The organism is Paenibacillus sp. 2TAF8, assembly GCF_052114825.1.
Taxonomy (GTDB): Bacteria; Bacillota; Bacilli; order Paenibacillales; family Paenibacillaceae; genus Paenibacillus.
Genome location: NZ_JBFRFN010000007.1, coordinates 230,686 through 288,356, shown reverse-complemented (window position 1 = coordinate 288,356; position 57,671 = coordinate 230,686). Strand labels below are relative to the sequence as shown.

Genomic DNA, 57,671 nt, shown 5'->3' with positions numbered 1-57,671 from the left:
AGCCGGACGAATGCCGAAGAGCAACATAAAAAGATACCTTAGCACGTCATCCGAGCTAAGGTATCTTAAACGACTTACTTTTTTATTTTGAGCAATTGCCTTGCCGACTCCTAGTCGTTAGAGCCATAGATTGTTACTGATCTCGTTCACTTATTATTTTCTTTTTTTATTCCCCCAAAATGTAGATATTAGTAAAAATACGATTTGTGCAGAAGAGAAAGCATGATAAAAGTTATAAAATAGCCAATGTACATCAGTAACGGACAAAACGGTTAGTATGACAAAATTTATAATTAGAGCAGAGGTGAATATAATTACTTTCACAGTAGTTTTCAACTTATAAACATAATGCTTCTTTAGTTGCTCCCTATTCACATATAAGATTAATAGAAAGCTGACTAGAAAAACTACATAAAGCAATGATTCCATTAATTTCACAATCATAAACACCTCTATAAAATGATATCAAGATAACCATTGTTAGGGTAACTATCTACGCTATCTAGGTACTCCGCTATTTTAGCTCCGGGATTTAACAGATTAAACACAAAGTCCACTGCAACTGGTAATGAGACTGCAAGAGCTCCAAGTCCCCATGCCTTTAATTTTGTTGTTAATGTACTTGTGAAGAGTTTCCTAGCTTCCTTCAATCCCACTTTCTTTACATAAGCGGCAACAGTGCCAACGCCTGTACTGACAAGAGCTAAATCAATTGCAACATTAATGGCTGCTGCTGAAATATCATTTTTCACCTTAATATCTGGAATCCATGTTCCAGCAAAAGGCGTAATATTATTATAGTCTCTACTCTGAATCTTTTTAAAGGAACAGGAGGTTGTTGCACTTCCCATTTAAATCTTGTACGCCTTCATCGCTTTAAACAACTCTTTAAAGGTCGGACGTTTGCCGTACATCAGTACGCCCGTGCGATAGATTTTAGCTGCAAGCCAGCCGAAGACCAGAATGGATACCGCCAGAATGGCAAGAGACGTTAGAATCTCCCAGGTTGGCGCAACGCCTGCTCCGATCCGTACCAGAATGGCTGTTGGTGAAGTAAACGGAACGAAGCTAGCAATCTTGAGCAATAGAGTATTAGGTGCAGAGATGCTGAAGATTGCGATATAAAATGACACCAGGGACAGCATCGTGATTGGCAGAACCGCCTGTCCTAGCTCTTCCGTGCGGCTGACCATGGAACCTACGGCCGCGAACAACACCGCATACAGGAAGTAACCTAGAATGTAGAAGATCAGTCCATATACAATCACTGCGATATTAATGTCGTTAACACTCAGATTGAAATCACTCAGTACTGCCCGATTATGCGGCAACAGGATATTGCCCGCGATAACTGCACCGAAGATTCCGATCTGCAACATACCCACCATAAAGATACCGATAATTTTACCGAACATCTGACTAAGCGGAGATACACTGGTGATCAGAATCTCCATAATCCGTGAGCTTTTCTCAGCGGTAATCTCGGAAGCAATCATATTGCCCGTCATCATCGTAGATGTGAACAGCAAGATGATTAATAAATACACCACGATATAGTTGATCGGACTCATTGATTTTTCCGCACCAGCTCCAGCGTCTCCCTCGTCAGTGCTCAGACTTTGCTCTGTAAGCTTCACAGGTGTTGTAATCAAAGCCTTCTGCTCTGCAGTCAGCACATCCTTCACAACCACATCCAACTTCACACTTTGCAAAGCAGATTCAATAGACGTTATGACCTGAGGCGAAATGTCATCTGTAGAATATAAAACAGGCTGTGGAAACTCCTGTCCTGCGGCAGTTTCAAGTTTCAAATAACCATCGATAAGGCCTGCCTTCGCATCTTCCTGTAATGCAGCTTCATCCTTATCCCCACTCATGATGAAGCGATACGCTTGATTACCTTGAGCAGCCGAGAATTCTTCCAGCTTCTGTGCCACGCCCTGCTGTTCCGTTGTCAAAAGCCCAATGTTTACAGGGTTAGCGCCAGAAGTTCCACCACTTGGGCTACCATTAAATAAAGTAATGAAATATGGAACATTGAGTCCAATCGAAATTAAAAGTGCAAGTACGATGGTGGTAACCATAAACGACTTCGTTTTCACTTTGTTTTTGAACGTGAAACCTGTAATTGTGCCCATTTTATTCATTCGACTCACCTACCTCACGAATAAAGATTTGGTTAAGCGTTGGTTCCTTGATCTCAAAATGCCCCACGGTGGTCTGTGCCATCGCCGTCTTCAAAATCTCCTGAGCTGCAGCAGCCTCACTGACATGGATCTGATATCCACGTTCGTTTTGCTCTACTCGTTTTACACCCGGCAGCTGCTCAAGCCCTTCTACCTGTCCAAGAGTACTGAGGTAAACTTGTTCACGCGGATAACGGCTTTTAATCTCCTTAATCTCACCTTGCACTACCGTATTAGAACGATGAAGTATCGTGATCTGACGGCACAATTCCTCAACATGTTCCATCCGGTGTGTGGAGAACAAAATGGCCGTTCCTTCGTCACGCAATTCCTTAACTGTGGATTTGAGCAACTCTACGTTGACCGGATCCAGTCCGCTAAACGCTTCATCCAGGATCAGAATCTGAGGTCTGTGCACCACTGCGGCAATAAAACCCATCTTCTGCTGGTTTCCTTTGGATAATTCCTCAATTTTTTTATCATAATACTCCGGCACTTCGAAACGCTTCAGCCAGTACTTCAGACTCTCATCCGCATCCTTGGCTTTCATTCCGCGAAGGCGTGCCAGGTAATTAATCTGTTCACTCACTTTTACCTTCGGATACAATCCGCGTTCTTCGGGCAAATATCCCATAATCTGTTGAAGCTCTGTATTATAAGGCTTGCCGTTGTACAGAATATTACCGCCATCCGGGTGGATCAGACCAAGCACCATGCGCATCGTTGTTGTTTTACCGGCGCCGTTGGCTCCAAGCAATCCGTAAATCTCGCCCTCTTTTACATTCAGCGTAACTCCATTGACAGCTGTTTTGTCTGCGTACTGTTTGACGACTTGCTTTAATTCCAATCGGTTCATTCAGAATCGTCTCCCTTCGGTTTATCTCCACTGTACGGGTGCATACCCGGCAATCCAATATTCAAGCACTTCTCCCAGTTCCAAATTACGAATTTTGAGTACCTTGTGATTGGACAGTTCCAACCTCTCCTGCGCTTCACTCACTCGGGTTGTAATGACGCGAATCAAGCCATCCTCTTCCTGAAAAGATTCAACTACACCAGGAATATTCTCGGGCCGCAAATCCCCTTCATACCAGAGCTCCTTCCACTGCTCAAGCACAAGGTCTTTCTCTGCCATGCCCAGAACCTGCCCGCGGTGCATCAACACAATGTAATCTGCCAGCCGCTTCACTTCATCCGCAATATGCGTGGCAATAAGAATGGTTGTGTCTCCACCTTTCATATAATCGCGGAACTGCTCCACCATTACCTTCCAAGCAAAAGGATCAAGACCGGACGAAGGCTCATCCAGAAGAAGGAGTTTAGGACGAGCAGCAAGTGCTGCGGCAATCTCGAACTTCCTTCGTTCTCCCTTGGACATCTTGGTCAGCTTCACATCACTTGGCACGTCCATGTCTGTTATAAGCTGTTTGAACAGCTTCATATCCCACCTTGGATACCAATGTGATCTGAAATCGGCTGCTTCCTGCGGCGTCATGCGGTTCTCTTCAATACCGCTGTTATCTGCCACAAAGCCAATCTGTTGTCTCAGCTCAATCGGAAGTGTCCCCGAATGCTTTTCCTGTCCAAACCATATGATCTCACCACTATCCGGTAGTACAATTTGTTGTAGCATGTTAAGCAATGTGCTTTTTCCAGAGCCGTTATGCCCTAGAATGGCAACAACGTATCCTTCCGGAATCGTTAGATCAATCGGGCCAATAACCCTGCGTTTACGCATCTTGGATACACCATTTAATTGAACGGCTATGGGTTCCACCATACCTCCCCCTCCTTACTTTGAATAATTCGCTCTCAGAGCTTCCTGGAACAGAACTTCCATTTCCTCTTCTGTACACCCCACAGCTTTGCCTGACTGCACTGCAGCTTGCATCGCTTCCTCCGCAGCCTTCAGCCTGTAGTTCTCTCGCTCTCCTGCCTCAACCTGGGCCACAAATGTTCCTGTCCCCTGCTTCGTGCGAAGCAGACCTTCATTCTCCAGATCCTGATAGACCCGTCTAACCGTAATGACACTGCAATTCAGTGCGCCGGCAAACTCACGAATGGACGGCAAATGTGTCCCCTCCCCCAGTTGACCCGTTATAATTAACGACCTTAATTGATTCTCAATCTGGTGATACAAAGGTTCAGCGCTATTTTCATTTATTTGAATGGGTATCTTCACATCTTGCACCTCGCCCTCCGGTACACTTCACTAACTTACCTGAACGTGCCGGTCTCATCCTATATTCTTTTTATTATTTCATTTCAGTTGCCTTTTAGCTCAAATCTCTCAAGGCAAGCTTCTTCAGCGTCAATCGACTGAACACCCATAATGCCGCCAAACCTGCAATCACCGAAATCCACATGATCGGGGATAACAAGCCCCACAGTTTACTGTAGTGTATTACATACCAGAATCCATAATTACCCGAGAGGCGAATCAGAACAGATATCACAACGGCTATCGGTAAGAACATAAAGCTGAGCAGCAAATATTTTTTACCACTGAAGAGAAACTCTCCGTAAATATATAATCCCGTAATCAGGAGTCCATATCCTGTGCAACTCAGCGCAAAGGCTAAATACTGATCCCATGTGAAACCTGTCGTGTGTAATCTGACTGCATACAATGATCCGTAGAAGAAAAAACCATTATATGCGAATGCAATCAGAGATTGCTGCAATCTCGACCACATCACCGACTCATTCGAAATCGGAAGCCTTCGATAATAGGCGAGCATCTGTGTATAGGAATCTTCCTGTATGTAGCGAAAGGAACGTCTGGAAAAAAGAAATCCCTGAAACGGCAGCATAATTAAAAAGAACGCATCCACTACCGGGTTAAAAAAATCACTCTGTTGCTGTCCTATCAACATCACACCGCTCATACTGCCTGTGTAGATCATAAATATGGCAGACCATAACCACTGCAACTTATCCTTTCTATACTCGTTACGGGTTAGCCACCACGCTTGCTTCCATGCATCCATATCTATGCCTGCCTTTCAACTGTCTTCCTTCATCTGGTCTACTGTGCTCTTGTTTTGATCACTGTGCCTACTGTGTATATCAATATACACAGTATACAGACCTATCCCTTGAACCGTCAACCTCTTTTTTCCTGAATCAGGAAAGCAGGATAGGAAAAGAATCCATTCTGCGATAAAATAAACACAGCAATTTTAGTTGAGAGGAATGATCACCCTATGGGATGGCTTATTGAGCCTATACTTGTTTTCGGTTTTATTCTTGCGATGATCTGGCTCATCATTCGCAGCGAGCCAGGTCGGGTTAAGAGCAAAAGTGATATTAAAAGGCATTCCAGACAGCATCATTCGTCTGACTCGGCTACGTCTTCTTCTATGATGACCTCTGACTTTTCGGCGGACTCGTATACCAAGCATACTCATGATCACCGACTCCATCATGATCACAGACATCACGATACAGATTCTTCTTCGGGGTCTCACCATCATTCGAGCAGTGATCACGGAAGCAGTGACAGTGGCGGGGATAGTGGTGGAGGTGGAGATAGCGGAGGCGGCGGAGATTAGCCGCCCATATCGCGATCAAAAAAAGAGCTGTACCCTGCACTGTGAGTAAATCACAGAAGGGTACAGCTCTTTCACTCTCTTTCTTTTCCGGTCACCTGATAGCAGAAGAGGCTCATGTCTTACACGAGGTTGTAGCCTGTTGGCAAGCTGCGGTTTCTACGGATGGCGCGAATCTCAGCCAAAGTGAGACGCTGATTGGTGGAGATCAACGACTCTACATCTTCGCCGCGGATCAAGTCATCCAAATCTCTCAGATTGGTGTTCCCGCGAAAGACACGGAAGCCTCCCTGGAAGTTTGGCCGTGTAAACACCACAAGCGTTGCATTCGAACTCGTTGAAAAGAAACGCAAGCTCTCAACCCCGTCCAAAATATTGTCCAGGTTGCGAAGTCCTGTGTTGCCACGATAAATGCGGCTTCTTCCTCTGTAGTTCTCTTCGGAGTACACGGTAAGACGAGGATACGTTTGACTGATGCTGACTGTTTTTTTCATTTGGTTCCCCCCTCTCAAACTCATTCTATGAATGAATAAGAGAGATGGCATGGACTAATCATCTGCGAGATTCATCCATTTAAGCGCCGAGGATAACTTCCCATACCGGACTTGTATGTCCCCCCGGATAGAGCAGATATAACAACACATATACCACCGTACCTGTCAGTGCGGAGCCAAACCAGATGATGGAGGTAAATCTCCCCCAGCGGCGATGTTTTCCAAAATTCTTTTTGAAGCCAAGTACCAGTGTCGAGATACCAAATACAGCGGCAACCGTAGCCAGAATAATATGAAAGATCAGAAAGATGCGGTAAAAGATCTTCATATCCGGGTCTCCGCCCCAATCCGTATTACCTACAAATACAGTGCGGGACATGTAGATTACAAAAAAGATTAGAGCTGCGATCGCTCCCGCTACCATAGCAGACTGGTGTGCTTCTCGTTTACCACGAATAATTAAAACCCAGCCAATCGCCACAAGTATCGCACTAAGCACAATGAAAGAAGTACTGATTGTAGGTAGCCAAAAATACATATCCATCGTGTGTTCCCCCTTTTGTCGTCACATTTAAACTCACGATTTGGCGGCCGGATTGAGCGGTCCCTGCTCTTTACCACCACCAGGCGAGAGATCATCATCCTCTTCCTGTCTCTCTTTCCGATACCACTGAGAAAACACATAAGCCAGCATGGAGACAAAGATGCCCTCCTGAATAAATTTCATGAGAATACCACCCACCTGCTGATCCTCCTTCGTGGAAGAAAGAACATTAAAAAACGCCGGCCCTCCGAATGAACGAAGAATCGCCGAGGAGTCGCCAGATACGCAATACCTCATCGCTTCAGCCCATATAGCCGGGTTGCTATACGTCTGATACAGCGGTTCGGAGGCAAAAATAATCAATCCACATGCAGGCGTTAATAACACCATGTTCAAAAAGATAAATCCAACCTTAGACAAGCCTGATGCTTGTCTACCCTCTGGCAGAGGGTTAAGTAACGTCCACCACATCAGCATGGATGTGATAAAAAGTACGATATAATACAACCGATGAACGGTAAAATTCAACATGACGTAATCATGCACAACGGGCAGATGATACAAGGAAAACAGTCCGTTGAACAACACCGCCGCTACAATGGGATGTGCCAGGAAGGAAAGCTTGCGAGTAGGCAGCCAGCGCACAATACCGCGCCATACCCAAGTCGGCAAACCTTTCATCATTAATGGCGGAGCAACAAGGTAGGATAATGCCATGCTCACCATATGGAAACTGAACATCACATGACCTAGTAGATTGAAGGGACCCGCTTGTGCCAGATATAAAACGAATAGACCTGCCAGAAATAATACTTTCTGTCCGGCTGTTGCTGGCTCTGCGCCCTGAACTCTCTCGCTGAACGGACCTACTAATACGAGATAGGCTGCAGCGATAATCAAAAATAAAGCAAGAATAAGCGGACTCCACAAATCATCAAAACTGAAATATTGCAACCCGAGCATACGGGAAACCTCCCCGTGACCTGTTTTGGTGAACATTGATTTCACTTACTACGATGTCATACTCTCATCATGACCGCATCTTGGAACGATCCAGAGATGTAAACCTTCATCATTCACTCGTATAAAAGGGGAAAAGACGGCGGCATTCGCCGCCGCCATCTCTCTTACCACCAGACCCAGAATAGGGACATAATAATACATGTAAAGGCTACGAAGAATCCAAAGGCCATAAACAGAATAGGCATCATGTGACCTTTGTCCTTCAAGTGCATCCAGTAACCGAGCTGTACAAATACCTGTAGAATGGCCATAACAACCATAATAATAATGGTGAAGGTGGTGTTGACCCCTCCAGCTGAAGCTGCCGCAAATGCGATCAATGTAAGAATGATCGAGAACACAAACACAACAACATGCTTCGAAGGACCTTCCGCACGATGACGGTGCTTCACCGGCTGTTGATCACTTTGATCCTGAGCGGACATGTGTTATCCCACCTTTCCGAGCAGGTACACGACCGTAAAGATGAACACCCACACGACGTCGATGAAGTGCCAGTACATGGCGGAAACATAGACTTTCGGTGCGGTTACGACCGTTAATCCTTTTCTGAACAACTGCCCGATAATGATTCCGATCCACACAATACCGAATGCAACGTGGGCTCCGTGGAACCCGACCAACGTGTAGAATGCCGAACTGAAGGCACTCGTAGTCATACCAAACTCTTTGTGTTTCACATACTCATAGAACTCGTAAATCTCCAGACCAAGGAATCCCAGCCCCAGAACTACCGTGATTCCCAGCCACAAGGCAAGTGAGTTTCGGTTCCCTTTGTGCATCGCCTGAATGGCGAATACACTCGTCAAGCTGCTGACCAAAAGGATGAACGTTGCTGCTGCCACAAGCGGCAGATGGAAAAGTTCATTCGCTGTAGGTCCATCATTGGTCTGCCCGCGGAGTGCGAGGAAGGTAGCGAAAAGTGTACCAAACAGTACCGTCTCGCCGCCAAGGAACAGCCAGAAGCCAATCAGCTTGTTGCGTCCTTCCAGCGTTGCCTTCTCCGGTTCATGCGGCAGCTTGCCGTTTACCGGTTCGGCATGTGAGGTTGTCATGTTCTCGCCCCCTTCTCGTCCTGATCCTCGGGTTCAATGTGCCAGCCGTGATCATCATATAATGAGCGCAGTGCCATCGCTCCAAATGTAATGAGAAGACCGATAATAAGCACAATATAATTATTAAAGATGATATTCATAAATTCCAATTCGAATGTGTCTTTGCTGAACATCAGTCCAAGTCCGGCGATAAAAATACCTACCGACATGACAAACGGCAAAGGTGTAGCTGATGGCATATGAATGGAACCTACCGGTTCTGCCGGAGTCATCTCCTTGTTGCCTGCCATCTTCTCTTTCCAATATGCATCGATACCACGTACCAGCGGCGTTTGTTTGAAGTTGTACTCTGGCGGCGGGGATGGAATCGTCCACTCCAGTGTACGACCGTCTTCCCACGGATCGTTTGGTGCATCGATTGGTTTCTTCGCGGTGATGGCGATGTTCACCAGGAAGATAATAACCCCGACGCCCATCAGGAACGCACCGATGGAGCTGACCAGGTTAAGCAGGTCAAAATCCTGATTCGGCAAGTATGTAACAATCCGGCGCTGCATCCCCATCAGACCGAGGAAATGCTGTACGAAGAAGGTTAGCTGGAATCCGATCATGAATGTCCAGAACGTCCACTTCCCGAGTGACTCACTTAAAATACGACCAAACATCTTCGGCCACCAGTAATGGAGACCGGAGAATAATCCGAGCACCAGTCCGCCCACGATAACATAATGGAAGTGAGCTACGACAAAGTATGTGTCATGGAATTGGAAATCTGCCGGGGCAGAAGCAAGCATGACACCGGTAACTCCCCCCATGACGAAGGTAGGTACAAATCCGACAGCAAAGAGATTTGCCGCCGTAAAGCGAATCTGTCCGCCCCACATCGTGAAGAGCCAGTTGAAAATTTTGATCCCTGTAGGTACAGCAATGAGCATCGTTGAGATCGAGAATAACGCGTTTGCCACGTTACCAAGACCTGTCGTAAACATGTGATGCGCCCATACCATAAAGCCCAGGAAGGCAATCAAAATGGTTGCAAATACCATGGAGCTATATCCAAACAACCGCTTACGCGAGAAGGTTGGAATAACCTCCGAGATAATTCCGAATGCCGGCAAGATGAGAATATATACTTCCGGGTGTCCAAAAATCCAGAAGATATGCTGCCAGAGCACGGGGTTACCGCCGCCTGCAACATCGAAGAAATTCGCACCGAGAATCCGGTCAAACGTCAATAATACAAGGCCTACCGTAATGGCAGGAAAAGCAAACAGAATAATGGCTGATGTAATAAACGTGGTCCAGGTAAACATCGGCATCCGCATATAGGACATGCCTGGCGCACGCATGGTGATAATCGTAGCCAGAAAGTTAATGCCCCCGATAAGTGTACCCAGACCGGCGATCTGGAGACCGATCGTATAGAAGTCTACTCCGTGCGTTTCGCTATACTGCGAACCGGAGAGAGGTGTATATGCTGTCCAGCCTGCGTCCGGCGCGCCTCCCATGATCCAGCTCAGATTGAGCAGCAAACCACCGAACAAAAATGTCCAGAAGCCTAAAGCGTTAACAAAAGGGAAAGCTACGTCACGTGCCCCGATCTGCAATGGTACTACCGCATTCATAATGGCAAAAATAATCGGCATGACTCCAAGGAAAATCATCGTGGTTCCATGCATCGTAATCAATTCATTAAACACCTGCGCCGATACAAAAGTATTCATCGGCTTCATCAGTTGAATCCGGATCAATATGGCTTCAATTCCGCCAATGCCGAAGAAAAACCCGCCCGCAATCAAGTAAAGAACGGCGATTTTTTTGTGATCGACGGTGGTGATCCAGTCCATCAAGCCCCTGTACCGCTTGACGCTATGCGCATGAGCCAAGGTTGTGTACCCCCTTCTTCATCCTTGCTGTTCTATTCGTAGTCCAATTTGTAATTGGCCAAATACTCGGCAATTCCGTCGATCTCTTCATCCGTCAGTCCCAAACTTTTCGGACTTGGCATCGTATTGCCCGGCTTCACTGCTTGTGGATCATGAAGCCACTCTTTCATGTTATCGAGCACTGGTTTGCCTTCTTCCTGACCTTCACGCTGATTCAGCAAAATGCCTGCAACGGATTCCTTACCACCAATACCTGTAAGGTTTGGTGCAGCAGGTCCGCCTTGGTCACCTACAGCGTGGCAAGAAAGACAGTTTGTTTTGAATTTCTCAGCGAGTTGCGCATCTTCAGGCAGGACAGCAGGAGCCTTCATGGTGTTAACCCAGCGGTCGAAAGATTCCTGACTCACGGCCTTCACTTTGAATTCCATGAATGCATGCGATCTGCCGCATAACTCGGCACATTTACCGCGGTAAACGCCTTCATTCGGAGCTGAGAAGCTGAATTTGTTCAATGTTCCATCCGGGTTTGTGTCCATTTTGCCCGCAAGTGACGGCACCCAGAAGGAATGAAGCACGTCAGCGGTTTTCAATTCGAATGCAATTTTCTTTCCGGTCGGGATGATGAGGTCTTGAGCGGTGGTTATGTCATACTGAGGATAAGTGAATTCCCACCAATACTGATGTGAGGTTACCTGGACCTTAACTGCGTTTTTGTCATTCGTCAGATCTTCACCATGGGCAAAAATCGTCTGCACTGTTGGTACAGCCAAAATAATGACCAGCAGAAGTGGAATGGCTGTCCATATTACTTCCAGTTTGAAGTTTCCTTCAACCTGTTCGGGCACTTCGGTCTGCCCTGCTCGCCTGCGAAACTTGATCAGGACATAGGCAGCAATCGCAAATACAATGATGAGCACCACGATCATAATCGCAATAGACAGCTTCATCAGATCTAATTGGTCTTGCGCCACAGGACCCTGAGGTTTCATTGCCGACAAGTCTTCCCGCCCGCATGCGGATAGCAGCAAAGAGAACACTGCCAGCAAGGGAAGGATTCGCTTTGCAACCTGCCACTGTTTCATCATTGATCTACCCCACTTTTTTACGTTTTCGTAGATTACGGTTGTCGTTCGGTACAAAGCCAACACATGTACATTTCAGCACGATAAACATAATCCTCTTCATCATATAGAATGCTTACAAAAATAACGCTTCCAGTACTCCCGTCATTTCCTGCCCAGGGCATGTCTGCGCATTCTTCCAATTCATTCTATATGCTTCAATCACTTATTAAATATAAGTTGAGGGTATGATTTTGTCAATCTTTGGACACATGTTCACAAATTGTTCACTTTATGTAAAAAACCGCTCTACAACTTGATTTGCAAACGATTTCAGTTTAGATTATTACAATTCCGACCTGAAAAATTTTGCCATATTTCGGTGATAAAATCAGATTTCTTAGCGACTTTTATCACAATAAAAACATGTGATATTATGCAAAAGATTCTTCCCTCTTTACAGGAAACCATTACCACATCAATTGGAAATGGGCAATTCTGCCCCATGCACCTTCGAGTCGAAAATGGCATGGAGCATTCGCGACAGTTCTGCTGCCTCTCAATCATTTCATTATAGAGTGAAAATTTTCGTTTCTCTTTTTCTGCATCTGATTGAGTACCTGAAATTCTCAAGATCCATCCGTCAGAATCAATGGTCCATCCTTGGTGATCGCTACGGTATGTTCATACTGCACGCCCCAGGTTCCATCCAGTGTTCGGACTGTCCAGCCATCATCATCCCACACCACGGCACCGGAACTCCCCTTCGTGAAGATCGGCTCGATGGTAATGACCATACCTTCGGTGAGCATCATTCCTGTTTTCCGTTTCCCATAAGGCAGCACATTCGGGGGCTCGTGAATGTATTGCCCGATGCCATGACCAATGAGCGGTTTCACAAGCCCGTATCGATACAACCTTGCCGTTCGTTCAATCGCGCTTCCGATGTCTCCGAGTGTATTACCAGGAACAGCCTGTGCAATGGCTTTGTAAAGTGCTTTTTCCGTACGCTTCATGAGCCTGCGGATAGATCTGCTTGGTACATCTATGGCATATGTCCAGGCCGAGTCAGCAAGCCAGCCGCCTTTGTTCACCACCATATCAATGGTCACAACATCTCCACTTGCAAGCGCCTGGCTTCCGGGAAACCCGTGACAGACTACTTCGTTAACGGAGGCACATGTCGCGTAGGGATATTCTTTATATCCCTTTTGCTCGGGTGTAGCCCCGTGATCTGCGAGAAATGTCTCCACACGTTCATTAATCTCCGCTGTTGTTGTGCCTGGAACCATATACTGCTCGATATGCTGATGGCAACTTCGTAATATCCGTCCTGCTTCCCGCATGTAGCCAATCTCTTCTTTGGTTTTCAATATAGGGTCCACATGCCTTCATCCTTCCTGCTGTAGGTGTACTTCCATATATATGCATGAGACACGGAACAAAGCCCCCTAAAGTGATACGGAGCCCAAGATCATATAGATACTTGCTAAATTCAGTCGGCAAACGCAAAAAAAACCGTCTGCCGGAGCTGAAGCCCGAGAGACGGTTCTATTCATATCGGAACAGTATAATCAGAGTTGGTGTTGTTTCAGGATACGGAAGAATCCATCTTGACAAGCTCATGCTCAACGACAGAAGTCAATTCTTCCTCGTATCCACCCGTAATCCGGTATTTTCTCACATACTCCTTCACGAATTTTTTTGGATCTTTAGGACGGAAAATCCGAGTCATTTCTCTCAAACTTTCTTTGACCTCATTGTGACCTTTCGTTGCCATTGTAATTCCCTCCCAAAACGTTGAAAGTGAATGCTCCGTTTAGAGAACGCCGAATAAGTCTTAAATGCCATTCATGAAGTTGTGTGCGCGGCTTAAAGCAAGCTTTAGGTCGGGAACCTCGCCGAATAGCAAGTACCTGACACTATAAATACCCGATATGATTCAGGTTGAATCATAATCTTATTGTATCATATTCGGAACCTCGTTACGACTTGACGATTTTTCCTAATATATATAACGGTTTTACTGCCCAAAAAGTTTAATTCCGAATCATATTTTATAAAATGTTTTTTCTATACGGATTAATCTAACCAGCATAACCCCCAACTATTCGGGGGATATTATCTTGGATCACTAAATCAGTTAACTATATGGAACTAAAAGGAGGACCTGTTATGGAGCGCAAAGAACAGGATATGCTGCCCCTTTCGCATGAAAAAGTAGAGGTTGACGGCGTTTATGTCAATGAAGCTGGACAGGAAGAGCACCTGCACCGAGGTCAAGATTTCCCCGCCGATCCCGTACTCGGCAAGACCGAATGGAAGCTGACAGAGTATGCCTTTGATAATCATCACGATGGGAAAACCGATGAACGTCTGGTGCCTAAGAAAGATGATGAGGATAAAAAGGGCAAAATCACCAGTCCTCGCAGACAAATTCAAACTTAGTTCACTCATCGGTTCAGTTCTGTCCAGCTCCTACATAGCCTATATAAAAAGGACAAAGGAGGCTGGGCCGAATGTGTCTCCCATGAAGTCGTCCAGCGGTCTGGATGAAAATATAGCCGGCATGTTGTGTTATTTATTCACGTTTGTAGGCGGAATCATTTTTCTTGCTGTAGAGAAGCGCAGTCGATTTGTGTTATTCCATGCCCTTCAATCCGTGACAGTTTTTGGTCTCATCATGGTCGGGCATGTGTTGTCGGCCTTTCTCCCGCTGTTCGGCCCCCTTGTAGCTTCACTGTTATCCCTGCTGGGTGTAATCGTATGGCTACTGACGGTAGTTACCAGTCTGCAGGGGAAATGGCTCAAACTGCCTTGGGTCGGTGATTTCGCCGAGAAACAAATGAGACACCTTTAATGTCACGAAGCACAAAAAAACACCGAAACAACGGGCTCTGATGACCCCATTGTTTCGGTGTTTCCTGTGTGCATATTATGTTAACTGTTTAACATAAACCTTAACTTGTACTTCATCTCATTGATATTTTATAAGGTAAATAGTATAAGTAATGAATCATTCATATCCTGACTCAAAATGCGTTATGCCATGAATGATTCATCAAGTACGCTTTACATAACAACCCTTCTGACCAAGTATCAGAGTAAAAGTACTTTTATGCAGACTTGTTGTTTTCCTGAGCCATCTCATCTGTATGCTGTGCAGCCAACTGAGCTGCTGTGTCCTTGCTTCCAAGACCATTAAACAACAAATTCATAAAGATTGCCGTAAAGCTGCCTGCAATGATACCATTACCCAGCATAATCTGAGCCCAGGCTGGCGCACTTGCAAACAACTGAGGCACCACCGTTACTCCCAGCCCCATGCCAACAGAACAAGCAATGATGAACAGGTTCTCATGACGGTTCAGGTCCACCTGAGTACCAATGATGCGAATACCGGACGAAATCACCATACCGAACAGGGCCACCATGGCACCGCCAAGCACGGATCCAGGCACAAGCTGAGCCAGTGCAGCAATTTTCGGTACAAAGCCAATAACGATCAGCAAACCGCCTGCAACAACGATAACATCACGTGTCTTCACCCGTGTCATCTGTACAAGCCCTACATTTTGCGAATACGTTGTATAAGGGAAGGAGTTGAAAATCCCCCCAAGCACAATAGCCAGTCCCTCTGCACGATATCCACGCGCCAAATCCTTGGAGGTCAGATCCTTGTCCAACATTTTGCCCAGAGCCATAAATACGCCTGTAGATTCAGCCACACTGACAATCGCAACGAGAATCATCGTCAGAATAGGAACAATCTCAAAGGTCGGTCTTCCGAAATAAAATGGCTGAACCATATGGAACCAGCTTGCATCAAGAACAGGAGCAAACTTCACCTCACCCATAAAGCCAGCAGCCACTGTGCCAACAAAAAGACCTATTAGAACAGAGATGGAGCGTACAAAACCTGTAGTGAAACGAGTCATTAATATGATGAAAATGAACACACCGAAACCTAGCAACAGATGTACACCACTGCCAAAGTCTTCCGCATTCTGACCCCCGCCCAAATCGGTAAATGCCACCGGTATTAGCGTCAATCCAATAATAGTAACGACTGAACCTGTAACGACTGGCGGAAAGAGCCTAATCAGCTTGCCAAACAAGCCCGAGAAAATCAGAACGAACAGACCGGAGGCAATAATGGCACCGTAAATGGTAGATACTCCGCTGCTCTGTCCAATCATGATCATAGGGGATACAGCTTGAAATGCACAGCCCAGCATAACCGGCAGTCCAACGCCGAAATATTTATTGCCCCAGACCTGAAGCAATGTAGCTACACCGCACGCAAGCAGGTCAATCGCAATCAGATAAGTAAGTTGCTCTTGTGTAAATCCGAGCGCGCTACTCACAATAAGCGGTACAATGACAGCTCCTGCGTACATCGCAAGTACGTGCTGCAAGCCGAGTGAGAAGGTTTTGGCCGGATGCCGATGATGCTGGAAAATACGTTCGCGTGCCATATTAGTTCGTGCCCTCCTCATCTGCAAAGGTCACTTCTCCATTGGACAACGCTCCGATGCGAACCAGGGATTCGACGCGGTAACCCGCTTCTTTCAAGAGACGGCCTCCCGGCTGGAAAGCTTTTTCAATTACGATCCCGATCCCTACGACTTCCGCACCAACCTGTTCTACAATACGAGCCAGACCAAATGCAGCTTCGCCGTTTGCCAGAAAATCATCAATGATTAACACATGGTCACCGGGATTCATAAACTTTTTGGCTACTGTAATTTCATTCGTCTCCTGCTTGGTAAAGGAATACACTTTCTCCACCAAAATATCTTCCGTCAGGGTAAGTGACTTCTGCTTGCGGGCGAAGATCAGCGGAACGTTCAGTTCAAGTGCTGTCATAATGCCTGGAGCAATACCGGATGATTCAATCGTCAGCACACGTGTAATGCTCTCTCCTTCAAAACGGCGGATGAACTCTTTGCCGACTTCCTTCATCAACACCGGGTCCATCTGGTGGTTCAGGAATGAATCTACTTTCAGTACCTGCTCGGACAGGACAATGCCTTCCTGTCTTACTTTGTCTTTTAACAATTGCATCGTTTTTTCCTCCCAAATGCCCTTTACCGCCATGCTCAGTCGGTTCCACAATATCTCTCCCCCATGTAAAAAAACAAAAAGCCCGCCTTTTCACACCTGCGGCATAAACCGGAGACGGGAAAGACGGACTTGTTCCTGTATGGACAAGCCGCTTGAACACCATATACGCCAAGGGGCGAGGCTCAGGAAGCATACCTATATATTTAGGCAGACCTGACCATAACCCCCAACAGGGCGCAGAAGCATCCTTCCCGTAGTCCAATCATTCCGGTGATCGGGTAGAGACATGCAGGCCTATTCCTGCACATATACGAGTAACGGCATATTCAATTCATTTTGGCTTCACGATTCGTATCCATGTATAATTGCGAACCTGAATGTAAAAGTGTAATCTCACTGACAATGTTAGAAGTATACCGAATTGGCGGCTTGAAATAAAGAGGTATTTTCATGGAATTTGCGGAAACTATGTTTCTTTTGCATAATGGGGATGATTGATTCTCATTTTTTATGTACAATATGAGAACAAAAGCGTGTCCTGACGGGAATGAACTTGGAGGATGTGCTCAGAATCTAGTCGTTAAAGGAGATTGTTACATGAAAGGCATACTGAAAGAATTTAAGGAGTTCGCTGTTCGCGGCAACGTCATCGATCTCGCAGTGGGTGTAATTATCGGAGCTGCTTTTGGAAAAATCGTTACATCCCTTGTGAATGATATCATCATGCCTCCGGTTGGGAAACTGCTTGGCGGGATTGATTTCAGCCAAAAAATCATTAACCTTGATCCGGATGTGAAAACGGCTAACGGTCAACATATCACCACACTTGCCCAAGCCAACGAAGCAGGCGCTACCGTCATTGCTTACGGTCAATTTATCAATGTGATGATTGATTTCATTATCGTGGCGTTCTGTATCTTCATGCTGGTTAAAGGCATTAACTACCTGAAGCGTAAAGAGCATGCCAAACCTGAACCGAAAAAAACAACGAAAGCCTGCAAGTACTGTCTGTCTGAAATTCCTGCTGCAGCTACTCGTTGTTCCCAATGCACTTCCCAGCTCGAGGCTGAAGGCAGCAACGCTCCGGCATAATGGTTGAATCTATTGATATGTACAAAAAATAAACCAATGATGCAGGTTTGATTCCTCATACCGCTATGTATGTTAGAAGCGGATCAATGGTTATGTAGTCATTGTGGTATGCATATAAGATACGTTCAACGTTACTGGGTTGAAACTTATTATAAATTTGTGCATTGCATACACATATCAAGTACATCAAACCTGCATATGTTCAGGTTCCACCTTAGAGGTGGGACCTTTTTTTATTGATTACAAATCTTGCTTCTCAGCCTTGATTGTCAGTCATGTGCTCTGTACTTAGAAACGTTTGGGCAGTAAGTGTTCCAGGATCGATTTGAGATCTTTGTCTTCTTTGTAAACCTCTTCTCCGGTATCCAGTTCAGTGACCCGAATAAATTCATAATTGGCGCTGGCATCCGTCGGTTTAAACAGCAACTGTGCCTCGTCCTCCAGACGAACATGAAAGCCCATGTCTTTAAACATCGTCGTAAGCTGGCTCGTGGCCGGTTCCTGACCTTGCCCTACAAAGATAAGTCCCCTAAGGGCTTTACGCTCCTGAGGTTGCGGATAAATCACCTGAAAGTGTACAATACATTCCATACAATCGTTCCCCTTTCGTTAAAAAGATACTTTGTGAAATTTTGAACTTTAAATTCTGCTATATAAGGAGATACGTTTCATGACCCCAGAACGTTTCGATATTTATGACGATCAGCAACAATGGCTTGGTACAGCCCCCCGTAATGAGGTTCATGCTAAGGGATATTGGCATCGTTCATTCCACTGCTGGATCGTGCGTGACGAAGGCAGCAAGCGCATGGTTCTATTTCAGCGGCGCCGGGATATCAAAGATACTTTTCCCGGTTATTACGACATCACAGCTGCTGGTCACCTCACAGCCGGTGAACAACTGCAAGACGCACATCGTGAGCTGGAAGAAGAGCTCGGTGTGCATACGTCATTTGATGCGCTGACTTATTTGTTTACGGCTAAGCAGCAGCTACAAGGTGAGGTGCGTGGCATTCCGTTTCTGGATCGGGAATTCAGTGCTGTCTATGGTCTGTGCCTGAACCAGCCACTGGAGTCCTATGTTCTCCAGGCTAGCGAGGTGGACAGTCTCTATGAGGCACCACTGGATGACCTGCTCGCCCTGTTCCGCCAAGAGAAGGATGTTGTTCAGGTATCTGGTGTGCGTGCGCAACAACAGACATTCACGCAAAACGGTAAGGCATTATCTACACCATCAGAGGATAACACACCTTTATCGACATTCCCACGCACTAGTGAGCCCCTCTCTGAGTGTACCCAAGAAGTCACAACGACAGCAGCTGATCTTTTGTCCAATCATGGCGATTATAAGTATTCCGCCAGCGCTGCACGCCTTGTGAGGGAAATACATCTGGCAGATTTTGTGCCGCACGGCACCACTTATTATATCGACGCCCTCGAAGCGCTGAAACGGGTGCACGGGGTCTAGGGCGTGTCTTTAAACCTCTTGAAGTGCATCTTTTACCCCTTTTGTGCCCCCTGCTACGTCACTTTCCCTTGGCGTGCCCCGGCACGCCAAGGAAACTTCCTTGCTTGGAACAAAAATTCGGCAAAATCTGCTTTTTTCAGCGTTTTCAGACACGCCCTAACTTCATTTTCTCAAAAATAGCATCACTTCATACGTTTAACTAATCCCTGGACTATTACCTTCATTATTCCAGTAACATTACACTTTAGGTATTCCAAGACTATTCCTTTACTATTAACCGGATAGCAAACCAATGCTGTAACAAGCATCACTGCATTTGGGTTCTGAATTGTATCGTTGTACCCTTGGACTACCTAAACGTTACGCGATACGTTGAAGATGTTGCTACGGCATATCAGGGAAATATCCCAATACGCACGCTCTAACAGGTAAAAACAAAGTATGAAACAACAAAGTTAGCCTACTCTACGTAAGTCTCATGATGGAACGGAGTAACCTAAAGTGAATGTGTGCGAGATTAAGCTCAAAAAAATTCTAACGATCACAGGGAACGTTATTTGCCCCTTTTCGGGGTCTCGTGAAATCTAACGATCACCAGAGACGTTATTTAGACGAAATTGGCTTCATTTGCGCTAAAAAGATGGCTTGGGACGAAATAGCGTTCCTGAGGATCGTTAGAATCTCAAAGAGGTCGATTTCGCCAAAATAAGGCTTGTGGTGATCGTTAGCGCTCAAACTATCCCGTTTCACCGGCTTCAAAATCTTGCCTTTATAAAATTTGAAGAATAGCTCTACTACGATGGTCAATGCATTTATTAATCACAAAAGGACGAGATGTGAATTCACCATTCACATCTCGCCCTTTATCATTTTGTTTTTTTGTAGTCACTTACTTTAGTTTGCATGGCTACTTTTACTTTTCATATTCCACCTGTTACTATTCCTGATCCGGTGCAGGGGATGACCAATATCGTGCGGCAATGTCTGCGTATCGTCGTCCGTAACGACCTTCCAGTTCATCACCTATATCCTGCTCCAGTTCATACAGCACCAGTTCTTGTGCAAAATGATTCAGCAGCAATCCGGTCATCACCGGATGCGCTGTAACTACAGCCTGAGTAGGACATGAATCCCCACGCATACCTAGCATACACCAGCGTCGATCCACAACGAGCGAGAACTTACGCCCGGTGCCCGTGCCATATGATGGAAATCCAGGCAAAAAAGGAAGCGGCTGATCTACCATGCCTTCCCCGCCTTCACAGGACCACAACAGACGTACCCCGCGAGCCTCGGCCTGCTGCAAGTCCTCTCGAAGCAGTTCAGCTTCCTCCCGCCACACATCCACAACGATTTCATGCTTTGCTGCGGCAAGTTCACGACTCAGGTTTTCAAAAACATTTTTGTCGCCTTCGACATTGTAAAATACAGGCTTCTCCGGTTCGCTCTTCGGCATACTTCGCTCGACGTAATCCAGAGAGGTGTGCATCTGATCCGAGATCATACGTGTCATCTCTTCCGGTTTCAGCATGCTGTATTTCACAGGCTCTCCCGCACTGCATCTGAGGAATCCCCGTGATTCCAGCCGTTGCAGGGTGGCATATACATTGGAACGGGAGACACCCAGCCGTTTGGCTACCTCATATCCCGAGGCTGATCCTTGGCGAGCTAATTCTACCATAATTTTAGATTCCATCTCGGTGAACCCGAGATGACGTAAATGATGCAGCAGTTGGTCCATATTTCTGTCCCCCCATGCTGTCAGCAACCAGCGCTGCCTGGCGGCAGCACGTCTACTGCATCAGATCTGCTCTGCTCCGCAGCGCGGGCACCACTTCGAGCCTTTTGGCAATTCGGATGCACAAATCTGACACTTCACCATTTCACGAGGTACTTCCGTCTGCACATCCACAGTGTCTACAATCGGGTTATTTTCTTTCCAATAGCGAATGCGCTCATCCAGCTCCTGCTGACGCTCACGTTCCCGCAGCATTTCCTCTTCTCTGCGGCGTTCCCACTCTGCATCGAACGCTTCCTTCTCTTCCAGCGTAAACTCGGTGCTGTTAAATCCCGGTTCCGTATCCAAATCTGCAATCGATGGGATGACCGTATGATACGGCTCGGTCTCTTCGTTTTCTTCCACAGCTGGTGCATCAAAAATCGACTGCTCCGCAACCGGGTTTTGCGCAGCGGCTGCCTCATGTTTTGCCGTGTTGACGGCTCCTGTAGCCCCTGCAACTCCCGATGCCGATGCAGATGCAGTTGGTTTGGATTCACCCAGCTTGCGTCCACATTTCGGACAGAAGTTGGCATCCAGTGAAGCGACATATCCGCACTCGCAAAGACGTTCATTTTTCAACTCGGCAATCTTGCCGCGCAATGCGTCGATCTCATCCTGCAGTTCGTCACATAGATTAGACAGATCCACCATCTCTTTTTCAGCGAGCGTCATATCCTGTGCACGATAACCTTCATAGAAGATCCGGCCCATATCGGTAAAATGGACTTCCTGTTCCTGTTGCAAGCCCACAATCTGATTGTTTAATTTGCCAATCTCAACAGCGTGCTGTGCACGCTCTGTTGCTTTGTTTGCTCCGTTTTTGATGCGCTGAAGCAGTTTCATAACAATTCCTCCTCTGTCCCGTCAAAACAATATCATTATCATTCTTCATTAGTTAGTAGGTCAACCGTTAGCAATATGCGAATTGCCCTGGATATATAACTTATACGATATGAAGCCAAAAAGTTGCGAAAAATCGCGCTGCCCCCCAGTTTTATGCGGATTTTCGATAGAAACAGGGGCTTTCATCAAGACCATACGTTCGGTATAATGGAACTTTGGCTCCATATTCATGAAGCGCTCAATCTATACCAATGAAACCATAACCCTATATCTCATAGAATTATGACACATGAAACACGTATGATTTACAATTAACTCTATCTTACCAATTTACAATGCGATTGTGAAAAGGGCAAATTCTTTACTTTTGAAAGGATCGTTTGATCCCTGAATGCATACAGAGGTGGATGAAACATGTTAAGTCCGAACTCAACGTTCTACCCCCGTCCGCTCGGGGTGAACTCCGCGTCCTCCTTGCCTCAATCTCCCTCGGCTCCGCTGGAAACCAGCCGGCAGCTTGTGGGAGATGATCAGCAGGACGCCTATTATTTCCGCTCGCTTGAAGAAGCCGGCATCAAACTCAACGGCCCGCAAATCTCGGCCGTTCGCCATGGCAGAGGCCCCATACTCACACTTGCAGGAGCAGGCTGCGGCAAAACAACTGTACTAGCTGCAAGAGCAGGCTACCTGATGGAGGTCGGCGGTGTACACGCAGGCAGCATTCTGCTCGTGACATTTACCAACAAGGCCGCTGCCGAGATGAAAGACCGGATTGCTGCCCTGCCTGGCATCAGACCTGCTGCAGCAAGAGCCGTGCAAGCTCGCACCTTTCACTCGTTTGCGCTGACTTTGCTACGCCATTACGGTGTGCAGGAAGACATTTTTGGTGAGTCGCGTGCCCAGCATACGGTGCTGAAAATGCTCTTACGCCAGAATGGCATGAGCGAAGCGTTTCAACCGGAGAGTCTGCTGGCGATGTTATCCGCCTGGAAGATGCAAGGCTCGAACACCGCAGACTTGCCGGAGAAAACGCAGGATGAGCGCGATGCCAAGCGGGTATTGCTCGGATACGAAACCTGGAAGCAGGATCGCGGCAAAATGGACTTTGATGATATCCTGCTGCGCGCTGCTGCGCTGCTTCGTGATCCAGCGGTGTTAAAGCCGCTGCAGCGGCGTTTTCAATACATTATGGTGGATGAATTTCAGGATACGAACCGGCTGCAATACGAGATTGTGCAGATGCTCGCTGGAGCACACCGAAATCTGATGGTTGTTGGAGACGATGACCAGACGATCTATACGTTTAACGGCGCACGCCATGAATCAATTTTGGAATTCGATAAAGTATACCCGGGTGCACGCATTGTGACGCTGGATATTAATTACCGCAGTGATGCACGYATTCTGGGACTCGGCAGCGAGCTGGTCGCCCGTAATAAACGTAGACGTGACAAACGACTGCGTGCGGCAGGACAACGAGGGGATGCGCCCCGGTTTGCTACACCGTCTAACGCCGAGGAAGAAGCCGCCTGGGTTGTGAATCAGATCTGTCAACAGGTGGAGGAAGGACTGTTTCCATATCGAGACATTGCTATTTTGCACCGGACAGCCAGCAGCAGCCGGGCAGTGTTTGAGCAACTGGTACTGAAGGATGTGCCCTTCGTACAGCACGGAGCCGCTCCGGTGTTCTATGATCAGTCTCTCATCAAACCGTTGATGGATCATATGCGGTTATCTCTGAACCCGCGAGCGATGGATGCTCTGCCAAGTGCACTCGGTCCGCTGTATGTGTCCCGTGATGCAGGACTGGAGTATATCCAGCGCCGTGAGCAGGAACAGGCCAAGAAATATCCGCTGATTCATCTGAGCAAATGGGACAAGCTGAAGCCTTTTCAACAGGAGCAGGTCAAGGAACGCATCAAGCTGATTAAATCTTTGCATAAGCTGAAGCCGATTATCGCGATTCAAGAGATGCGCCGCCAGTTCTATGATAAATATATGGAGAGCGGCGACCCGACGATTTTCACTCATTATAAAGAAACGATGCTGGAGACACTGGATGAATTCGAAGCTGCTGTCAAAAAATTCGAAACGGTAGAGGAATTCGTGCAATTCGCAGACGAGTTGTCCCGCAGACACCGCGAGATGGAATCGCTGCGCCGTGCACAGGATAGTGATGCAGTACAGCTGATGACCATTCACAGGGCCAAAGGACTGGAGTTCCCTTGTGTGTACTGGATCGGAGCAAGCGAAGGCATTGTGCCGCACAGCACTGCCCTGCGTCAGGATATTCCGGAAGATCAGAAGGCAGCACTTACCGTACAGCAAACCGATGCCGAATTGGATATGGCACTGGAAGAAGAACGCAGACTCGCTTATGTGGCGATTACTCGTGCGAAGCGGCATCTATATGTGACCTCACCCGCGAGCCATCACGGCAAACCTGCCGACGTGTCACGCTTCCTGCTTGAAGCCTTTGGCATGGAGGTTCCGGACAAACGTAAACCACGGGACGAGGCACGTAGTGGCAACACGTCGTCATATAGTACTCATGGACACGCAAGCTACAACAGGAACAACAACGGAAATAGCAACAACCGAAGCAGCAACGGCAACTGGAAAAGCATCGGCAACGCTAAAGATGCCGACAAACGTGAAAATGGCAAGGGTCATACTTCACAACAAACTTCATCTTATGCACAGCATGATCGGCAGCGCAGTGCAATAAACCATAAGGATCATCGGGAAATGGAGATGCTGGATGAGCGGGATGAAGATCGTCTCAGCGAGAAGCGCGGTAGCGGAATTATTCGAGATCATAAAGCATTCAGTACACCCGGACTCCATCCGAAGGCTACCAGTACAACCACGACTTCAAGTACTTCCCGAAATGTTGATCCCTCTCGAGCAGGTGCGATCAAAGCTGAGCGGACAGAGACGGTAGCTGTCTGGAAATGTAGTTCGGCTACATGCAAAGCATGGTTGAGACAGAAACCGGCTGTGCCTTCCGGCAAAGCCACGAAAAAGTCTTCATCCGTGCCTCCGGTCTGTCCACTATGTTCAGGAACGATGATCGCTGGCACTCGGCAGGTTCCGGTGACAAATACTTTTGGAAAATAGGCATACGGAATCTTTCGTTTCAGGGCGCTTACTGCTGTTTATTAACAGTAGAAGCGTCTTTTTCCAATTGAACAGTACGAGCGTCTCTTTTTTCAATATCGAAATGGGGGTTGGATTATGCAGGACGGTAAACAACATCTGTATGTATCGGTAACTCATAACCTGATTGAAAAAACGAAAAACGAATCTACACCGTTTGATGTACTCGTCGATGACGGGCAATTGGCAACTTTGCAGGATCTGATGAAAGTACTTGAGGATGGGGACGACTACTCATTGCAGCGGGCACCCGTACCTTACAAGTCGGCAGACCATGATGATGGAAATGAACGACTTACAGATGGCGTGATGATGCTGTACACCTTCCTCTACGATCACGGCACACCCGAGACCAGACAAGCCATCGATGGCATGAATGTGCTTCCCAAGCTGCAAGATACGGACTACGATGACCCGGGATACGAGAACTCACCCATGAATAAATGATGGATTAAGCTTCATTTATGCGCAGTCCTTGGCATGAGCGATCTAACATGAAATGCAATCATCCTACAACCAAAGCAATAAACCCTCCTTCTGCTCCATTTAACATTTAGAAGGAGGGTTATTTCTGTCAGCGGGATTTTCCGCGAGAATAATCATCGTTTAGCTTTCAGTTATTATTTGTTTTATTCGTTATCTTCTACTGCTCAACGTCTAGTCCAGACGCACTTCCTGCCCTTTTTCGGCAGACTCATAGATGGCGCACAGCATACGCGTGGAGGCCACCCCATCCGCAATCGGGCTGATGGGCGGCGTACCGTTCAGGCAGCATTCTACAAAGTGATCGATCTGATTCTGGAATGCACCGTGAATATCCAGACCGGAATGATCTGTCTGGGGTTCGATGTTCATGATCGTGTCATGTTTCTCGGAGACAATGAGCGTTTTGGGCTCCAGTTCAAATCCGCCGCGCTCGCCATACAATTTAACAAAGGACTCATCCTCACGGGCATGGAGGGTAAAGCTCACATCTACCGCCAAGGAAGCACCATTGTCAAAACGGATCAGGGCATTCGCCATATCTTCGACGTTATTGATCGCAGCACTGTAGTCTGCCGCTTTGTAAAAGGAGAGATGTTCCACATTCGCACGATTGCCGAGTTTACGATACGTATTCCCGCTGACGGATACAGGCTTCGGTCTACCCATCAGATACCAGCACTGGTCGATGATATGTACACCCAGATCGATTAATGGGCCGCCGCCGGAACGAGCCTTGTCCGCAAACCAGCCACCTGGGTTACCCAGACGCCGCAAAATCGACGCTTTTGCATAATACAGCTCGCCAAACTCGCCTGCATCAATGAATCTGCGCAGCATCTGCATGTTGTTATCGTACCGGCGTACAAAGCCGACAACAAAGGTACGTCCGCTTTTTTTTACCGCTTCCTCAATCCGCAGTGCATCTTCCACGTTGGTGGCCACCGGCTTTTCCAATAACACATGTTTACCTGCTTCCAACGCCGCAATGGCAAATTCCGCATGCGTATTATTCCATGTACAGATACTGACCGCATCGACATGCGGGTCTTCCAGCATCTCACGATAGTTGGTATATACTGACTGAGCGTCATACTTCTGTGCAGCCGCCTTGGCTCGTTCCTCGTTCAGATCACAAATGGCGTAGATGACAGCATCTTCATTTTTGGCGTAACACCTCATATGAAGATCCGAGATGGACCCTGTGCCGATCATGCCGATATGCAGCATTTGCTTTGTGCTCATCTTCGTGCTCCCTCCCTTTTTCCAAAACTTCGTTAACGTCTAGTCTGCCCGCAGCATGCCTTCGTAAATACCCGGGATTGAATTTTCGATCTCCACCGCGCCCAGCGTTCGTTTGTAGAAATCCATTGGCCCAGCCGATCCGATAATCGCATATCCATAGCCATCTGCTCTCATTGCGTGCATACAAGCCAGCAACAAGGCAGTCCCCACACCCTTTCCACGGGCATCCGGGCTTACTCCAGTAGGGCCAAAAAAATTACGGCAGGTCGCTTCATAACAGGCAAAACCAATCATTCTCCCCTGCTCCAGCGCAATATAACAGGTTACAGGCTGACGTGCAAAAGCAACATCACATTCATCTACCCAAGGCTGGTTAAAATGGGTTCTCACCCAGTTCAGCACCTGCTGCTTCTCCGGCGCAATCGCTCTGCGAATGACAATCGATGCCGCCTTCAGTTGATCCAACCCGCTGTGCTGTTCCGGCAAACGATAAAGCGCGACCAACATATCACTCATCGGTTCGTTTCCTCCTTATATGGCATGGAATGATCCGCATACTTTGAATTTAACCTAATCCTACTGCTGATAACCTGCTTCTTACGCGATAATCCTAATTGAAACAAACGTAAGGTACTTACAGTGTTTATATCCCACTGCAACACTCAGACAGGTTATCCCGTCAGTAAAGATGAGATGCGGCGATCTGTATAAAAGTTTACCGCGACACAACGCAGATGAGAAGGGATGATTACGAATGAAAAACAATATGAAAAAGGTAAGTACAATCATGGCTCTTTCTATGGCACTAAGCGGCGGAGCTGCTTATGCTGCTTCAGTAGATAACACGGTGCTGCCTACGCAGGAAACTGTCACTCATGCCCCAATTACTACTACAGGAGTTGTACATGTATCCATCAATGGTGCAACGGTTGCTAACGGATATTGGACTCAAGACGGTAAGACAGCCATGATCCCGCTTCGAGCGCTAACCGAAGCTCTGGGAATCGAATTGAAATGGCATAAGGAAGACAAGTCCGCAGAGCTGACTCGAGGCGCCTTGTGGACTCAGGTATTTGCAGATAAAGATCGTTACTCCGTCAACAAAATGCTGCTGACCCTCGGTACAGCTCCTGAAATTAAGGATGGGACACTTTATGTGCCGGCTGTTTTTGCCGAAAAAGTACTGCATGCAGGGCTGAGCACAACTGGCAATCAGGTGACGATTACAAGTGAGGAGGACGTTAAGACGGTTACAGAACGCGGTGTAATTACTCACATTTCAAACCAGGATAAATATCAATCCATTCAGATTGGCGGTGCGGGGCCTGATGGCATTGTGTTAAATCTGAGCGAGAATACGCAGCTCATTTCGGCGGAGGGAAAAGAGATTAAACTGGCTGACCTGTCCATCGGTATGGTTGTGGAAGCTGAACATTCATTAATGATGACCAAAAGTCTACCTCCACAAACACCAACGTATAAAGTAACCGTGCTGGACACAGCGGCTGAAACAACAGCGCAACCAGAAGAAACTTTTGGGACAGCCGGCACGATCGAAAATGTCATTGCCAAAGACGGCATGGTAGCCCAGATTGAGATTAAAGGTACACGTCTGGCTGAGACTGCACCAGACCATGTCGTTTTGAATGTAAACAATGAAACGTTGCTAGTGAATCAGAAGGGCGAAACGGTGAAAGCCGAGCAATTGACTGAAGGTGCCAAAGTGATGGGTTTCTATAGCCCGATGCTGACTCGCAGTCTGCCTCCAATCGGCACAGCCTGGAAAGTGGTTGTTGAGATTCCGACAGTTCAGCCCAACGCCGAGTAAAGAGGTAGAGTGGTAGGATAAGCCTGTAGGCAAGTAAAGTAGAGTACGTGTGGAATTACACGAAAGTGCGAAATTACGTGAAAAGGCTAAAAACGCTAAAAACCTTTCCCTCCTGTCTTCTGCCAGGGCGTGGAAAGGTTTTTTTCACAAATGAGTCCGTATCAAAACTTCTAAGGTTCATATCTGGTATCTGTTTTTTTAAAAATTTATAAACTCGCAGTATCTCGAAATACTTCTTACTACAAATCTACCATGATCGTGAGGCGACAAAACATATTGTACCTTTAAACTAAGATCAAAGTCTCGTTGCGACAAGTAATAAGGTATCTGCCGATCATCGAGATGATCTAAAACAGGAACTCTATATCAAAATAATTGAATCATTACAAAATTTCAACATTAGTACGTTGAAGTAAAATTTAGAGAGTGTGGTTGTAAAAAAAAAGACTCACTTCTCTTTATACATATGTGAAGGCAATACGGCATTGCAGAAAACTTGGGAATGGTGTTCTGGCTATGATTCCTCCCTATTACTCTTCTACTAAAATTAAATTCAGGAGTGATTATTATGGCAAATCTAGGCCCTGGCGGAGCAGACCTTATCAAATCGCATGAGGGATTTTCCTTGAAATTTTATGGAGATCCTGTTGGGTATCCAACAGTTGGATGGGGACATCTGATAACAAAGACTAAAACATATACTAAAAACACAACAGGTAATCCAAAGGATTCTCTTCTAACTCAAGCACAAGCTAATGCGCTATCAAGCTCTTTAAATCTAGGTTATACTTCACCAATTTCTCAGTCTAAGGCGAATACTTTTTTTAATGAAGATACTGCTAAGGCTGTTTCGGAAGTAAATAAATTGTCACTTCCTGACGGCCATACACTTTCGCAAAATCAGTTTGATGCCCTTGTTTCACTCACTTTTAATGGAGGTCCTGGGGTGTTAACAACTCCAGATGTAAGAACCATGCTTGCCTATAAGCAAATCTATCCAACTTTTATTGGCCCACGTACATTAAACGAAATTGATAATTGTTCAAAATTGGTCAGTAAAGCATTCTCATATGATAAAAATTTACAAAGACGAAGAAATGAAGAAGCCACTTTATTTTGTAAAGGCTCTGGTTATACTCACAAATATCCAGTATATACTCTGTAGTTCAATCGTTTTAAGACATAAACAGGAAAGAGGCTGTCCCAAAAGTTAATATTCTTTAGGTGGAAACAAGACCTATAGCTTCTTCAAAGCTTAACATGTAAAAAAGGAGCGATTCTCCGTTATTGGAGGACCGCTCCTTTGCGTTTCTGGTCGTCCGTTGCTTGCCTCAGCAGGTTATGGGGGATCGAAAGCCGACCGACCTCTAGCGTCATCTTTTCCATGCCGCGAAGCAGAAAGCACCGGTTATTCTTTAGTTGTCCAAATTCACTTTCCAGCTCCATCATCCGATGTATCAGCGATTGGAACAACGGTCCGTTTTCAGAGCGTCAACCTAAGTGCTCACGTTGCTCTTACTATACAATAAAGAACTTTCCCAAACAGCCATTTTATAGCTTTTAGGGCAGCCCCTTTTTTGGATTAATCCGAGATCTTTTTAAGCTCAAAAATAGTTGCCTCTGATAGCAAGATAAGTCTATCACTATTAACAGCAAAAAAATTTAAGCCAGAAGGTATGCCAAGTTTTGTATAAGGATCACTTACATCTATTACTTTTACTACATCCTTTATATTTAAATCTGGAATATCTATTTTGTAGAATCTAAAAAAAGAGTCAGATTCAGTACATATCGTTGTGATTTCGTATAATGGATCTTTTAGTTCAGTTTGATATTTCGTGTATTTTTTGAGTCCTTTTGATGAAAAGAAATTTTTTTTTATGATAATTTTATCTCCAATAAATTTTTGCCCTGTTGGATATTCGGAAGCATCATTGTATGAATTTGCAAACCCCAGAAGTTTCTCAACTTTCCACGTTCCATAGAAATTTTTTGCAGTTTCACTATCCAAGCTTATACGGTCTACAGTACAATCTCCAGAACGATCTGTATTCTGTTCCGGCTGAGTTGTTACTTGTTTACTGGGTAAATCCCCCGTACCTTGCTTGACTGTAATGGGCTTATCTAATCCACATCCCGAAAGCAAAATGACACTCAATAACATCAATAATCCTAGCTCTTTTTTCAACACTCTAATCTCCTTTCACTTACCTAGCAAAAATTATATCAGAGCGAACCGTCAGAGGAATGACATAACATTAACATTATTTACGATTAAAGTTAAATTTATGTTATATGATCGCAAACATTAAAATGCTCAAATTAGTGAAACATCGCGGAGTGTTCATAACACTATCCTGCCTTCCCCGGTCTGCCCGTTTCGACCTCGGCTCCTGCGGGAGGAGGAGGTAAACGAGGCACACGAAACTAGAGCCAAGTAACCCGCAGCGGGGCTTACCGGATTAATATACTTCAGCCGAACAAAAAACGCCCAAGTGGATACACTACCCCTGAACGTTTTCGAATTACAGACTTAAGAGATACTTGATAGTAATAAGGACTAATTAAATCACTATCTGACCTCCCTCTTTGGATTCCAGATACTTCTAAACATTCCAGCTAGCAGACTTCATGCCTTTCCACATTTTGAAAACAATCGATTTGGTTCTCTTCATTCCACCCCCTCTTTTCCTCTGCATCAGACATAAGAAAGCTAGACATGGATTTATCAGTGGAGCATAACCAGCTTGGCTAGAGATTCAGGTACAACAAGAAACGGCTTATAATATTAACTAGAGCATGTTAAATACCTGACAATATCGCCATTGAAGGCATTCCACTTTGTCCTACAGAGAAATTATGTAAAATGCAGTTTATCTTGCGCTTTGTTTCTGTATGCATCCTATTCGTCCTCTCGTTCTACAAATACAATCAGCATACAGGACATAAGCGCTTATAAAAATTAAAAAAATCCAGCTGCTTAAGCTAGCTTTTTAAAAGTTCCAGACTGACCATACTTCTTCCTGTAACTTTATTGAAACGAATATTGTATGTGATGATATTGGTTAATTAGTAAAGCGCAAGGAAAAGGACGATTGGTAGACCAGGTGGAATCCAAGGCCGGATATAAAATGTTTGATTATGACTCATCCGAAGAATCTATGCTTGCTTCAGCCTCAATCTCCACCATTAGCAAGGGATCAATGAGTGCACTTACTTCGACCATCGTAGCTACAGGCTGAATCTGTCCGAAAAATTCACCATGCGCTTTACCAACCTCTTCCCACTGCGAAATATCTGTGACAAACATCCGTGTTCGAACAACATCGGTCAAGTCAGCGCCAAGCTCTTTCAGTGCTTTTTCAATCGTCTGCAAAATGAATTTGGTTTGCACATACGGGTCACCCGCACCCACAACGACACCATCCTGCATCGCTGTTGTTCCAGCAACCTCAACCCGATTCCCTACACGAATTGCGCGGCAATAGCCAACCAACGGTTCCCAAGGGGAGCCGGTAAACACCTGCTGTCTGCTCATTCTCTTGTCCCTCGCTCTATGTAATTTATAATTTGATTAAAGATGAATTATATCAGTCTGTCTTCATCTCAATCAATGGTATAAAACTTGATTTCAATTTTATTTCCTCAAACGGAAAAATCCCCTGAACAAATCATATTCACCTTGAGTAAGGTTTGAGTGTTCAGGGGACGTGTATAACGAACAAAGTGAATTACAGTTTAATATTAGCTTCGTCAAAGTAATCTTCCAGCGTTAAACCACTCTTCACAACATCGGGTGCAATATCTGCACCAACATAACGAATGTGCCAAGGCTCATATACATAACCCGTCTTGCTCTCTTCACCTTTCGGATAACGAATGATAAAGCCATACTCGGCAGCATGTTCATCCAGCCATTTGCCTTCTTTGGACGAGCCGAACACCTCTTCCAGTACATTCCCCACGCTTGGACTCGATACATCTATGGCAAGTCCTGTCTGATGTTCGCTTCGGCCCGGCACGGCACTTACACGGGAAGCATACTCTTCCCCTTTGGTTTTCACATTATTGTTGTAAATGGATACCTGACGCTTGTAAGACCTATATCCCGATACGGCACGAAGTTCAATCCCGTCAGCTTTGGCACCGGCAAACAGTTTCTCCAGCGCTTCAGCGGCTTCCTTGCGCATATGCCGCTTCTCATGCGGCCCCTCGAAGGAGAACGGCACGTCAGGCTCGACCAGATCACTCGGTTCATAGCCTTCTGGTAGACTACGCTGTTTGTTGACAATAACCGTCATCGCCTGCGCATTGGTCACCACGGACTGAGAATCTACAGTTGTCTGAAGGGCACTGATGCTCCGTTTCTCCATTAGCGGGTCTTCTGATGTTGCCCCACCGCTTCCATTGTCTGATGAACCCTGTTCTTCTCCTGCGGGTGCGCTGTCTGAGCCTTTGTCTGTCCCTTGTTCGCTATCTGAATTTGCGGCCTGATCTCCTTCCGCACTTCCCTTACCATCGGAGCTGGATTCATCGGTTAAATGCACGGTTGTGCCATCGGCCCCCTGCTCCGTATTCGGTGTTCCGTTTGCGTTCTGATTACCGTTCGCATCGGAACCGTTCTGGCAAGCAGCCAGCAAGGCTCCACATATCATAAGTGAGGACAGCAGAACCACGATTCGGCGCTGTCTTCCTGTTCCTGATTTCATCATAAAACTCCTATCACCTTAGTAGAATGAATATCTTTTTTACGTTTTCTCATGGTTACTATGATGTTCCCTGCGACAGTATACCTTAAATGTGCGATAAGCTCCACCTGTAAAGAGTTCTTTCTCCCCGTCTCTATGCAAAGATATACCCTTTATACAGCTTGTAGCCTTTATTTCTGTACATTTGATGCCACATCCCAAACTTAGATAGCTTCAGATGGAAATTGGAAATGAGGGATAGGCTCCACAACAAACAAGCAGGGGTGATCTGGTGATCTCCCCCGCTGTACATGTGTAATGCATTATTTGGTAGCCGGGCTGTCCTTGTGCTTCTGGACAGCCTGCCACATCCGCGCAGCCACGCGCTCGCGGATAAGATCCAGACCTGCTGCTGCGGGCACYCCCTGCAGCAGCGCGGTCAGCTCGGGCAACGCAGGCGGTTTGCCCGGCTGCGCGAGCCGTACCTCCACGGCGCCGAAACCCGGCCCCGGCTGGTGCATGGCGCCGTCTGCGGCGGCCTCGGCGATCCACTCGCCGACGGCCGCGCCGCCTTCGCCAGCCCGCGCTTGCGGGCGGCCCGCCGTCTCCGCTGCGCGGCCCGGGCCACTGGAATCATGGGCAAGTTCCTCTGCCCATGATCCCAGCACGCCGGCGAGCAGCGCTTCGCGCGGCAGGCCGGCGTGCGCCAGCAGCTGCAGCGGCTCGGCCGCGAAGCGCGCAGTCACGGCGCGCTCCGCCGCCGCGGCATGCGCACAGCCTGCTCGGCCGCAGGTGCACGACGCCGCTGCTGGCGCTGCACCGAGCACGGCTGCGCCTGGCGCGTCAGCGCGCTCGGCCGCGGCCAGCAGCCCGGCGAGCTCCTCTGGCGCCGGGCCACCGCGCAGCAGGGCGTACAGCGCCAGCGGGCGCTGCCGAAGCTGCGCCAGCACGGCCTCGCGCTGCGCCTCGCTTAGCTGTGCCAGCGTGCCCTTGACCTTGAACATGCCGGATGCGGCTGTTCCTGTCTGATTTGCATCAGCATCATCGGGCACTTCTTCTCCCACACCTGCCAATGTATTTACCTCTGCTGTCCACACTCCGGGGGACATATGCAGCTCAATCTTCCATTCTTCACTCATCATCATCCCCCTCTCTTCATTGATCATCCAAACAAGCTTTACCAACATCAAGCCGATTATTCCTTCATTGCCAAGCATTCAAATTTAGTTAGAATCACCCTACCCAGTACCTACCTCAGCGTTAACCTCACAGCCAAGTTTCCCCTTGAAGCGAGATCAAGCTGCGCAACTCATCATCCGACATCTCGGTTAGCCAGTTCTCGCCTGAACCAACAACCTGCTCAGAGAGAGCTTTTTTACTCTCAATCAGTTCATCGATCCGTTCCTCTAATGTCCCCTGACAAATTAACTTGTGGACCTGAACGTTGCGATTTTGTCCGATACGAAACACACGGTCTGTCGCCTGATTCTCCACCGCCGGGTTCCACCAGCGATCATAGTGAATGACATGGCTTGCCCGTGTCAAATTCAGACCTACGCCGCCTGCACGAAGAGATAGAACAAACATGGACGGGCCTTCTCCCTTTTGGAACGTCTCCACCATTTCATCCCGCTGTGCCTTGGAAACACCGCCATGCAAGAAGTAAGGTTCTTCCTCATAACGCCGATTCAGTCTGGAAACTAACAAATCACCCATTGCAACGTACTGGGTAAAAATCAGAGCCGATTCTCCATTGTCCCGAATAGCATCCAGCAGTTCCATTAGCCGTTCCATTTTACCAGATGCTTCGGTCTTACCATGATCCTTCCGGCTGCTGTCTGCCAGCACAGGATGATCACAGATCTGCTTCAGTTTGGTCAGAGACGACAATACAATGCCTTTGCGCGCAATGCCGTTACGGCCATCCAGCCCACCCATCAGGTCATCCACTACGCGTTGATACAGAATCGCCTGCTCGGGTGTCAGTGAACAATACGATTTCAGTTCCAGCTTCTCCGGCAAATCTTTGCGAATATCCGGATCACTTTTCAGCCTGCGCAGCATAAACGGCGACACCAGTCGATGCAGCTCTCGCAGCGAGGCCGCATTCTCTTCCGAAGGTGCTAACCCTGTATATCGCTGGCGGAACGAAGATGATGTACCGAGATATCCCGGATTGAGAAATTGGAAAATAGACCACAGCTCACTTAGCCGGTTTTCCACCGGCGTTCCTGTCATGGCAATCCGGTGAGAAGTGGATAAACGCATGACACTCTGTGCCTGCTTTGTCCGATAGTTTTTAATATATTGTGCCTCATCCAGCACAACTGTAGACCAGTGCAGTGAAGCCAGATCCAGGCCATCTCTTCCAGCCAGATGATACGTTGTGAGCACAATATCATGCTTTTGCGCTTCCTGTTGAAAAGCCTCCCCATGCAGCCGCTGCCCGCCATGATGAATATAAAGGGTCAGGTTTGGAGCAAAACGTTTCAACTCACGTTGCCAGTTGCCCAGCAAAGACGTTGGGCAGACAATAAGCGTAGGCCATTGGTTTTCCGGCATATCTGCAGTTGGATCAACAACGGAATGCTGTGCTTCTTGCATTGAAGCCTGCCGCTCCTCCTCTTTACGATCCAGCAGACAGGTGATAACCTGAACCGTTTTTCCGAGTCCCATATCATCCGCCAGACACACCCCGAAACCCAGCTCACCCATGGCAGATAACCATTGAAACCCTCGTTCCTGATACGGCCTTAATTCCCCGTGCAGCTCCGATGGCACTGGACGGGGCTCAATGTTGCGAAGCACCTGCCCTTCAAGCAGGAATGCAAGCATGCCTTCGGATTCAGCACCGAAAACAGACATCCCTTTCCAAATGGAATCCTCCCCTTCATCTGCAGCCAGATGCAACCATTCGGAAAGCGGCATGTATTGCTCTTCTTCTTTTTTCATATAACGCAGCACTTGGCGAATCTCTTTGGTATCCACTTCGATCCATTCCCCGCGAAACATAACATAAGGAACGGTGGATTCCGCCAGTTCGGCAAGTTCCTCCGCTGTTATCGGCTTACCATCCAGCATCGGCTCTGCTGTAAAGGAAACCAGTTGCTCCATTCCCAGTGAAGATACAGCACCAGGCTGACGCTCCGGGGCTCCGTTCATCATTTGCAAGCGCAGGCCAGCGCGTCGTTTGCCCGCACGACTCCATCTCGAAGGCATCAACACCGTTACGCCTGCCTTCTGCAGCTTCGGAACGGCATGAGTAAGAAATTCAAAAAAGCTCTGTTGCTCCAGTTGAACCCCTTCAGGACGTGCATGTAGCAAAGCAGTTTCCAGTTCCGGTGCAAGTTCAGACGCCTGACCGATGGCCATCAGTAACTGTTCTGAAACGGATGTGTAATAAACCTTTCCCCGATCCAGATCTCGCTCGGGATGTGCCCAAATGCTTCGTGCAGGCAGCCTGAGGCCTGCTTCCTGGTCACTGTCCACCCAGAAACTGATGCCCCAGGTGGTGTCCTGTTCTCCCAGCGGCGGCTCCAAACGTAACACTAGCTTGAATTGACCCACGGCAGGTGGCATTTCTTCGACACCAAATGCCGGCATCGTTGTACCACTAGCTTTGTCGATTGTCTCCACGAAAGCTGCCATATCCTCTGTTGGCCCTTGTACGGTAACAGGTCGAAACATCGAAATCAGGCTATTCCACCAAAGCTCCGACACTGGTGAAGATCCGCGTCTAAACGCAGTCCGGTAACGGGACAACTCACCATCCATACCTTCCAGTTCACTCGTTACAACAGCATGAATGATGCCGCTCATAAACGAAAACAATACCGTCCCTGCCGCTTCCTCACGCGTCTCTGGCTCCGTGGAGGCATATGCTCCAGGCGCTGATAGTGCAATCGGTGGCATCGACTCGGCAAGGCTTCTGAAACGCTCCTGATCCTCTTCCAGTTGTAGTCGCGGCCGCCATTCTCCTGTCAATGTTTCCTGTCCGGTTCGCCGCCTCGCGCCGGTCTTGGCCGCAAATGCAGCAGCCGGAGCAATCGCCCCGCGAAGCAACAGTTCCTGTGTGAACTGTGCCGCCTTGACCCAGTAACGCATCTCTTCTCCAGCCTGAATTCCAGCTGCATGTAACATCTGATCGTCCCACTGCAGCAATAGTCTGAAAGCGTCCTTCGGTGAAACTGCCAATCCTTCCAGCGTGCGACCAAGCAACTGCCGCCGTTTCACATTTTTGGCTTCCGCCGCATTTCGAAGCGGATTCGGCCAGCGCAGTTCCGCTAGCCGCAGCGCGGCAGGCTGAAACAGACGACCCCCGTCGCCGAATTGCAGCCTTCTCACCACGTGGCTCCATGCATCCACACGCGGTTCCGATGTTTCACCGGAAAAACAAAAAAATACGTCTCCAAGCCATACTCCATACAGCGATTGCATCATTACAGTCTCCCGTCATCCCTTCGCATTGTTACTCTCCATCATATACGAAAATGAACGGATTTAAAAACCTTTACACACAAAAAGTGCTGATTACACTCTTTTCTTGCACAAAAAAATGCCCCTTCTCCAGAAAACGGATGAGGAACATTTTGTTAGATCGTGTGACTGATCCAGATGATGTAAGTCAGTCAGGCTCTCACCTATTTGATCTGATCAAGATCTGACCAGACTGCCAAGCAGTACATCCAGGTTCAAAATACCTGCGCGGTGATCTGCACAAAATCCGATTTTATCGAAAACACCAAGCATGAAGCGACGGTGTTCTTCTGCCGGCTCTTCAAAACGATCATACGTCACAACAGAATCGACCATATCTACAATCAGAGGTACGAATCCGTTCTTATAAGGGACAACGATAATCCGTGTAGATGAGCTATCTTCCTGCTCCGGCATGCCGAGCAACACGCGAAGACTTACGACCGAAACCACCTTACCATACAATGAAGCGAATCCTCTAATCTCGGGACTTCCAAAAGGAACCGTTGTAACCTCTACCATTCTAATAATTTCATGAACCTGATCAATACGAAGTGCAAAAATCTGTTCTCCGACCGAGAAATTAATATATTGCTTTACTTCATCCATAATTGTCCCCATACCCTCTCATTCCGTAAAATCAGATCTTCAACACACTTTTGGCTGTAGAACTTTAGACGATGAGTCGTTACATGTTGTATCGGCAATTTTGACGTAAATGTTTAGGCTTTCAACAGAAGAATCACAGTCCACATCCCTTTACTTGTGCTCTTTCCAAAAAAAGATGCATGCACCCCCTATTTCTGTGGATAACTCATTAAAACGATCTTTATTTTTGCTTTTCGTGGCTAAAAATATAAGGTTATACCTCTTTTGTGGATAAGTTGTGCACATATTGCTCACAGTCTGTGGATATATACCTTTATCCATGTGGATATTTGTTATTTTAATGTGGACATGTTGTGTATTTGTTTGTAAATCTAACGTAAACTTTGTCGTTTTAAGGCCAGTTATTCTTTAATGTGGACACATTGTGGAAAGCCTTTCAATGACAGTATTGGATCTCAAGCTTCCATCCTATCGTTGTTCATATGGCTGTTTTCGGCCCATTCCATGAGAATTACCGCGGTCTGTTCAAACTGGAATACTGGAAAATAGTGACCATAAGGCAGAGTGATTTTTTGGTAACCGTCATGTAATCCAACTGGGTAATGATAATCCCGATCCTTTTCAGCCCAGATAACCAATGGATCTCCAGTATTCTTTGTCTGCTTGAGGTTTCCGTATTGTTCCCAAAAGCTCAACTCCTGCTTGTGACCCAAATGAATCCACCGCAACAGATCGACATGTGCACCTGCAATGCGAGGAGAACGGAAGGAGGCGTATACTCTCTGAGCCAATGTATCAATGCTGTCATCTCCAACCCCAAGGCCACTGCCTGTACCAAACATCCGTGCCCAACTCCGCTGAGACTTGCTTCGGAGCAACGTTCTCACAACACGGCGGGGCAGTCGGAGCATCTGTTTCAAACGTCGACTATTCCCCTCATTCACATTGTCCGCAGCAGGCTGGAGCAAGACCAAACGTATATCTTTACGTCCGCTTCGCTTCAACGCTGCCGCTGCAATGGCAGCACCTACAGAATGACCGATGAGTTTGAGTGGAAGCTTCATTTCGGTTAATGCATCTACAAGGGCATTAACCTGACCTTTGAATGCATCTGGTTCCAGGTGAACAGGTGAGCGACCAAACCCCGCCAGATCAACGATCCAGACCGGATTCCCGGTAAGTTTCCGCAGCTGTAGTCCCAGTGGAAGCAAGTCATCGGCACTTTGTAACAAACCATGCACGATCACCCAAGGCTCTCCCTTACCTTCCCAACCTAACATCGCCAGATTTCCTCTTCGTACTCGAATACAATCGGTCGGAACATGTTCCGTTTCAGGCTTTGGCAGAAGACGGTAGTCCAGATCAGCCGTAATGAATGGAAGCTGCTCCCGAATATCTGGCCAGGTTCTGCCCATTCGTTTCAACAGCCCCTCGGTCTCCTCCACCTGAAATGTCCGGTCCGTAATAAAAGCAAGGGATTGAGCAGGTATACCGCTGATGCGGGTTCCTCCTATGTTCAAGAGCTCTTGAATCCAGGATAGCGGTAGTGCTCCTGCTGGCTTAGGTACATCCAGTTGCTTCGTTAGTATGTGCAACAATTCCTTCATATTCGGGCTAGTTTCCTTACGTGCGAGCAGTGGATAAGTCCCTCCAAGCGGAATAGCATCTTTTGTTAAAAACACAAGTGTCTCTGCGACCACATCATTCTCGACCAGTGGTAGCCAGTAAGACGATCCACCAGGTACCACAGGCATAAAGCCTTTCTGAACCGCACCAATAAGCAGTCCAATGCCACCCGTCTGCTCCGTTTCACCCGTTGGGCGAGGCCCGACGACTGTACTGGGATTTACGACAGAAAGCGGATAGCCGTACCGCTTCGCATGCTCACGAATATAACCATCCGCTTGGAATTTCATCTCTTCATACGCACTCTCTTGGCTGTCCGAATGATTAAATCTGATCTGTTCCTCTCGCTCGCTCCCCTGTCCATAAGGACTCATAAAACCGACTACATGAATAAAATGCCGTAGTCCTCCGCGACGCTGGATATCCTCTGCCAACTTGGCTATTTCTCTCGCCCCGCGCCTGAAGACTTTCTCTGCTATCTCTCGTTCCAGCGTAATGTCCATCGTTCCGCCTGAATGAAGAATGACGTTAGCTTCCCTGATCAGAACGCGGTCTTCTGGTGTTAGTCCCAGACCTTGCACAGATAAATCTCCTACGATAAATGTAATCCGTTCAAAGTTACTCACGCCGTAACTCTCCAATACTGTTCTGGCCCGCTGTTCAGAGCGAACCAGCAGAAGCATATGTACATCTGTTTTCTCCACAAGCTGTTTGACCGTTTCCTTTCCAATAAAACCGGTACTGCCTGTCATGAAAAGAACGGTTTGCCCTAAATTCGTTGTCTGATTCATCGAGATGCCTCCACACTATTTTTTAGTTTGATTTCCGTTTTAGTTCTGTTTTAGTTCTGTTTTAGTTCTGTTTTAGTTAGTTCCATTTAATTTATCTTTTTCCGTTCAGTATCACACTCTTAATTAGAACCAAACAGTACTAATTATTCTTAAAAAAAGAGCTTCGCTTAACGAAGCATCTGACAAAATGTTTGTGCTGACTGTTTAATAATCCCCAGATCACGAGAAGTTCCGGCTAGGATCAGCGAACCTTCGAGTGCCGCAACAAATAATGCAGCAGCTGCTCTTGGCTCAATCCCTTTGCGGAATTCTCCAAGTTCCACCCCTTGCTGGAGCAGCTTTTCCACCATAGGTACCAGCTCCCGGAAAAAGATCGAAATGCTTTCTTTCGCAAGGGAAGCACTTTCCGGTGCGTGCATATAAAGAGTGACAAACGGACACGTGCCTTTAAAATTTCTACTTTCTATACCTGCCGAGAGTAGGTCTAGGAAAGAGTTCATCCGTTCTTCCACTCCCCGCTCACGCTGACTTAGAAGCAGATACAGCTCGGATTCATATTGTGCAATCCAAAACTGCACAACCGCCTGAAGCAGTTCCTCCTTGTTTTTAAAATGATAATAGATATTGGATTTGGATACGCCGCTAACACGTACCACCTCATCCATGCTGACATAAGCATAACCTTGCTGGAGGAATAACTGAGCAGCAACTTGCACCGCTTTGGTGCGGTTAACTGGACTAGAACTTCTGGGACTGAAGCTTCTAGGTTTGGATGGTTTAGAAGATTCAGGAGTCCCTTGATGTGATGTATGGTTATCGTTATTCATAATTAGAACTATATAGTACTACTTTAACAAAAGCAAGTATTTCTGTTGATAAAAGCAGCTCAGGAGATCATTTTCTGAAAAGTTGTCCACATTTAGATCATATACACACAGGATATCCACATATAGTATTAACCCGCTGTAAAGTTGTACTTTAACTTGTATAAAGGAGCGCACTTATCCACATTTTCAAGAAGAACACCGTACAATAACAGGGAATGCGAAGAAGCCAGCTGCAAAAGATGCAACTGACTTCAAGTGTACGTACTTTACTTATTTTTTAAGACTATCCCAGTTTTGCTGTAATGCATCAAGCAATGCTTTTTTGTCCGATTTGCCTGCTACATATGCCTGAATAGTGCTGCCAAATTCTTGTGGAACGCCTTCAGGGAAACGGTTGAAGTTCCAGCTTAACGTTTTATTTTCCTGACTATATTTTATGATATCTGTTGCGAGGTCACCGAGTTCCTCCTCGGATGCCTGAATAGAACTGAAAGCCGGAATGAACTTAAATTCTTTAGTTAAATAGTTTTTGCCAATGTCGGATGTAACGAGCCATTCCAGGAACTCTTTTGCCTCCGACTTCACTTGGGAGTTTTTATTCACAACCCAGTAGTTAGGCACGCCTACAAACAGCTTATCATTTGGTTCATTCGTAATTGGCATAGGTAGAATGCCCAGATTCAGATCCGGATTAATGCCGTCAATCTGTACCTGTGTCCAGTTTCCTTGCTGCATCATCGCCGCTTCACCACTAGCAAACAGAGTTACCTGTGTGTTGTAGTCTGTAGTCAACGGATTTTTGTTGCTGTATTTGAGCGTCAGATCAAGCAAGTTGATCCATTCCTCGAAGACTGGGTTACCCGGAATTTTCTCCGTACCCTCGTTCAGCCCTTGAATGAATTTAACCGGATCGGCCTGGTTCGCAAATGCTACATTGACATTATGATTCCCGAGCACCCACCACTCCTGATAACCGTTCGAGAACGGTGTAATGCCTGCGTCCTGAAGTTTCTTGGCTGCTTGGTCCAGTTGATCCAGTGTTGTTGGGATTTCAGTAATGCCTGCTTTGGTAAACAAATCTTTGTTATAGATAAAACCGTATCCTTCCAGCGCGAGTGGCTGTCCATAGAGCTTGCCATCCTTAGTCATCGGCTCTTTGGCCACTTCCAGTACATCCTTAGCCCACGGTTCACCAGATAGGTCTTCGAGATATTCGAGCCAGGTGTCCAATTCACGGTATCCACCGACATTAAAAATGTCCGGTTGTTCACCTGCGGCAAACTTCGCTTTTAATGCAGCCCCGTAATCACTGCCACCGCCAACCGTCTGAATGTCCAGCTTGACACCTGGATGGGAAGACTCATACTCCGCTTTAAGACGATTAAGCGCCTCAGCAATTTCAACTTTGTATTGGAAAATTTTAATGGTTTTGGAGCCACCCGCTGCGTCACCACCACCCGTTTGAGCATCTGTATTCACGGGACTACCGCTTTTATCCCCGTTTCCACAACCTGCAAGCATGACTGAAAAAGCAATGAGCATCAGCAATGTTAACTTTGTCATTCTTTTCATAGATACACTCTCCCTGTAAGTAGTTTCACTTTTACTGCCTGCACCTCTTGCGTACCCTTTTCCTTTTACTCTGGCTTTTAATTCATTTGTTTTAAAATGACCCTGTCCTGTCTTGCCCCTGCCTTTTCTTCTTTTGCTTACTATATAGATGAACTAACACAATTCCCACAATAGGTATATGCGTAGTTGATCACGGATTAACGGTCAAGCCAACTCATGTCGCTATGCCTTTGATACCGGTGGGGCCAGTTCTTGTGCTTGGCCTTTTACAGAAATCCATTCTTTGTATCCCTTGTTTTAATCTCGTCTTTACTCTGTCTTTTCACGTTCTGCTGCTCTGGCCCATCTGCCCAAGCCCTGCGGGCAGATGGGCCTTTTGCCCACCTCTGTGCGAGGCAGGAGCGGGGGCATCATGATGCGCTGGAGGAGCGGAGCGTTCGCCTTTGAACCTCGGGGGCTTCCTTAGCCATCATACATTCAGGCCCCCGAGGAGCAACAGCGACCGAAAGCGCACATGATGCCGGAGCGGCCAGCCTTCGCACTTCCCTCACAGATGCCGGAGCGGTCCAGCCCTCGCACTACCCCTTAACGGACCCGGCAGTGATACCCTGAATGATATACTTCTGCATCAGCAGGAAAAATATTATAATCGGCATGATACCAAGCACCAATGCGGGTAGAGCCAGATCCCACTGCTTGGTATATTGTCCAAACAGTGCGAAAGTCGCAATTGGAATGGTGCGCAGATTGGAACTTTGCAGGATCAAGGATGGCAACAGATAGTCATTCCAGATCCAGAGCGTATTCAGAATGATGACGGTTACATACATCGGTTTCATCAGTGGGAAAACAATCCGAAAGAATACCCCATAGGCCGAACTGCCGTCCACACGGGCCGCTTCCTCGATCTCTAGTGGCACCGATTTAACGAATCCATGAAACAGGAAGATGGACATCGGTGCCCCAAACCCGAGATAACAGATAATGAGTCCGCCGAGACTGTCGATCAGCCCCAAATTGCTGGTTACCGTAACAAGCGGGATCATGATAGACTGGAACGGAATCACCATTGCCGCAATAAACAGACCGAATAATATCCGGTTGAACCGTGTATTGCTGCGAACCATTCGGTACGCGGCCATGGAACTGATCAGCACGAGCAACAGATTGCTGACGATCGTTACGATCAGCGAGTTCATGAGCGCCGATGGAAAACTAATTTTCTCCCAAGCGTTCGCGTAGTTGCCCCATTGGAACACTTCCGGCCAGGCAGCCGAATTAGTAAGCAGGTCACCGAAGGTTTTAACTGAATTGACAAACAGGAAGTAAAACGGAATCAGGAACAACAATCCGATCAACACCATAACAATCTCGGTAATTACGGTACCGAAGCGATAATTTTTCGTTGTTTCCATCAGGCTTCAACCTCCTTACTCTTCGTCAAACGAACCTGAACCATGGTGATGATGGCAACGATCACGAAGAATATAAATGCTTTGGCAGTTCCGATCCCGTACCGGTTGTTCACGAAGGCCTCATTGTAGATATTAAGTGCAACCGACTCCGTTGAGCCAAATGGACCGCCCTTTGTAAGCGACAGGTTGAGATCAAACATTTTGAAAGACCAAGAGATTGCCAGGAACAGACAAATGGTTACACCAGGCATAATGAGTGGTAAAATAATGCTCCGTAGCACCTGACCGCGACTCGCTCCATCAATCTCGGCAGCTTCCAGCAGATCGGGTGATACATTCGTTAAGGATGAGATATAGATGACCATCAAATAACCGGCTGTCTGCCATACAAAAACAATGACAATTCCCCAGAAGGCCGTCGGCTCATCTCCCAGCCACGGGAGGTTGAAGAAGGACCATCCCGTCACGTCACCGACTGCTGAAAACCCTTTCACAAATATGAATTGCCAGATAAACCCGAGTAGCAATCCACCGATTACGTTAGGCATAAAAAAGATCGTACGCAGAATATTTCTCGTCTTGAGCGGTTTGGTCAGGAAGTAGGCCAAGAAAAAACCGATGACATTGGTGAGGATCACCCCTACAACGGTGAAGCGTACTGTGAACCAGAATGCATTCTGGAACTTGGGATCGTTTGCAAAAATATGCGCGAAGTTATTCAGTCCAACCCAGTTAATGCTGGCAGATACTCCGTTCCAATCCGTAAAGGAATACATCATGCCAAGCAGGAAAGGGACCACGATGATGAGAATAAAAAATACAACGGAGGGACCCACGAACACAAGCTGCTGTAACAGCTGTGAAGATTTGCGATGCTTCATATCGTTCTCCCCTTCTATAGATGGATGATATTGGTCTCTTTTTCTATTAAACTCCAAAATCGTGAAGGGAAACACCGACACTCGTGAACAGTTGGGTGTAAAATATTGTCCTCTCTTGACGAGCCACCAGAAGGGGTGTACTGATGTCCAAATATTATAGTATCCGCACCAAGCTGATTGCCTTTATGCTGATCGCAACGACCATTCCGCTCCTGGCATCCATTAGCATGACCTTTATTCAGACCAGAACAGCCCTGCGGGAACAGGCTCTGGAAGAAAATAAACGTCTTATTTATCAAGCTTCAACCAATCTCAACAATTATGTTGATAACGTGGCACGAGCCTCACTCGCCGTATACAATGATCCGAATTTCCTGCGGAATCTGGCTAAATTACCGGGCGATTATCGGGCTGTTGCCGAGGTATATACGACATTACAAACGATCAGAGCGGCTATACCGGATGTGTTTCAGCTCTATTTGCACTCTTTTGTATCCAACCAATCCACCTTGATTACGAACCCTTTCCCAAAACGGGAGGAACGCAAGCAAGCTTATTCTGATTCATTGCATGGTAAAACGGGGGACCCAGGATCAGATATCTGGGTAGAATCTGCACATATGAGTCATACCTATGGTTTCAAGGCGGCTTCTCCTGACGATTCACCAAGATCCGTGATTACCCTGCATCGGATCATTCGGGATATCCCCTCTCCTGAACAACTGGGCGTTCTAGCCATCGATCTCAACATGAACAGCATTGCTGCGATCTGTAGCAGATTGTATGATCCTACTAAAGAGCAGATCTATGTGGTCGATGGGCAGAACCGGATTGTTTATCAAGGACGTACCGAGATACAAGCGGCTAATGAGGCTGATCATCTGCAGCAAGTGGCAGGAAACACATTGCAAGATGGACGAACCCTTGCGGGTTCGGCACGTAACGCGGCTGGACATTTTGAACAGGACCACTCCATGTATGTGTATCAGCAGCTCGGCAGCAGCTATGCAGATTGGACCATCGTTAAACAAATTCCGAATGAAACGTTATACGCGAGAGCCACTGCACTCACCTGGAATAACGCAATCATTGCGATTGCCGCCTTAATGCTTGTTATTGTGGCAACCTTATTCATCTCCATACGAATTACTGGTCCGCTTAAGCAGCTCATGCGATATATGAACCAAATTCAGGCAGGTCGCCTGCATGTGGATATCCGTCTGTCTAGCCGGGATGAATTCGGGGTGCTTGCGAGGCACTTCCGGGATATGATGGACACCGTGAATAACTTAATCCTTCGAGAATATCAACTGGAGATTGCCAACAAGACAAATCAACTCAAAGCATTACAAGCCCAGATTCACCCGCATTTCCTATATAACACCCTGCAATCCATCGGTACGCTGGCATTACAACAGCAAGGAAAGCGGGCGTATACTTTACTTTCTTCCCTGTCCAAAATGCTGAGGTACAGCATGCGAGATCAGACCTGTGTAACCCTCCGTGAAGAAGCGGAGCATGCCCGGTTATATCTGGAACTGCAGCAGGAGCGATTTGGTGATCGCCTAGAGGTACATTTGAATTTTGCAGAAGATACACTCTCTATCCAGATGCCTCGCATGACATTGCAGCCTCTGATTGAGAATTATTTCAAACACGGAGCCGATGTACAGCCAGAAAAAGGATATATCTCTGTTACCAGTCGCCGGTTGGACGAACACTGGATTGCGATTGAATTAATTAATAACGGACCTGTCATCCCTGAAGATAAGCTGGTCGAGATTAGGGAGTGGCTCCAGCCCCAAACCATAAATTCAGGGATGATATCTCAGGAGTCAGCCCTGTCCGAATCCATCGGCCTTCGCAATGTGGCAAGCAGACTTGCACTTAACTCTCATCCCGGCAAACCTGCCAGGATCGAAATAGACAATATAGAAGCAGGCGGTGTGAAGCTTCAAGTCAAACTATACGCGGGAGAGTGAACAACATGAAAGCACTGCTTGTTGATGATGAACAGCACGTCCGCCACGCCATTCAGCTTCTTGGTCTTTGGGATGATCTGGGGATCGATGTCCTGCTGGAAGCAGCGGACGGAAACGAAGCAATCGAAGCAATTACAGTGCATCATCCCGAGATTATACTGAGTGATATGCGCATGCCTGGCAAGGACGGAATGGCCCTGCTTGAGTGGATCTCGACTCATGCTCCTCACAGTAAAGTCATTGTCATTAGTGGGTATGACGACTTTGAATTGGTAAGGCACGCCATTCGGCATGGTGGCATGGACTACTTGCTAAAACCCGTCGAGGCAGACGAATTAAATGCCTCCCTGGTCAAGGCAGTGAAGGCCTGGGAAGATGAGCACACCTTACGCACAGAGTCTACCAAACAGTCCATCGTAGTGAATCTCATGCGCCCGCATTATCAGGATCGCCTGCTCACCGAGCTGGCCATTGGCAGAGGCAACACTTCCGCACATATTCAGCGACTACAAGAAGAATTGGATCTACCCTGCCTCATTCCAATGTGCTGTGTTGCTGTCACCAGTCTGTCCCATCTGGATGCAGATTGTTTGGCTAAATACCGTAGTCAGCCGGATCTGCTTGTATTCTCGGTGCTTAACATCTGCGCGGAGATGTTAAGCACACCAGCCGAAGGTGTCACCTTCCGTCAGCTTAACCAGCCCGATGAAATTGTACTGCTTCACTGGGGGTCACAGTCCTCACTGGTACGCATTCTGGAAAGCATTAACGATGGGTTGGAGCAGACGATTCAGCGCAGACTTCATTTCGGGATATCTACCTGTGAAAGCTATCCTGCTGGTATTTCGGCAGCCTATCTGGATGCCAGCTCCAAATTGTGGAGACGCAACACGATTTATACGCAGCAGCATATCCACTCCACTCTTGAATCTTCAGTCCGGAGTAAGGTTAAGCGGCTGACTGCTTTTGAAGAGCCTATGCGTATAGCAGCCATGAGTTGCCGTGCTTCGAGTGTATCCGACACCGTCATCGAGTGGCTTGAACCAATCACCAAGCTGGAGGTGATCAATGCAGAGCAGTTGCAACAATGGATGCAAGAACTGGAATGGATGCTAAGCCGCTGGTTAGACGATGCCGAAGGCCCCCTTTCCCCGGAGGAGGACAATATCGAGGATCAGTTTCCTCCTTTTGCAGAGTTGCCCTTTGACCACCAGGGTCTACTTTCGTTCCCGATCCTTCGTTCCCTGCTGGAGCAACGCTTGCTTGCAGCCGGAAAGGCACTCACAGCACAGCATCACGCCGATCCTGATCCAATGCGTGAAATCGCTCGCTACATGGGAGCCCATTATCAAGAGGACTTGTCATTACAACAGATGGCGGCACGCTTTTATCTGAGCAGGGAGTACATCTCGCGTAAATTCAAACAGCAGTTCGGGCTGAACTGGTCAGAATATCTAGGCAAGCTGCGGATTAACAATGCCAAGCTCCTGCTACAGAATCCATCCCTGCGTATTGCCAAAGTCTCGGAAATGGTCGGTTTCCAGGATGAGAAGTATTTCAGCAAAGTATTTAAAAAGATAGAAGGCTTAACTCCTGCCGAATATCGTAAAACCAAGTTGTAATCAGGTTCATAACAAACCTGTTTCGATTCCAGAAAAAGAGGACTTCTCGACATGATCTGTCGGAAGTCCTCTTTATGCCTTACGTTTACATCAACGCAAGTTTATCATCAGGATGGCTTACTCGCTCTCTTTTTTCTAAAGTAATATATCATTCGAAAGACTGCTCCTATTATAAAAATGGTCATAAGCACATAAGGGAAGTTATCCCCTGTTTTTTGAGCTATGATGGGAAAATAGATAATACTGAACAGCAATATGGCAATATCCAGATAGAACATCACTTTCCAATATCTATTGATCGTTATCCCTCCTTCGATTTACCAAATATGGTTCTATTAAAATTATTATATCATATCAATCCATATTGGACGGGAGCGATGGTTACCGATCTCTCATGATCACACCAGACACAAGCCGGATATAGATCAATTCTCCTGCAAGCTCCACTATCGTCTGTGTGACGATAACTGCCGCAACAATGGTTGCCCACTCTGGCGAGAGGGATAACGCCAAAGGTAGAACAACCAGTGAATTACGGGTTGCTGCACTAAAAATCAATGCCCGGCCAGCACCTGTATCCAGTTGGAAAAGCTTTGCAATAAACCTGGATATGAAGGGCATAATGATGAGGTATACAGCATAGATCGGAATGACATTCACAATACTGTTCAGATCATTGTAGACCTTACCAATCTGGGAAGCTACAACGACAACCAGAGCGAGTGCCATCATCGGAACCGGGAGCCATGCCGTCGCATGAAGCAACCTCTGCGCACCTACACCTTTTTTGCACAATACTTGTGTCATCACTGCGAGCAACAGCGGAACAACAATCAGCAGCAAAAAAGCTTCTACAAACGGCCCTGCCTTCATTATCGCGGCTGCATCACTGCCCATGAATAACCAGAGATACCCTGGAAGCAAAATCATTTGAACTACAAACAGCAGCGGAGTTGCTGCCAGCATCAACTTCTCATCCCCCTTTCCCAGCTGTGTAAACACAATGACGTAATCAATACAAGGAGTTAACAAAACTAGATAAACTCCCATCAACACCCATCCACCTGCAATTAGAGCCATCACATAGAACCAAGTCTGCTGTCTCTCCATTATTTCTCTTGTTAACATATCTCTCCCCCTATGTGCCAAACAAACCGATATGGACATATTTCTGTCTACTGCAGCGTACATTGGGACAGAATACAATTCCATTCGGTGTAGCCGGATTATACGTGCAATTACGGAAGGGCAATGTCTGTCTATTTTGCGTATGGATTATTAGATCGAGTCGTTAGTGGGTATATTCATTGTAGACTGACCCGCGGTTCATTACATTGATTACAAAACAAGGAGGAAACACCATGTCCCGTAATAATCCATATAAGTGGTTAAACGCCATCGGTTTTATTGCTGTGATTATTGTAAACTATCTCTCCAATGCGCTGCCGATTGGCGGCAAGACCAACAAGGAAGTTTCGGATATGTACCCGGTATTACTGACACCTTCGGGTTATGCCTTTGCGATATGGGGTCTGATCTACCTGCTACTCGCCGGATTTATCATCTATCAATTCACCCCTGCGTCCTGGAAAAATAATTCGATCACCCGTCTTGGGTATTGGTTTCTTGCCAGTTGTGTCTTTAACGTAGCGTGGATTTTCGCTTTTCAAAATCTGCAGACCGGACTTGCCCTGCTGATTATCGTATTGCTTCTGCTTAGCCTAATTATGCTGTACGTCAAAACACGTGCGATCACCATGCCAACAACGGCTGAAATCTGGCTGGTCAAATTGCCATTTAGCATCTATCTGGGCTGGGTCAGCGTTGCAACCATCGTTAACACAGCCGTTTATCTATACAAAATCGGATGGGACGGATTCGGCATCAGTGAAACGGCCTGGACCATCATTATGCTGATCGTAGGTATGGTTCTGGCGGTGCTCGTCAGCTTCCGTTACCGCGATAGTGTGTATCCGCTCGTATTCACTTGGGCTTATATCGCTATTGCACTCAAACAAAAGGATGTTACTTCTGTCTATTATACGGGAATCATCATTGCCATCGTTCTGGCGATTTACGCCGTATGGCTGTTCCTTGCACGCAATCAAGACCGTGATTGAATACCCTTGTTCAACTGAAATAGTAAAATATAAACCTTAAGCAAAAAAGCCGATTTCGGTCAAACGACCTTAATCGGCTTTCTGCTGTAATTGTATACAACACAGGATTCAATCGCTCATCCTGTGGCGAGGCTGAAATAACATCCTATTTCAGCGCAATCACTTCAATCTCCACCAGTGCATCCTTTGGCAAACGCGCTACTTCCACAGCACTGCGTGCTGGATAAGGCTGCGTAAAGAAGCTACTATATACTTCGTTTACAGGAACGAAGTCATTCATATCCTTCAGGAACACCGTTGTTTTCACCACTTTATCCATGCTTGTGCCTGCTGCTTCCAGAATCGCTTTGACATTGCTCAAAGACAGACGAGTCTGTTCCTGTACATCCGCACCAAATTCACCGGTTTGCGGATTAAGGCCAAGCTGACCAGACGTGTAGATGAAATCACCTGCATCTACTGCCTGACTGTATGGACCAATCGCGCCTGGCGCTTGTTCGGTCGAGATTGCTTTTTTCATTCGACAGGTACTCCTTTGTATTCGCTACCCCGCCGCCAGATGGAGACAAGGATGCTTTTATTTTTAGAACCTATTATACCATGCACCTGTTCTGACAAGAAACGCTTATCCTCTATACATCCCGCAAGTTTAAGCATCCTGCACTCCAAGCGCATGAATCACTTCATTGGAATAAATATGATTGCCCTTTGTCTGAACCATGGCGACATTTATCATCGCTTGAGCAATCGTTGACGCATGAATAGCACGGTATTTGTCTAATCGGCCTTTCATCCAGCGATCCAGAAAAGTCATGACATGCGCAGCAAATTGTTCTCCCGCACGTTTCTCGCCGCGATCACCCAGAATGAGTGATGGACGGAAAATATGCAAGGCACGGAACCCGATGCTCGAAAGAGCATCCTCCATCTCACCCTTGGTCCGGCTATAAAACACACGCGAATCCGCTTTTGCTCCCATTGAGGAAATCACCAGCATCTGCTCCACACCATGCTGCTTTGCCAGCGTCGCTGCACGAACCGGATAGTGGTAATCTACTTCGCGGAATTTCTCCTGACTGCCTGCTTTCTTGATCGTCGTACCCAGACAGCAGTAAAGGTCATCGATTCCTTCAAACAAATGCCCTTGACCCTCAAGCTGTTCCCAGTCTACAACGTATTGCTTCAGCCGGTGATGTTCCAGATCAAGCCTGCGTCTGACCAGAATGCGAACTTCGCTGTAAGCCGAACGCTCTAGCAGCCTGCGAACGAGAAGTCCGCCCACTAGTCCAGTCGCCCCGATCACCATCGCTATGCGTTCAGGATAATTCACCCATCCATCCCCCCAATCTGTTCTATATATATATGATTATTTATAATCGACTTTCTGTCTATTTTAAAAGGACTCGTCGCCCCAAGGTAAACGTAAGCAGCAGCATTACTGCACCAACCCCAACCTGGAATCCGTAGATGGAAACCCAGTTCATCGCTTCCGAGAGACTTTCCATCTTCTCGTATAACCAGCCGCCAATCAGCGGACCAATAAACGACGTTACACCGGTCAGAGCCGAATACACCGCTATGAACATCGGCCTTTCACTTTTCGGTGTATCACCAATCGTAAAATTGAACGCAAGTTGGTTAAATCCGCCAACGCCGATCCCGAGAAAAATGTGGGACAGGAACAATGCAACTAATACCGGAGCAAAGGCCATCAACCCCCACGACAGGCAGGACAAGGCGATGACAGGAAGCGTCCAGAACAACAGCGTTTTGTTGCTGTATCTGGCATTCAGGTTGCCCCAAATATAGAACCCTCCCATCATCACCAGCGTTTGCACAACCGTGATCAGAGAGACCATCTGGTAGCTGACGTTCAGCAAATCGAGCATCACGTAGGAATAGAGCGGAACAATCAATGTCTGAATCAATAACCATGCCGCCAGAAAAAGGGTTGCCTTCAGGAAAACCCGATCCTGAAACGGTTTGATAAACATCCGTGAGAATGCCTTTTCGGTGGAACGCTCAAAGGGCAGATCCGGATAAAAGAAATAGATCACGGTATTGGCAATGGCACAGATCCATACGGGAATGAACAAAATCAGAAATCCGGTTTCTCCCGGATAACGATCCAGCAAAATACCGCCGCCAAATAAACAAACGCTTCCAAGTGCATTCAAAATTGTATTTCGTATCCCGAAATAACGTCCTCTTACCTTGGCAGGTACGATGTCCCCGATCAGGGATGTCCAGATCATACCGCCGATGGTGTTACATATGAAAGCGATTGTATACAAGCCAATATAAACACTGACCCACCACTCTTTGGGGAAAATGAACGGGATCAATCCTGTTGCGCTCCATAAGATCCGGTGAGCTCCGACGAACAACAAAAGCGCACGCTTACGGCTGCGAATGCGTTGCATCCAGTATGCTGCGCCGATCTGCGCGATGTTTACAAACGTGGTAATCGCGAGCACAAAGCCGATATGCCTCGACCCGGCCCCAAGGTAAAGCAAAAACCCGGTTAGAAATGGGCCACCCAGCAACGTTTGCAAAATAATCGCTGGTACACCCTCCCATGTTGCAATTGATAAATTCGTGCGTTGTGTCGAACCCTTGCGCCGTGGCTTGCTTATGAACGAAGAGGGGTTCATCTTAACCATCTTCTGTATGGGGATACACTCCTTAGACCGGGTAAAGCTTTGCCGGCCGATGCTAGTTGTCACCCCAAATTCTACTCACGGCACAGAGGTTGTCAACTCATTTTTTCACGTTGAGCGGAAGCCACAGATGGAAGGTGCTCCCCTCGCCCACAGCACTCTCGAGTTTAATCGATCCTCCCAGCAATCTTGCCAGATCTCTGCTGATCGAAAGACCAAGTCCAGTTCCTCCAAATTTTCGGCTGATTGAACCGTCTGCCTGCTGAAAAGCTTCAAATATAGAATGATGCTTATCCTTCGGAATGCCGATCCCCGTATCATGTACAGAAAAAACGATCCAATGGCTCACATTGCCTGCCTGTTTGGTCTGTTTGGCGCTAACATTCAGGATAACCTTCCCTTTTGAGGTGAATTTGATGGCATTGGACATTAGATTCCGCAAAATCTGCTGCACACGCTGCGGATCAGACCAGAGTGTATCTGGCAGTCCTTTTTGTTTCTCCAGCACCAGCTCAATTCCTTTTTTGTCAGCAATGAGCCCAAAATGATTCACGGCATCTTCGATCAACTGACTCAGACTGATGTCTTCAAGCACAATATCCAGCCGTCCAGCTTCAACTTTGGACAGATCAAGAATGTCGTTGATTAGCCTGAGGAGTTCTTGTCCGGATTGATCAATCATGCCTGCAAAACGTACGATCTCATCCTGATCCATCGTATCGGCATTCTCGCCAATCATCTGGGCAAAGTTAATTACACTGTTGAGCGGTGTACGCAACTCATGAGACATATTCGCCAAGAACTCGGACTTGTACTGTGAGGCAATCGTCAATTGTTTGGCTCGTTCCTCCAGTACAATCTGAGCTTTCTGCAACTCTTCCTTCTGCACGGATAAGAGTCGATTCGTGCTCTGGATTAAGAGAATCCGATTTTGTTCATTCTGAAAATCCCGTAAGATGAATGCAAATATAAGACTAAGTACGATTCCGGTAGGGAGCGTATAAGGCATAATGTGAGAGAAGAAATATGCGGTAGGAATGACACCTACTAAGGCGATGTTCACACTGTTGACAACATTAACAATCACTGTAACGATGATGCCTTTGACGATCAGCCTGTAGTTGCTGCGCCGCATCCAAATATTGAGGCCTGCACAGAGCAATCCAAGAATAGACATATTAATAACCGCGGCGACGGTTGCGTCGGTAATACCGAACGTCAGTCTGGACAGGCCGATTCCCACACCTATAATGATGACACTATAGGGTTGCCTGTACGACAGAACCGCAACAATTAGAGGTACATAACGAAGATCAAACACAACTTCATCATTCAACTGAAATCCAAACACCGTACTGATCCAGCCTGCCAAAATAAGCACTAGCACAGAACAGACCTGTTTCACTCGGGAAGAGGTGCGTATAACGATATATTTATAGAAAACACTTGCAAGATAAGCAATCGTAATAAGCATCCCCATATTAAGTACGAACATTTTCGAAAATTGCATGAACTCACTCCTGTTGTTCGACATGGTAACCCAAGTGCTTATTTTGTTCGTATTTTTACATCATATCATGCTAGGCCCAGCTAGGCATAAGAACATCCTCAAAAATAAGCAAAAAAACACACAAAATGAAGATTCAATTTGTGTGTAAGACATAGTACAATATATTGTTGTTTCTTTTTTTATATTTATCGCTATGATCATGTTGGCTTGAAACATGATGAAAGGAGAACTTATAACTGTGCAATGGTTCAAAGACAAATCCTACTGGCTGTCACTCAGTCTGATGTTATCCCTGGCTGTCATGGGACTTTTTTATGATATTCTGAACAGTCCGACGCGGGGATATGTTATCCTTAACTCCCCAATTGACCGGATGCTTCCTTTTCTACCTGTGATGTCAATTCCCTATCTGGGATGGTACCCTTTTGTATTCGGCGTGCTGACCTATCTATGTGCCAAGGATCGACTTATGTATTATCGGGTCTTGTTATCTATGAACATCTGTGTCTGGATCTGTTACCTGATCTACTTCAATTTCCAAACCATGGTTCCGCGGCCGGAATTAACTGGATCTGGTCTGGGCTCAGCGGTCATCGGATGGCTCTACAGCCAGGATCGTCCATATAACTGTTTTCCCAGTATTCACGCTCTGCACTCTTATCTGGTGATGCGTGCCGTTCTAGCGGTTTCAACCATCCGTAAATCTGTGAAGGTAGCGGTAGCATTCGGCGCAACCCTGATTATTATATCTACACTGCTGATCAAACAACATGTCATTTATGACGCACTGAGCGCAATCATACTTGGTGAATGTATCTTCACGATCATTACCGGGTTAGCCCTTTATCGACGTCGCAGAAAAGAGTCCAAATGGACTGAGGGGATCAGCTAACCCCCTCTTCAGGCTTTTTACCCAACTGCTTCTGCCGTCGCCATTCGTCAATGAACAAACCTGCATAATAGGGGTCCCACTGGGTCCCCTTTCCTTCTTCCAGAATCATAAGCGCTTTCTCATCGCTCATGCCATTCCGGTAAGGCCTGTCTGACGTCATGGCATCAAAGGCATCCGCTACCGCAATAATACGTCCAAACAGCGGGATCTCATCGCCTGCCATGCCATCAGGATAACCTTTGCCGTCATACCTCTCATGGTGGGATCGAACCCCAGGTAGGAAGTCTGCCATGGCATCCACGGGTTCAATCTGAAGTAGAATACTCTCTCCTAATACAGGATGCGTGCGTATGATTGCAAATTCTTCATCACTGAGCTTACCGTCTTTGAGTAACACCTCGTCAGGTATACCAATTTTCCCGATATCATGGAGCAGCGCAGATTTGTATAATAAATCAGCCTGTTCATCATTCATGCCACTGAGCCTGCCAATCAGAATAGAATACTCCGCAACACGCATAGAATGTCCCGCTGTATATTTATCCCGGGCATCCAGTGCAGCCGCAAGCAGAGAGAAGTAACTTTGCAGCAGTTGCCGATTGCGCTCCTGTCTCATTTCCAGCCGACTAATCATCATATTGAACCCCGAGATTAATTGCGAAAATTCATCTGAATACAAATCCGGCGTCCTTCTGCCGAACTCGCCGCCCTGAATCCGGTTCATCTCTTGCGTCAGTTCTGCCACCGGATCACGAACATCCCGAATTAACAGCCAACTGCCCACCATGGAGAATCCTGCACCCAAAATAACGATAATTACACCCCAGAGTGTATATTCTTTCGCAAAATGTGGGTCTATATACTGGAGCCTGATATAGGTAGCCAGAAAAAATAAACTTAACGGAAATAAACCGATAAGTGCAGTACTGGTCTGAAACTTCCGCTGTATTGAGATCAGGATGCGTCCACCAAGCGAAGGCTCCATACCGTACAACATCTTGCCTCTACGGCGGACTTCGAGTAGCAGTGGCCTCACCGCCCTCACCGTAAGATAATATTCAACCAGGGCATGCATGATCGCAATTAAGAATGCACACACCGCCGCAACGATGACATATCCATACGGGATTTCAAGCCAGCCTGTGGAGATCATCCACAATGTAAGTCCGGCCGCAGGTAGGGAGAAACCCAGCATATGTGGTCCAATAATGCGATATATGGTCTGTCCCGGAAAG

52 protein-coding genes and 1 riboswitch (1 of these 53 running past the window's edge) are annotated in these 57,671 nt (G+C 46.9%); of the genes, 13 read left to right on the top strand and 39 right to left on the bottom strand.

Going from position 1 to position 57,671, the window contains the following annotated elements; all coding sequences use genetic code 11:
* Positions 1-452: 452 nt before the first annotated feature.
* From AB4Z30_RS13570 to AB4Z30_RS13545, 6 genes are all read right to left on the bottom strand, one after another.
* Positions 453-851, bottom strand: coding sequence for a hypothetical protein (locus AB4Z30_RS13570; protein ID WP_441927116.1), 399 nt, complete (start codon positions 849-851; stop codon positions 453-455).
* Entirely contained in the window at positions 852-2,147 is a 1,296-nt protein-coding gene (locus AB4Z30_RS13565) for an ABC transporter permease (protein WP_441927114.1), read from the bottom strand.
* Positions 2,140-3,042, bottom strand: a complete 903-nt coding sequence (locus tag AB4Z30_RS13560) for an ABC transporter ATP-binding protein (RefSeq protein ID WP_441927112.1) — start codon at positions 3,040-3,042, stop codon at positions 2,140-2,142. Before AB4Z30_RS13560 ends, AB4Z30_RS13565 begins: the two co-directional genes overlap by 8 nt.
* A 21-nt stretch (positions 3,043-3,063) precedes the next feature.
* The gene (locus tag AB4Z30_RS13555) at positions 3,064-3,966 is read right to left on the bottom strand and encodes an ATP-binding cassette domain-containing protein (RefSeq protein ID WP_441927110.1); all 903 of its coding nucleotides are present in this window, start codon (positions 3,964-3,966) and stop codon (positions 3,064-3,066) included.
* Positions 3,967-3,978: 12 nt separating this feature from the next.
* A complete protein-coding gene (locus AB4Z30_RS13550) occupies positions 3,979-4,368 on the bottom strand; it encodes a GntR family transcriptional regulator (RefSeq protein WP_441927108.1) in 390 nt (129 codons plus the stop codon).
* Between the two features lie 94 nt (positions 4,369-4,462).
* On the bottom strand, positions 4,463-5,176 hold the full coding sequence (locus AB4Z30_RS13545) for a hypothetical protein (protein ID WP_441927106.1): 714 nt from the start codon (positions 5,174-5,176) through the stop codon (positions 4,463-4,465).
* 216 nt (positions 5,177-5,392) lie between these two features.
* On the opposite strand from AB4Z30_RS13545, the gene AB4Z30_RS13540 reads away from it, so the two are divergent.
* Positions 5,393-5,740 carry a hypothetical protein gene (locus AB4Z30_RS13540; protein WP_441927104.1) on the top strand — a complete coding sequence of 116 codons (348 nt, stop codon included), beginning with the start codon at positions 5,393-5,395 and terminating at the stop codon, positions 5,738-5,740.
* Between the two features lie 119 nt (positions 5,741-5,859).
* On the opposite strand, the gene AB4Z30_RS13535 is transcribed toward AB4Z30_RS13540, so the two are convergent.
* The 9 genes from AB4Z30_RS13535 to AB4Z30_RS13495 all read right to left on the bottom strand — a co-directional run bounded on the left by AB4Z30_RS13535 (position 5,860) and on the right by AB4Z30_RS13495 (position 13,580).
* Positions 5,860-6,231, bottom strand: a complete 372-nt coding sequence (locus tag AB4Z30_RS13535; RefSeq protein ID WP_441927102.1) for a hypothetical protein — start codon at positions 6,229-6,231, stop codon at positions 5,860-5,862.
* Between the two features lie 79 nt (positions 6,232-6,310).
* A complete protein-coding gene (locus AB4Z30_RS13530; protein ID WP_441927100.1) occupies positions 6,311-6,775 on the bottom strand; it encodes a DUF420 domain-containing protein in 465 nt (154 codons plus the stop codon).
* Between the two features lie 33 nt (positions 6,776-6,808).
* Positions 6,809-7,738: a cytochrome c oxidase assembly factor CtaG gene (gene ctaG, locus AB4Z30_RS13525; RefSeq protein WP_441927098.1), complete on the bottom strand. Its 930-nt coding sequence runs from the start codon at positions 7,736-7,738 to the stop codon at positions 6,809-6,811.
* Between the two features lie 164 nt (positions 7,739-7,902).
* Complete coding sequence (locus tag AB4Z30_RS13520) at positions 7,903-8,223, bottom strand: cytochrome C oxidase subunit IV family protein (protein ID WP_441927096.1); 321 nt, start codon at positions 8,221-8,223, stop codon at positions 7,903-7,905.
* A 3-nt stretch (positions 8,224-8,226) separates the two neighbouring features.
* Positions 8,227-8,853, bottom strand: a complete 627-nt coding sequence (locus AB4Z30_RS13515; RefSeq protein ID WP_441927094.1) for a cytochrome (ubi)quinol oxidase subunit III — start codon at positions 8,851-8,853, stop codon at positions 8,227-8,229.
* A complete protein-coding gene (gene ctaD / locus AB4Z30_RS13510) occupies positions 8,850-10,700 on the bottom strand; it encodes a cytochrome c oxidase subunit I (RefSeq protein WP_441927159.1) in 1,851 nt (616 codons plus the stop codon). The genes AB4Z30_RS13515 and ctaD overlap by 4 nt, the downstream gene beginning before the upstream one ends.
* A 71-nt stretch (positions 10,701-10,771) precedes the next feature.
* Complete coding sequence (gene coxB, locus AB4Z30_RS13505; RefSeq protein WP_441927092.1) at positions 10,772-11,824, bottom strand: cytochrome c oxidase subunit II; 1,053 nt, start codon at positions 11,822-11,824, stop codon at positions 10,772-10,774.
* A gap of 605 nt (positions 11,825-12,429) precedes the next feature.
* A complete protein-coding gene (gene map, locus AB4Z30_RS13500; protein ID WP_441927090.1) occupies positions 12,430-13,185 on the bottom strand; it encodes a type I methionyl aminopeptidase in 756 nt (251 codons plus the stop codon).
* 206 nt (positions 13,186-13,391) lie between these two features.
* On the bottom strand, positions 13,392-13,580 hold the full coding sequence (locus tag AB4Z30_RS13495; protein WP_017690840.1) for a hypothetical protein: 189 nt from the start codon (positions 13,578-13,580) through the stop codon (positions 13,392-13,394).
* A gap of 395 nt (positions 13,581-13,975) precedes the next feature.
* Between AB4Z30_RS13495 and AB4Z30_RS13490 the strand changes: the two genes are divergently transcribed.
* Both AB4Z30_RS13490 and AB4Z30_RS13485 read left to right on the top strand, forming a co-directional pair.
* Positions 13,976-14,248 carry a transposase gene (locus tag AB4Z30_RS13490; protein ID WP_441927087.1) on the top strand — a complete coding sequence of 91 codons (273 nt, stop codon included), beginning with the start codon at positions 13,976-13,978 and terminating at the stop codon, positions 14,246-14,248.
* A gap of 73 nt (positions 14,249-14,321) precedes the next feature.
* Positions 14,322-14,660, top strand: a complete 339-nt coding sequence (locus tag AB4Z30_RS13485) for a DUF4870 domain-containing protein (RefSeq protein ID WP_090918563.1) — start codon at positions 14,322-14,324, stop codon at positions 14,658-14,660.
* A 256-nt stretch (positions 14,661-14,916) separates the two neighbouring features.
* Here AB4Z30_RS13485 and AB4Z30_RS13480 read toward each other — a convergent pair whose 3' ends face one another.
* Together AB4Z30_RS13480 and AB4Z30_RS13475 are read right to left on the bottom strand one after the other, a co-directional pair.
* Positions 14,917-16,278, bottom strand: coding sequence for a nucleobase:cation symporter-2 family protein (locus AB4Z30_RS13480; protein WP_441927085.1), 1,362 nt, complete (start codon positions 16,276-16,278; stop codon positions 14,917-14,919).
* A gap of 1 nt (position 16,279) precedes the next feature.
* Positions 16,280-16,867, bottom strand: a complete 588-nt coding sequence (locus AB4Z30_RS13475; protein WP_441927083.1) for a xanthine phosphoribosyltransferase — start codon at positions 16,865-16,867, stop codon at positions 16,280-16,282.
* 234 nt (positions 16,868-17,101) lie between these two features.
* Positions 17,102-17,201: riboswitch (purine riboswitch) on the bottom strand.
* 263 nt (positions 17,202-17,464) lie between these two features.
* On the opposite strand from AB4Z30_RS13475, the gene mscL reads away from it, so the two are divergent.
* Positions 17,465-17,959 (top strand): large conductance mechanosensitive channel protein MscL, encoded by a 495-nt coding sequence (gene mscL / locus AB4Z30_RS13470; RefSeq protein WP_441927081.1) that lies wholly within the window; start codon positions 17,465-17,467, stop codon positions 17,957-17,959.
* A gap of 288 nt (positions 17,960-18,247) precedes the next feature.
* Here the strand turns inward: mscL and AB4Z30_RS13465 are convergent, their stop codons facing one another.
* A complete protein-coding gene (locus AB4Z30_RS13465) occupies positions 18,248-18,550 on the bottom strand; it encodes a hypothetical protein (protein ID WP_441927079.1) in 303 nt (100 codons plus the stop codon).
* 79 nt (positions 18,551-18,629) lie between these two features.
* Here AB4Z30_RS13465 and AB4Z30_RS13460 point away from each other — a divergent pair, with 79 nt between their 5' ends.
* On the top strand, positions 18,630-19,427 hold the full coding sequence (locus tag AB4Z30_RS13460; RefSeq protein WP_441927077.1) for an NUDIX hydrolase: 798 nt from the start codon (positions 18,630-18,632) through the stop codon (positions 19,425-19,427).
* A gap of 937 nt (positions 19,428-20,364) precedes the next feature.
* Here the strand turns inward: AB4Z30_RS13460 and AB4Z30_RS13455 are convergent.
* Both AB4Z30_RS13455 and AB4Z30_RS13450 read right to left on the bottom strand, forming a co-directional pair.
* Positions 20,365-21,168: a TrmB family transcriptional regulator gene (locus AB4Z30_RS13455; protein ID WP_441927075.1), complete on the bottom strand. Its 804-nt coding sequence runs from the start codon at positions 21,166-21,168 to the stop codon at positions 20,365-20,367.
* 60 nt (positions 21,169-21,228) lie between these two features.
* A complete protein-coding gene (locus AB4Z30_RS13450; protein WP_441927073.1) occupies positions 21,229-22,050 on the bottom strand; it encodes a zinc ribbon domain-containing protein in 822 nt (273 codons plus the stop codon).
* Positions 22,051-22,464: 414 nt separating this feature from the next.
* On the opposite strand from AB4Z30_RS13450, the gene AB4Z30_RS13445 reads away from it, so the two are divergent.
* Positions 22,465-25,170 carry a UvrD-helicase domain-containing protein gene (locus AB4Z30_RS13445; protein WP_441927071.1) on the top strand — a complete coding sequence of 902 codons (2,706 nt, stop codon included), beginning with the start codon at positions 22,465-22,467 and terminating at the stop codon, positions 25,168-25,170.
* Between the two features lie 117 nt (positions 25,171-25,287).
* Positions 25,288-25,656 carry a hypothetical protein gene (locus AB4Z30_RS13440; protein WP_441927069.1) on the top strand — a complete coding sequence of 123 codons (369 nt, stop codon included), beginning with the start codon at positions 25,288-25,290 and terminating at the stop codon, positions 25,654-25,656.
* A 210-nt stretch (positions 25,657-25,866) separates the two neighbouring features.
* On the opposite strand, the gene AB4Z30_RS13435 is transcribed toward AB4Z30_RS13440, so the two are convergent.
* Together AB4Z30_RS13435 and AB4Z30_RS13430 are read right to left on the bottom strand one after the other, a co-directional pair.
* Positions 25,867-26,937 (bottom strand): Gfo/Idh/MocA family protein, encoded by a 1,071-nt coding sequence (locus AB4Z30_RS13435; protein WP_441927067.1) that lies wholly within the window; start codon positions 26,935-26,937, stop codon positions 25,867-25,869.
* Positions 26,938-26,976: 39 nt separating this feature from the next.
* Entirely contained in the window at positions 26,977-27,453 is a 477-nt protein-coding gene (locus AB4Z30_RS13430) for a GNAT family N-acetyltransferase (protein ID WP_441927065.1), read from the bottom strand.
* 238 nt (positions 27,454-27,691) lie between these two features.
* Here AB4Z30_RS13430 and AB4Z30_RS13425 point away from each other — a divergent pair, with 238 nt between their 5' ends.
* A complete protein-coding gene (locus AB4Z30_RS13425; RefSeq protein ID WP_441927063.1) occupies positions 27,692-28,765 on the top strand; it encodes a copper amine oxidase N-terminal domain-containing protein in 1,074 nt (357 codons plus the stop codon).
* 568 nt (positions 28,766-29,333) lie between these two features.
* On the top strand, positions 29,334-29,930 hold the full coding sequence (locus AB4Z30_RS13420) for a lysozyme (protein ID WP_441927061.1): 597 nt from the start codon (positions 29,334-29,336) through the stop codon (positions 29,928-29,930).
* 417 nt (positions 29,931-30,347) lie between these two features.
* On the opposite strand, the gene AB4Z30_RS13415 is transcribed toward AB4Z30_RS13420, so the two are convergent.
* The 11 genes from AB4Z30_RS13415 to AB4Z30_RS13365 all read right to left on the bottom strand — a co-directional run bounded on the left by AB4Z30_RS13415 (position 30,348) and on the right by AB4Z30_RS13365 (position 45,650).
* A complete protein-coding gene (locus tag AB4Z30_RS13415) occupies positions 30,348-30,953 on the bottom strand; it encodes a hypothetical protein (RefSeq protein WP_441927059.1) in 606 nt (201 codons plus the stop codon).
* Between the two features lie 951 nt (positions 30,954-31,904).
* Complete coding sequence (locus tag AB4Z30_RS13410; RefSeq protein ID WP_441927057.1) at positions 31,905-32,303, bottom strand: RidA family protein; 399 nt, start codon at positions 32,301-32,303, stop codon at positions 31,905-31,907.
* A gap of 193 nt (positions 32,304-32,496) precedes the next feature.
* A complete protein-coding gene (locus AB4Z30_RS13405; protein WP_441927157.1) occupies positions 32,497-33,474 on the bottom strand; it encodes a D-alanyl-D-alanine carboxypeptidase family protein in 978 nt (325 codons plus the stop codon).
* 302 nt (positions 33,475-33,776) lie between these two features.
* Positions 33,777-34,640: a hypothetical protein gene (locus tag AB4Z30_RS13400; RefSeq protein WP_441927055.1), complete on the bottom strand. Its 864-nt coding sequence runs from the start codon at positions 34,638-34,640 to the stop codon at positions 33,777-33,779.
* A gap of 79 nt (positions 34,641-34,719) precedes the next feature.
* Complete coding sequence (locus tag AB4Z30_RS13395; protein ID WP_441927053.1) at positions 34,720-37,893, bottom strand: DEAD/DEAH box helicase; 3,174 nt, start codon at positions 37,891-37,893, stop codon at positions 34,720-34,722.
* Between the two features lie 213 nt (positions 37,894-38,106).
* Positions 38,107-38,538 carry a chemotaxis protein CheW gene (locus AB4Z30_RS13390; protein ID WP_441927051.1) on the bottom strand — a complete coding sequence of 144 codons (432 nt, stop codon included), beginning with the start codon at positions 38,536-38,538 and terminating at the stop codon, positions 38,107-38,109.
* Between the two features lie 455 nt (positions 38,539-38,993).
* Entirely contained in the window at positions 38,994-40,955 is a 1,962-nt protein-coding gene (locus AB4Z30_RS13385) for an alpha/beta fold hydrolase (RefSeq protein ID WP_441927049.1), read from the bottom strand.
* 167 nt (positions 40,956-41,122) lie between these two features.
* Positions 41,123-41,782 (bottom strand): TetR/AcrR family transcriptional regulator, encoded by a 660-nt coding sequence (locus tag AB4Z30_RS13380; protein WP_441927047.1) that lies wholly within the window; start codon positions 41,780-41,782, stop codon positions 41,123-41,125.
* Between the two features lie 270 nt (positions 41,783-42,052).
* The gene (locus tag AB4Z30_RS13375) at positions 42,053-43,354 is read right to left on the bottom strand and encodes an ABC transporter substrate-binding protein (RefSeq protein ID WP_441927045.1); all 1,302 of its coding nucleotides are present in this window, start codon (positions 43,352-43,354) and stop codon (positions 42,053-42,055) included.
* 578 nt (positions 43,355-43,932) lie between these two features.
* Positions 43,933-44,769 (bottom strand): carbohydrate ABC transporter permease, encoded by an 837-nt coding sequence (locus tag AB4Z30_RS13370; protein ID WP_090918608.1) that lies wholly within the window; start codon positions 44,767-44,769, stop codon positions 43,933-43,935.
* A complete protein-coding gene (locus tag AB4Z30_RS13365) occupies positions 44,769-45,650 on the bottom strand; it encodes a carbohydrate ABC transporter permease (RefSeq protein WP_441927042.1) in 882 nt (293 codons plus the stop codon). The genes AB4Z30_RS13370 and AB4Z30_RS13365 overlap by 1 nt, the downstream gene beginning before the upstream one ends.
* A 143-nt stretch (positions 45,651-45,793) precedes the next feature.
* Between AB4Z30_RS13365 and AB4Z30_RS13360 the strand changes: the two genes are divergently transcribed.
* The gene (locus AB4Z30_RS13360) at positions 45,794-47,632 is read left to right on the top strand and encodes a cache domain-containing sensor histidine kinase (protein WP_441927040.1); all 1,839 of its coding nucleotides are present in this window, start codon (positions 45,794-45,796) and stop codon (positions 47,630-47,632) included.
* 5 nt (positions 47,633-47,637) lie between these two features.
* Entirely contained in the window at positions 47,638-49,254 is a 1,617-nt protein-coding gene (locus tag AB4Z30_RS13355) for a response regulator transcription factor (RefSeq protein ID WP_441927038.1), read from the top strand.
* Between the two features lie 381 nt (positions 49,255-49,635).
* On the opposite strand, the gene AB4Z30_RS13350 is transcribed toward AB4Z30_RS13355, so the two are convergent.
* On the bottom strand, positions 49,636-50,364 hold the full coding sequence (locus AB4Z30_RS13350; protein ID WP_441927155.1) for an arsenic resistance protein: 729 nt from the start codon (positions 50,362-50,364) through the stop codon (positions 49,636-49,638).
* A gap of 251 nt (positions 50,365-50,615) precedes the next feature.
* Here AB4Z30_RS13350 and AB4Z30_RS13345 point away from each other — a divergent pair, with 251 nt between their 5' ends.
* Positions 50,616-51,374: a tryptophan-rich sensory protein gene (locus tag AB4Z30_RS13345; RefSeq protein ID WP_441927036.1), complete on the top strand. Its 759-nt coding sequence runs from the start codon at positions 50,616-50,618 to the stop codon at positions 51,372-51,374.
* 145 nt (positions 51,375-51,519) lie between these two features.
* On the opposite strand, the gene AB4Z30_RS13340 is transcribed toward AB4Z30_RS13345, so the two are convergent.
* The 4 genes from AB4Z30_RS13340 to AB4Z30_RS13325 all read right to left on the bottom strand — a co-directional run bounded on the left by AB4Z30_RS13340 (position 51,520) and on the right by AB4Z30_RS13325 (position 55,544).
* Entirely contained in the window at positions 51,520-51,894 is a 375-nt protein-coding gene (locus AB4Z30_RS13340) for a RidA family protein (RefSeq protein ID WP_090918620.1), read from the bottom strand.
* Between the two features lie 129 nt (positions 51,895-52,023).
* Entirely contained in the window at positions 52,024-52,680 is a 657-nt protein-coding gene (locus AB4Z30_RS13335) for an oxidoreductase (RefSeq protein WP_441927153.1), read from the bottom strand.
* 82 nt (positions 52,681-52,762) lie between these two features.
* Complete coding sequence (locus tag AB4Z30_RS13330) at positions 52,763-54,028, bottom strand: MFS transporter (protein WP_441927033.1); 1,266 nt, start codon at positions 54,026-54,028, stop codon at positions 52,763-52,765.
* Between the two features lie 106 nt (positions 54,029-54,134).
* On the bottom strand, positions 54,135-55,544 hold the full coding sequence (locus AB4Z30_RS13325; protein WP_441927031.1) for a sensor histidine kinase: 1,410 nt from the start codon (positions 55,542-55,544) through the stop codon (positions 54,135-54,137).
* 238 nt (positions 55,545-55,782) lie between these two features.
* On the opposite strand from AB4Z30_RS13325, the gene AB4Z30_RS13320 reads away from it, so the two are divergent.
* Positions 55,783-56,436 carry a phosphatase PAP2 family protein gene (locus AB4Z30_RS13320; protein WP_441927029.1) on the top strand — a complete coding sequence of 218 codons (654 nt, stop codon included), beginning with the start codon at positions 55,783-55,785 and terminating at the stop codon, positions 56,434-56,436.
* Here AB4Z30_RS13320 and AB4Z30_RS13315 read toward each other — a convergent pair.
* Positions 56,429-57,671 carry the 3' portion of an HD domain-containing phosphohydrolase gene (locus AB4Z30_RS13315; protein WP_441927027.1) on the bottom strand. It continues 281 nt past the right edge of the window, so only the last 1,243 of its 1,524 coding nucleotides appear in the window; its start codon lies off the right edge, out of view; its stop codon occupies positions 56,429-56,431. The genes AB4Z30_RS13320 and AB4Z30_RS13315 overlap by 8 nt on opposite strands.

Excerpts from the sequence above, each read along its gene's own strand:
- AB4Z30_RS13570 (WP_441927116.1), bottom strand. The coding sequence starts at position 851 with ATGGGAAGTGCAACAACCTCCTGTTCCTTTAAAAAGATTCAGAGTAGA.
- AB4Z30_RS13565 (WP_441927114.1), bottom strand. The coding sequence starts at position 2,147 with ATGAATAAAATGGGCACAATTACAGGTTTCACGTTCAAAAACAAAGTG.
- AB4Z30_RS13560 (WP_441927112.1), bottom strand. The coding sequence starts at position 3,042 with ATGAACCGATTGGAATTAAAGCAAGTCGTCAAACAGTACGCAGACAAA.
- AB4Z30_RS13555 (WP_441927110.1), bottom strand. The coding sequence starts at position 3,966 with ATGGTGGAACCCATAGCCGTTCAATTAAATGGTGTATCCAAGATGCGT.
- AB4Z30_RS13545 (WP_441927106.1), bottom strand. The coding sequence starts at position 5,176 with ATGGATGCATGGAAGCAAGCGTGGTGGCTAACCCGTAACGAGTATAGA.
- AB4Z30_RS13540 (WP_441927104.1), top strand. The coding sequence starts at position 5,393 with ATGGGATGGCTTATTGAGCCTATACTTGTTTTCGGTTTTATTCTTGCG.
- AB4Z30_RS13535 (WP_441927102.1), bottom strand. The coding sequence starts at position 6,231 with ATGAAAAAAACAGTCAGCATCAGTCAAACGTATCCTCGTCTTACCGTG.
- AB4Z30_RS13530 (WP_441927100.1), bottom strand. The coding sequence starts at position 6,775 with ATGGATATGTATTTTTGGCTACCTACAATCAGTACTTCTTTCATTGTG.
- ctaG (WP_441927098.1), bottom strand. The coding sequence starts at position 7,738 with ATGCTCGGGTTGCAATATTTCAGTTTTGATGATTTGTGGAGTCCGCTT.
- AB4Z30_RS13520 (WP_441927096.1), bottom strand. The coding sequence starts at position 8,223 with ATGTCCGCTCAGGATCAAAGTGATCAACAGCCGGTGAAGCACCGTCAT.
- AB4Z30_RS13515 (WP_441927094.1), bottom strand. The coding sequence starts at position 8,853 with ATGACAACCTCACATGCCGAACCGGTAAACGGCAAGCTGCCGCATGAA.
- ctaD (WP_441927159.1), bottom strand. The coding sequence starts at position 10,700 with ATGGACTGGATCACCACCGTCGATCACAAAAAAATCGCCGTTCTTTAC.
- coxB (WP_441927092.1), bottom strand. The coding sequence starts at position 11,824 with ATGATGAAACAGTGGCAGGTTGCAAAGCGAATCCTTCCCTTGCTGGCA.
- AB4Z30_RS13495 (WP_017690840.1), bottom strand. The coding sequence starts at position 13,580 with ATGGCAACGAAAGGTCACAATGAGGTCAAAGAAAGTTTGAGAGAAATG.
- AB4Z30_RS13490 (WP_441927087.1), top strand. The coding sequence starts at position 13,976 with ATGGAGCGCAAAGAACAGGATATGCTGCCCCTTTCGCATGAAAAAGTA.
- AB4Z30_RS13480 (WP_441927085.1), bottom strand. The coding sequence starts at position 16,278 with ATGGCACGCGAACGTATTTTCCAGCATCATCGGCATCCGGCCAAAACC.
- AB4Z30_RS13475 (WP_441927083.1), bottom strand. The coding sequence starts at position 16,867 with ATGCAATTGTTAAAAGACAAAGTAAGACAGGAAGGCATTGTCCTGTCC.
- mscL (WP_441927081.1), top strand. The coding sequence starts at position 17,465 with ATGAAAGGCATACTGAAAGAATTTAAGGAGTTCGCTGTTCGCGGCAAC.
- AB4Z30_RS13465 (WP_441927079.1), bottom strand. The coding sequence starts at position 18,550 with ATGGAATGTATTGTACACTTTCAGGTGATTTATCCGCAACCTCAGGAG.
- AB4Z30_RS13460 (WP_441927077.1), top strand. The coding sequence starts at position 18,630 with ATGACCCCAGAACGTTTCGATATTTATGACGATCAGCAACAATGGCTT.
- AB4Z30_RS13455 (WP_441927075.1), bottom strand. The coding sequence starts at position 21,168 with ATGGACCAACTGCTGCATCATTTACGTCATCTCGGGTTCACCGAGATG.
- AB4Z30_RS13450 (WP_441927073.1), bottom strand. The coding sequence starts at position 22,050 with ATGAAACTGCTTCAGCGCATCAAAAACGGAGCAAACAAAGCAACAGAG.
- AB4Z30_RS13440 (WP_441927069.1), top strand. The coding sequence starts at position 25,288 with ATGCAGGACGGTAAACAACATCTGTATGTATCGGTAACTCATAACCTG.
- AB4Z30_RS13435 (WP_441927067.1), bottom strand. The coding sequence starts at position 26,937 with ATGAGCACAAAGCAAATGCTGCATATCGGCATGATCGGCACAGGGTCC.
- AB4Z30_RS13430 (WP_441927065.1), bottom strand. The coding sequence starts at position 27,453 with ATGAGTGATATGTTGGTCGCGCTTTATCGTTTGCCGGAACAGCACAGC.
- AB4Z30_RS13425 (WP_441927063.1), top strand. The coding sequence starts at position 27,692 with ATGAAAAACAATATGAAAAAGGTAAGTACAATCATGGCTCTTTCTATG.
- AB4Z30_RS13420 (WP_441927061.1), top strand. The coding sequence starts at position 29,334 with ATGGCAAATCTAGGCCCTGGCGGAGCAGACCTTATCAAATCGCATGAG.
- AB4Z30_RS13410 (WP_441927057.1), bottom strand. The coding sequence starts at position 32,303 with ATGAGCAGACAGCAGGTGTTTACCGGCTCCCCTTGGGAACCGTTGGTT.
- AB4Z30_RS13405 (WP_441927157.1), bottom strand. The coding sequence starts at position 33,474 with ATGAAATCAGGAACAGGAAGACAGCGCCGAATCGTGGTTCTGCTGTCC.
- AB4Z30_RS13395 (WP_441927053.1), bottom strand. The coding sequence starts at position 37,893 with ATGATGCAATCGCTGTATGGAGTATGGCTTGGAGACGTATTTTTTTGT.
- AB4Z30_RS13390 (WP_441927051.1), bottom strand. The coding sequence starts at position 38,538 with ATGGATGAAGTAAAGCAATATATTAATTTCTCGGTCGGAGAACAGATT.
- AB4Z30_RS13385 (WP_441927049.1), bottom strand. The coding sequence starts at position 40,955 with ATGAATCAGACAACGAATTTAGGGCAAACCGTTCTTTTCATGACAGGC.
- AB4Z30_RS13380 (WP_441927047.1), bottom strand. The coding sequence starts at position 41,782 with ATGAATAACGATAACCATACATCACATCAAGGGACTCCTGAATCTTCT.
- AB4Z30_RS13375 (WP_441927045.1), bottom strand. The coding sequence starts at position 43,354 with ATGAAAAGAATGACAAAGTTAACATTGCTGATGCTCATTGCTTTTTCA.
- AB4Z30_RS13370 (WP_090918608.1), bottom strand. The coding sequence starts at position 44,769 with ATGGAAACAACGAAAAATTATCGCTTCGGTACCGTAATTACCGAGATT.
- AB4Z30_RS13365 (WP_441927042.1), bottom strand. The coding sequence starts at position 45,650 with ATGAAGCATCGCAAATCTTCACAGCTGTTACAGCAGCTTGTGTTCGTG.
- AB4Z30_RS13360 (WP_441927040.1), top strand. The coding sequence starts at position 45,794 with ATGTCCAAATATTATAGTATCCGCACCAAGCTGATTGCCTTTATGCTG.
- AB4Z30_RS13355 (WP_441927038.1), top strand. The coding sequence starts at position 47,638 with ATGAAAGCACTGCTTGTTGATGATGAACAGCACGTCCGCCACGCCATT.
- AB4Z30_RS13350 (WP_441927155.1), bottom strand. The coding sequence starts at position 50,364 with ATGGAGAGACAGCAGACTTGGTTCTATGTGATGGCTCTAATTGCAGGT.
- AB4Z30_RS13345 (WP_441927036.1), top strand. The coding sequence starts at position 50,616 with ATGTCCCGTAATAATCCATATAAGTGGTTAAACGCCATCGGTTTTATT.
- AB4Z30_RS13340 (WP_090918620.1), bottom strand. The coding sequence starts at position 51,894 with ATGAAAAAAGCAATCTCGACCGAACAAGCGCCAGGCGCGATTGGTCCA.
- AB4Z30_RS13335 (WP_441927153.1), bottom strand. The coding sequence starts at position 52,680 with ATGGTGATCGGGGCGACTGGACTAGTGGGCGGACTTCTCGTTCGCAGG.
- AB4Z30_RS13330 (WP_441927033.1), bottom strand. The coding sequence starts at position 54,028 with ATGAACCCCTCTTCGTTCATAAGCAAGCCACGGCGCAAGGGTTCGACA.
- AB4Z30_RS13325 (WP_441927031.1), bottom strand. The coding sequence starts at position 55,544 with ATGCAATTTTCGAAAATGTTCGTACTTAATATGGGGATGCTTATTACG.